Source organism: Laceyella putida (assembly GCF_042665195.1).
GTDB lineage: Bacteria > Bacillota > Bacilli > Thermoactinomycetales > Thermoactinomycetaceae > Laceyella > Laceyella putida.
This window is the reverse complement of the sequence record NZ_JBHTBW010000015.1, coordinates 1-57216: the sequence shown is the minus strand read 5'-3', so window position 1 is coordinate 57216 and position 57216 is coordinate 1. Positions and strand designations below refer to the sequence as shown.

62 protein-coding genes, 1 other RNA gene and 1 riboswitch (1 of these 64 only partly in view) are annotated in these 57216 nt (G+C 50.1%); of the genes, 58 read left to right on the top strand and 5 right to left on the bottom strand.

Going from position 1 to position 57216, the window contains the following annotated elements:
* The 7 genes from dnaJ to deoC form a co-directional block, all read left to right on the top strand.
* Window positions 1-912: the 3' portion of a molecular chaperone DnaJ gene (dnaJ, locus tag ACFQNG_RS05690; protein ID WP_379863917.1), read on the top strand. It extends 219 nt beyond the left edge of the window; only the last 912 of its 1131 coding nucleotides appear in the window; its start codon lies off the left edge, out of view; its stop codon occupies window positions 910-912.
* A 54-nt stretch (window positions 913-966) separates the two neighbouring features.
* On the top strand, window positions 967-1911 hold the full coding sequence (gene prmA, locus ACFQNG_RS05685) for a 50S ribosomal protein L11 methyltransferase (protein ID WP_379863916.1): 945 nt from the start codon (window positions 967-969) through the stop codon (window positions 1909-1911).
* Window positions 1912-1928: 17 nt separating this feature from the next.
* The gene (locus tag ACFQNG_RS05680; protein ID WP_379863915.1) at window positions 1929-2666 is read left to right on the top strand and encodes a 16S rRNA (uracil(1498)-N(3))-methyltransferase; all 738 of its coding nucleotides are present in this window, start codon (window positions 1929-1931) and stop codon (window positions 2664-2666) included.
* 2 nt (window positions 2667-2668) lie between these two features.
* Window positions 2669-4018 carry a tRNA (N(6)-L-threonylcarbamoyladenosine(37)-C(2))-methylthiotransferase MtaB gene (gene mtaB / locus ACFQNG_RS05675; RefSeq protein WP_379863914.1) on the top strand — a complete coding sequence of 450 codons (1350 nt, stop codon included), beginning with the start codon at window positions 2669-2671 and terminating at the stop codon, window positions 4016-4018.
* Window positions 4019-4119: 101 nt separating this feature from the next.
* On the top strand, window positions 4120-4767 hold the full coding sequence (locus ACFQNG_RS05670) for a hypothetical protein (protein ID WP_379863913.1): 648 nt from the start codon (window positions 4120-4122) through the stop codon (window positions 4765-4767).
* A 68-nt stretch (window positions 4768-4835) separates the two neighbouring features.
* Complete coding sequence (locus ACFQNG_RS05665; protein ID WP_379863912.1) at window positions 4836-5276, top strand: NUDIX hydrolase; 441 nt, start codon at window positions 4836-4838, stop codon at window positions 5274-5276.
* Window positions 5273-5944, top strand: coding sequence for a deoxyribose-phosphate aldolase (gene deoC, locus ACFQNG_RS05660; RefSeq protein WP_379863911.1), 672 nt, complete (start codon window positions 5273-5275; stop codon window positions 5942-5944). Before ACFQNG_RS05665 ends, deoC begins: the two co-directional genes overlap by 4 nt.
* On the opposite strand, the gene ACFQNG_RS05655 is transcribed toward deoC, so the two are convergent.
* Together ACFQNG_RS05655 and ACFQNG_RS05650 are read right to left on the bottom strand one after the other, a co-directional pair.
* On the bottom strand, window positions 5913-6902 hold the full coding sequence (locus tag ACFQNG_RS05655) for a Na/Pi cotransporter family protein (RefSeq protein ID WP_379863910.1): 990 nt from the start codon (window positions 6900-6902) through the stop codon (window positions 5913-5915). The genes deoC and ACFQNG_RS05655 overlap by 32 nt on opposite strands.
* A 125-nt stretch (window positions 6903-7027) precedes the next feature.
* Window positions 7028-7369, bottom strand: coding sequence for a hypothetical protein (locus ACFQNG_RS05650; RefSeq protein WP_379863909.1), 342 nt, complete (start codon window positions 7367-7369; stop codon window positions 7028-7030).
* A gap of 96 nt (window positions 7370-7465) precedes the next feature.
* On the opposite strand from ACFQNG_RS05650, the gene ACFQNG_RS05645 reads away from it, so the two are divergent.
* The 22 genes from ACFQNG_RS05645 to ACFQNG_RS05540 all read left to right on the top strand — a co-directional run bounded on the left by ACFQNG_RS05645 (window position 7466) and on the right by ACFQNG_RS05540 (window position 24056).
* Window positions 7466-7810 (top strand): histidine triad nucleotide-binding protein, encoded by a 345-nt coding sequence (locus ACFQNG_RS05645; protein ID WP_379863908.1) that lies wholly within the window; start codon window positions 7466-7468, stop codon window positions 7808-7810.
* Between the two features lie 242 nt (window positions 7811-8052).
* Window positions 8053-8229, top strand: a complete 177-nt coding sequence (gene rpsU, locus ACFQNG_RS05640) for a 30S ribosomal protein S21 (RefSeq protein ID WP_379863907.1) — start codon at window positions 8053-8055, stop codon at window positions 8227-8229.
* A gap of 15 nt (window positions 8230-8244) precedes the next feature.
* Entirely contained in the window at window positions 8245-8691 is a 447-nt protein-coding gene (locus ACFQNG_RS05635; RefSeq protein ID WP_379863906.1) for a GatB/YqeY domain-containing protein, read from the top strand.
* A 56-nt stretch (window positions 8692-8747) separates the two neighbouring features.
* A complete protein-coding gene (locus ACFQNG_RS05630) occupies window positions 8748-9389 on the top strand; it encodes an NfeD family protein (RefSeq protein ID WP_379863905.1) in 642 nt (213 codons plus the stop codon).
* Window positions 9390-9459: 70 nt separating this feature from the next.
* The gene (floA, locus tag ACFQNG_RS05625; RefSeq protein WP_379863904.1) at window positions 9460-10446 is read left to right on the top strand and encodes a flotillin-like protein FloA; all 987 of its coding nucleotides are present in this window, start codon (window positions 9460-9462) and stop codon (window positions 10444-10446) included.
* Window positions 10443-10625: a hypothetical protein gene (locus tag ACFQNG_RS05620; protein ID WP_379863903.1), complete on the top strand. Its 183-nt coding sequence runs from the start codon at window positions 10443-10445 to the stop codon at window positions 10623-10625. The genes floA and ACFQNG_RS05620 overlap by 4 nt, the downstream gene beginning before the upstream one ends.
* 78 nt (window positions 10626-10703) lie before the next feature.
* Window positions 10704-10889, top strand: coding sequence for a small, acid-soluble spore protein, alpha/beta type (locus tag ACFQNG_RS05615; RefSeq protein ID WP_379863902.1), 186 nt, complete (start codon window positions 10704-10706; stop codon window positions 10887-10889).
* Between the two features lie 131 nt (window positions 10890-11020).
* Window positions 11021-11299, top strand: a complete 279-nt coding sequence (yqfC, locus tag ACFQNG_RS05610; protein WP_379863901.1) for a sporulation protein YqfC — start codon at window positions 11021-11023, stop codon at window positions 11297-11299.
* Between the two features lie 13 nt (window positions 11300-11312).
* Window positions 11313-12506, top strand: coding sequence for a sporulation protein YqfD (gene yqfD, locus ACFQNG_RS05605; RefSeq protein ID WP_379863900.1), 1194 nt, complete (start codon window positions 11313-11315; stop codon window positions 12504-12506).
* Between the two features lie 4 nt (window positions 12507-12510).
* Entirely contained in the window at window positions 12511-13479 is a 969-nt protein-coding gene (locus ACFQNG_RS05600; RefSeq protein WP_379863899.1) for a PhoH family protein, read from the top strand.
* 22 nt (window positions 13480-13501) lie between these two features.
* On the top strand, window positions 13502-15658 hold the full coding sequence (locus ACFQNG_RS05595) for an HD family phosphohydrolase (RefSeq protein ID WP_379863898.1): 2157 nt from the start codon (window positions 13502-13504) through the stop codon (window positions 15656-15658).
* Window positions 15655-16125: an rRNA maturation RNase YbeY gene (gene ybeY, locus ACFQNG_RS05590; RefSeq protein ID WP_379863897.1), complete on the top strand. Its 471-nt coding sequence runs from the start codon at window positions 15655-15657 to the stop codon at window positions 16123-16125. The genes ACFQNG_RS05595 and ybeY overlap by 4 nt, the downstream gene beginning before the upstream one ends.
* An 11-nt stretch (window positions 16126-16136) precedes the next feature.
* On the top strand, window positions 16137-16829 hold the full coding sequence (locus tag ACFQNG_RS05585) for a diacylglycerol kinase (protein WP_379863896.1): 693 nt from the start codon (window positions 16137-16139) through the stop codon (window positions 16827-16829).
* A gap of 51 nt (window positions 16830-16880) precedes the next feature.
* A complete protein-coding gene (locus ACFQNG_RS05580) occupies window positions 16881-17303 on the top strand; it encodes a cytidine deaminase (RefSeq protein WP_379863895.1) in 423 nt (140 codons plus the stop codon).
* A complete protein-coding gene (gene era, locus ACFQNG_RS05575; protein ID WP_379863894.1) occupies window positions 17287-18195 on the top strand; it encodes a GTPase Era in 909 nt (302 codons plus the stop codon). The genes ACFQNG_RS05580 and era overlap by 17 nt, the downstream gene beginning before the upstream one ends.
* 87 nt (window positions 18196-18282) lie before the next feature.
* Window positions 18283-18414 carry a YqzL family protein gene (locus tag ACFQNG_RS05570; RefSeq protein WP_379863893.1) on the top strand — a complete coding sequence of 44 codons (132 nt, stop codon included), beginning with the start codon at window positions 18283-18285 and terminating at the stop codon, window positions 18412-18414.
* Between the two features lie 17 nt (window positions 18415-18431).
* A complete protein-coding gene (gene recO, locus ACFQNG_RS05565) occupies window positions 18432-19184 on the top strand; it encodes a DNA repair protein RecO (RefSeq protein ID WP_379863892.1) in 753 nt (250 codons plus the stop codon).
* A gap of 345 nt (window positions 19185-19529) precedes the next feature.
* Window positions 19530-20417: a glycine--tRNA ligase subunit alpha gene (glyQ, locus tag ACFQNG_RS05560; RefSeq protein ID WP_379863891.1), complete on the top strand. Its 888-nt coding sequence runs from the start codon at window positions 19530-19532 to the stop codon at window positions 20415-20417.
* Window positions 20414-22498: a glycine--tRNA ligase subunit beta gene (glyS, locus tag ACFQNG_RS05555; RefSeq protein WP_379863890.1), complete on the top strand. Its 2085-nt coding sequence runs from the start codon at window positions 20414-20416 to the stop codon at window positions 22496-22498. Before glyQ ends, glyS begins: the two co-directional genes overlap by 4 nt.
* A gap of 147 nt (window positions 22499-22645) precedes the next feature.
* Window positions 22646-22888, top strand: coding sequence for a hypothetical protein (locus tag ACFQNG_RS05550; RefSeq protein WP_379863889.1), 243 nt, complete (start codon window positions 22646-22648; stop codon window positions 22886-22888).
* Entirely contained in the window at window positions 22857-23189 is a 333-nt protein-coding gene (locus ACFQNG_RS05545; RefSeq protein ID WP_379863888.1) for a GNAT family N-acetyltransferase, read from the top strand. Before ACFQNG_RS05550 ends, ACFQNG_RS05545 begins: the two co-directional genes overlap by 32 nt.
* 135 nt (window positions 23190-23324) lie before the next feature.
* The gene (locus ACFQNG_RS05540) at window positions 23325-24056 is read left to right on the top strand and encodes an Imm26 family immunity protein (RefSeq protein ID WP_379863887.1); all 732 of its coding nucleotides are present in this window, start codon (window positions 23325-23327) and stop codon (window positions 24054-24056) included.
* Window positions 24057-24136: 80 nt separating this feature from the next.
* Here the strand turns inward: ACFQNG_RS05540 and ACFQNG_RS05535 are convergent, their stop codons facing one another.
* Entirely contained in the window at window positions 24137-25051 is a 915-nt protein-coding gene (locus ACFQNG_RS05535) for a hypothetical protein (protein WP_379863886.1), read from the bottom strand.
* A 174-nt stretch (window positions 25052-25225) separates the two neighbouring features.
* Here ACFQNG_RS05535 and ACFQNG_RS05530 point away from each other — a divergent pair, with 174 nt between their 5' ends.
* From ACFQNG_RS05530 to ACFQNG_RS05470, 13 genes are all read left to right on the top strand, one after another.
* Window positions 25226-25855 carry a helix-turn-helix transcriptional regulator gene (locus ACFQNG_RS05530; protein WP_379863970.1) on the top strand — a complete coding sequence of 210 codons (630 nt, stop codon included), beginning with the start codon at window positions 25226-25228 and terminating at the stop codon, window positions 25853-25855.
* A 29-nt stretch (window positions 25856-25884) separates the two neighbouring features.
* Window positions 25885-26706: a pyruvate, water dikinase regulatory protein gene (locus ACFQNG_RS05525; RefSeq protein ID WP_379863885.1), complete on the top strand. Its 822-nt coding sequence runs from the start codon at window positions 25885-25887 to the stop codon at window positions 26704-26706.
* Window positions 26703-29369, top strand: a complete 2667-nt coding sequence (gene ppdK / locus ACFQNG_RS05520) for a pyruvate, phosphate dikinase (protein WP_379863884.1) — start codon at window positions 26703-26705, stop codon at window positions 29367-29369. Before ACFQNG_RS05525 ends, ppdK begins: the two co-directional genes overlap by 4 nt.
* 681 nt (window positions 29370-30050) lie before the next feature.
* Window positions 30051-31889 carry a DNA primase gene (gene dnaG, locus ACFQNG_RS05515; RefSeq protein WP_379863883.1) on the top strand — a complete coding sequence of 613 codons (1839 nt, stop codon included), beginning with the start codon at window positions 30051-30053 and terminating at the stop codon, window positions 31887-31889.
* A 58-nt stretch (window positions 31890-31947) separates the two neighbouring features.
* Window positions 31948-33042: an RNA polymerase sigma factor RpoD gene (rpoD, locus tag ACFQNG_RS05510; RefSeq protein ID WP_379863969.1), complete on the top strand. Its 1095-nt coding sequence runs from the start codon at window positions 31948-31950 to the stop codon at window positions 33040-33042.
* A gap of 231 nt (window positions 33043-33273) precedes the next feature.
* A complete protein-coding gene (locus tag ACFQNG_RS05505) occupies window positions 33274-34413 on the top strand; it encodes an acyl-CoA dehydrogenase (protein ID WP_379863882.1) in 1140 nt (379 codons plus the stop codon).
* Window positions 34414-34982: 569 nt separating this feature from the next.
* Window positions 34983-35597 carry a GNAT family N-acetyltransferase gene (locus tag ACFQNG_RS05500; RefSeq protein WP_379863881.1) on the top strand — a complete coding sequence of 205 codons (615 nt, stop codon included), beginning with the start codon at window positions 34983-34985 and terminating at the stop codon, window positions 35595-35597.
* Window positions 35598-35669: 72 nt separating this feature from the next.
* Window positions 35670-36785 carry a 4-hydroxyphenylpyruvate dioxygenase gene (hppD, locus tag ACFQNG_RS05495; RefSeq protein WP_379863880.1) on the top strand — a complete coding sequence of 372 codons (1116 nt, stop codon included), beginning with the start codon at window positions 35670-35672 and terminating at the stop codon, window positions 36783-36785.
* A 107-nt stretch (window positions 36786-36892) separates the two neighbouring features.
* Window positions 36893-38356, top strand: coding sequence for a M1 family metallopeptidase (locus tag ACFQNG_RS05490; RefSeq protein WP_379863879.1), 1464 nt, complete (start codon window positions 36893-36895; stop codon window positions 38354-38356).
* A gap of 89 nt (window positions 38357-38445) precedes the next feature.
* The gene (locus ACFQNG_RS05485) at window positions 38446-39189 is read left to right on the top strand and encodes a tRNA (adenine(22)-N(1))-methyltransferase (RefSeq protein WP_379863878.1); all 744 of its coding nucleotides are present in this window, start codon (window positions 38446-38448) and stop codon (window positions 39187-39189) included.
* Window positions 39165-40271 (top strand): Nif3-like dinuclear metal center hexameric protein, encoded by a 1107-nt coding sequence (locus tag ACFQNG_RS05480; protein ID WP_379863877.1) that lies wholly within the window; start codon window positions 39165-39167, stop codon window positions 40269-40271. The genes ACFQNG_RS05485 and ACFQNG_RS05480 overlap by 25 nt, the downstream gene beginning before the upstream one ends.
* Window positions 40272-40337: 66 nt before the next feature.
* Window positions 40338-40760, top strand: an RNA gene (gene rnpB, locus ACFQNG_RS05475) — RNase P RNA component class A.
* 257 nt (window positions 40761-41017) lie between these two features.
* Window positions 41018-41554, top strand: coding sequence for an SGNH/GDSL hydrolase family protein (locus ACFQNG_RS05470; protein WP_379863876.1), 537 nt, complete (start codon window positions 41018-41020; stop codon window positions 41552-41554).
* Between the two features lie 29 nt (window positions 41555-41583).
* On the opposite strand, the gene ACFQNG_RS05465 is transcribed toward ACFQNG_RS05470, so the two are convergent.
* On the bottom strand, window positions 41584-43239 hold the full coding sequence (locus ACFQNG_RS05465) for a hypothetical protein (protein ID WP_379863875.1): 1656 nt from the start codon (window positions 43237-43239) through the stop codon (window positions 41584-41586).
* 178 nt (window positions 43240-43417) lie between these two features.
* Between ACFQNG_RS05465 and ACFQNG_RS05460 the strand changes: the two genes are divergently transcribed.
* The 9 genes from ACFQNG_RS05460 to ACFQNG_RS05420 all read left to right on the top strand — a co-directional run bounded on the left by ACFQNG_RS05460 (window position 43418) and on the right by ACFQNG_RS05420 (window position 49686).
* A complete protein-coding gene (locus ACFQNG_RS05460; protein ID WP_379863874.1) occupies window positions 43418-44482 on the top strand; it encodes a M42 family metallopeptidase in 1065 nt (354 codons plus the stop codon).
* A gap of 64 nt (window positions 44483-44546) precedes the next feature.
* Window positions 44547-45278, top strand: coding sequence for a cysteine hydrolase family protein (locus ACFQNG_RS05455; RefSeq protein WP_379863873.1), 732 nt, complete (start codon window positions 44547-44549; stop codon window positions 45276-45278).
* A gap of 86 nt (window positions 45279-45364) precedes the next feature.
* Entirely contained in the window at window positions 45365-45979 is a 615-nt protein-coding gene (locus ACFQNG_RS05450; protein WP_379863872.1) for a DedA family protein, read from the top strand.
* A 64-nt stretch (window positions 45980-46043) separates the two neighbouring features.
* A complete protein-coding gene (locus ACFQNG_RS05445; RefSeq protein WP_379863871.1) occupies window positions 46044-46328 on the top strand; it encodes a 2Fe-2S iron-sulfur cluster-binding protein in 285 nt (94 codons plus the stop codon).
* 14 nt (window positions 46329-46342) lie between these two features.
* Window positions 46343-46786, top strand: a complete 444-nt coding sequence (locus tag ACFQNG_RS05440) for a GNAT family N-acetyltransferase (RefSeq protein ID WP_379863870.1) — start codon at window positions 46343-46345, stop codon at window positions 46784-46786.
* 44 nt (window positions 46787-46830) lie between these two features.
* Window positions 46831-46936, top strand: a riboswitch (TPP riboswitch).
* A 61-nt stretch (window positions 46937-46997) separates the two neighbouring features.
* Window positions 46998-47597 (top strand): thiamine phosphate synthase, encoded by a 600-nt coding sequence (locus ACFQNG_RS05435; RefSeq protein WP_379863968.1) that lies wholly within the window; start codon window positions 46998-47000, stop codon window positions 47595-47597.
* Window positions 47587-48717, top strand: a complete 1131-nt coding sequence (thiO, locus tag ACFQNG_RS05430; protein ID WP_379863869.1) for a glycine oxidase ThiO — start codon at window positions 47587-47589, stop codon at window positions 48715-48717. Before ACFQNG_RS05435 ends, thiO begins: the two co-directional genes overlap by 11 nt.
* Window positions 48714-48917: a sulfur carrier protein ThiS gene (gene thiS / locus ACFQNG_RS05425; RefSeq protein WP_379863868.1), complete on the top strand. Its 204-nt coding sequence runs from the start codon at window positions 48714-48716 to the stop codon at window positions 48915-48917. Before thiO ends, thiS begins: the two co-directional genes overlap by 4 nt.
* Before the next feature lie 4 nt (window positions 48918-48921).
* A complete protein-coding gene (locus ACFQNG_RS05420; protein ID WP_379863867.1) occupies window positions 48922-49686 on the top strand; it encodes a thiazole synthase in 765 nt (254 codons plus the stop codon).
* Window positions 49687-49757: 71 nt separating this feature from the next.
* Here ACFQNG_RS05420 and ftsW read toward each other — a convergent pair whose 3' ends face one another.
* Window positions 49758-50894 (bottom strand): putative lipid II flippase FtsW, encoded by a 1137-nt coding sequence (ftsW, locus tag ACFQNG_RS05415; protein WP_379863866.1) that lies wholly within the window; start codon window positions 50892-50894, stop codon window positions 49758-49760.
* A 282-nt stretch (window positions 50895-51176) separates the two neighbouring features.
* On the opposite strand from ftsW, the gene rodA reads away from it, so the two are divergent.
* From rodA to ACFQNG_RS05380, 7 genes are all read left to right on the top strand, one after another.
* Window positions 51177-52334, top strand: coding sequence for a rod shape-determining protein RodA (rodA, locus tag ACFQNG_RS05410; protein ID WP_379863865.1), 1158 nt, complete (start codon window positions 51177-51179; stop codon window positions 52332-52334).
* Between the two features lie 197 nt (window positions 52335-52531).
* The gene (locus ACFQNG_RS05405) at window positions 52532-53251 is read left to right on the top strand and encodes a zinc metallopeptidase (protein WP_379863864.1); all 720 of its coding nucleotides are present in this window, start codon (window positions 52532-52534) and stop codon (window positions 53249-53251) included.
* A gap of 150 nt (window positions 53252-53401) precedes the next feature.
* Window positions 53402-53956: a YhcN/YlaJ family sporulation lipoprotein gene (locus tag ACFQNG_RS05400; RefSeq protein ID WP_379863863.1), complete on the top strand. Its 555-nt coding sequence runs from the start codon at window positions 53402-53404 to the stop codon at window positions 53954-53956.
* Window positions 53957-54143: 187 nt separating this feature from the next.
* A complete protein-coding gene (locus ACFQNG_RS05395; RefSeq protein WP_379863862.1) occupies window positions 54144-54431 on the top strand; it encodes a DivIVA domain-containing protein in 288 nt (95 codons plus the stop codon).
* Between the two features lie 20 nt (window positions 54432-54451).
* Window positions 54452-54832: a hypothetical protein gene (locus ACFQNG_RS05390; protein ID WP_379863861.1), complete on the top strand. Its 381-nt coding sequence runs from the start codon at window positions 54452-54454 to the stop codon at window positions 54830-54832.
* Between the two features lie 176 nt (window positions 54833-55008).
* A complete protein-coding gene (locus ACFQNG_RS05385; RefSeq protein ID WP_379863860.1) occupies window positions 55009-56613 on the top strand; it encodes a peptide ABC transporter substrate-binding protein in 1605 nt (534 codons plus the stop codon).
* 139 nt (window positions 56614-56752) lie between these two features.
* Window positions 56753-57127, top strand: coding sequence for a hypothetical protein (locus ACFQNG_RS05380; protein ID WP_379863859.1), 375 nt, complete (start codon window positions 56753-56755; stop codon window positions 57125-57127).
* Window positions 57128-57216: the final 89 nt, after the last annotated feature.

Here is a 57216-nt window from a genome sequence, read left to right as displayed (position 1 = left end):
ACCGGTGGATTTGGTGGGGGAGCTGGTGCGGGAGCCGGATTTGACGCCGATTTTGGGTTCGGGGACATTTTTGATATGTTTTTTGGCGGCGGAAGACGCAATAATCCCAACGCCCCCCGTCAAGGTGCCGATTTGGAATATCGCCTGCAAATTGATTTTAAAGATGCCGTATATGGCAAAACTGTGGATGTTGTCATTCCGCGCACCGAAACGTGCGACCAATGCCACGGATCAGGAGCCAAGCCGGGGACCAAGCCGGAAACCTGTTCTGTATGCCAGGGAAGCGGACAGACGGAAGTAGTGCAAAATACACCGTTTGGCCGTGTGGTTAACCGTCGGATCTGCCACGCTTGTAACGGAACGGGCCAATTGATCAGAGAGAGATGCACCCATTGCTCCGGGCAAGGACAAGTGAAGAAAAAGAAAAAAATCAACGTCAAAATTCCAGCAGGTATCCACGAAGGCGCTCAATTGCGCGTAAGCGGTGAAGGTGAACCCGGGATGAATGGCGGGCCACCAGGAGATCTCTATATCACGATTTATGTTAAGCCGCACGAGTTTTTCAAACGGGAAGGCGACGATCTGGTGTGTGAATTGCCAATCACCTTTGGGCAAGCCGCTCTGGGTGATGAAGTGATTGTTCCCACCTTGAATGGTCGTGCCCGGCTGAAGGTGCCCGCAGGCACGCAAACGGGGACCGAATTCCGTTTGCAAGGGAAAGGGGTTCCACGTCTGCGGGGATATGGTGAAGGTGATTTGCGCGTCAAAGTGCGCGTGGTCACACCATCCAAGCTGACGGAGGAACAAAAAGAGGCGCTTCGCAAGTTTAGCCGGCTCTGTGGTGAATACATTAACCAAGAGCAGTCCAATAACTTCTTCGATAAGATGAAACAAGCGTTTCGCGGCGACTAATGAACTTAAACGGGCATCTTTGCCCGTTTTTCTTTATCATTTGGAGGGATTATATTGAATTGGATAGAGATTTGTGTCCATACCAGTCAAGAGGCGACAGAGGCTGTCAGTTATATCTTGCAGGAACTTGGAGCGGACGGAGTGTCCATCGAAGATCCTGAAGTGCTTCATCGCACCTGGGATAACCAATTTGGCGAAATCATTGAATTGTCGCCGGATGATTACCCGCAAGAAGGCGTGCGTGTAAAAGCATATCTGTCCGAATTGGAATGCACAGATGTGGACGGGTTTGTGGCCGAGGTAAAAGAGCGATTGGCGGAGTTGCAAGCGGCCCAGTTTGATGTGGGATCGGCTATTGTCACAACGCAAGCAGTGAGCGAATCCTCTTGGGAAGATGAGTGGAAAAAATATTACAAAACAATTAAAGTGACGGACCGCATCGTGATCAAGCCTGAGTGGGAACGTTATACGCCCGCTTCACCGGATGAGCGCATCATTGAATTGGACCCCGGGATGGCTTTTGGCACGGGAACCCATCCCACCACCATGCTTTCCATCCGGTTGCTGGAGAAATATCTCAAGCCGGGACAGCGTGTGATCGATGTGGGTTGCGGCAGCGGGATTTTGAGCATTGTAGCGGGGAAGCTGGGTGCCGAGCCGATTTTGGCCCTTGATTTGGACCCGCTTGCGGTAGAGAAGGCACGGGAAAACATCGCCTTGAATCACTTGTCGGGGCGAGTGACCGTGCGACAAGGAGACTTGTTAAAAGGCGTGGCTGGCACGGCGGATGTCGTGGTGGCCAACATCTTGGCGGAGATTATTTTGAAGTTCGTCCATGAGCTTCCGCGTGTCCTGGTTCCCGGGGGAACGTTTGTCGCTTCCGGGATTATTGAAGAGAAGAAGGGGAAGGTGGAAGAAGCATTGGCCATGATCGGGCTTGAAATTTTGGAAACCATTCACCAAGATGGCTGGGTAGCTATCGCCGCGAAAAAATGGTAAACTGATAGGAGTGTCAAATGCAAAGATATTTCATTGCACAAGAACAAATCATGGAGACAACCATTCGACTTGTCGGAGAGGATGTCCATCATATAAAAAATGTGATGCGCAATAAACCTGGCGACCAGATCATCTGTTGCGCCGGCCAGGGCATCGACTACCTGGTGGAGATTGAATCCCTCGACAGCAGTGAGGTCATGACGCGCATTGTTGAGCGGATGCCCTCGAAAGGGGAACCCCGGACGAAGATCCTGCTTGCGCAATCACTGCCGAAAGGCGATAAATTGGAATGGATTCTGCAAAAAGGAACGGAGCTGGGTGCGTCAGCCTTTTTGCCGTTTTCCTCGGAACGAAGCATTGTAAAACTCGATGCCCGTAAAATTGACAAGAAAAAAGAACGGTGGGACCGGATTGTGAAAGAAGCCGCCGAACAAGCTCATCGTGGAGCGGTGCCGACGGTGGCCACTCCGTTGTCCTGGAAGGCGCTTTTACAAGAAATAACAAAGCGAGAATGCGCTTGGATCGCTTATGAAAAAGGAGGTCTCCCCTTGGCCGAAGCAATTGGATCGGCCGCGGATGAGATCTTGTTCATCGTGGGCCCGGAAGGCGGGTTTACTGAGGCTGAGATTCAAGAAGCGAAAGAAGCAGGTGCAGTGCCAATCTCGCTTGGTTCACGTATATTGCGAACAGAGACCGCGCCCCTTATGGCGCTCTCTTGCATCTTGTTCGCAAGGCAAGATCTAGGAGGTGACTAAGCATGAGAACGGTTGCGTTTCACACATTGGGATGCAAAGTGAATGCGTATGAGACTGAAGCGATGTGGCAACTGTTTAAGCAAGCGGGTTATACCCGGGTGGAATTCGAGGAAAAAGCTGACGTATATCTGATCAATACATGTACGGTTACCAACACGGGGGACAAGAAGAGCCGCCAGGTGATCCGCCGGGCGATTCGCCGTAATCCCGATGCTGTGATTGCCGTGACGGGATGTTACGCCCAAACTTCTCCCGCAGAAGTGGCGGCGATTCCCGGCGTGGATATTGTGGTGGGCACCCAAGGGCGCGATAAGCTGACTGAGTATGTGGAGCAATACTTGGCGCAGCGCCAACCGATCAATGCGGTGGGCAATATCATGAAACAACGCGAGTATGAAGAATTGGATGTGCCCGCATTTGCCGATCGGACCCGCGCTTCGCTGAAGATCCAAGAAGGGTGCAACAACTTCTGCACCTTCTGCATCATTCCTTGGGCCAAAGGGCTCTCCCGCAGCCGCAAGCCGGAAAATGTCTTGCAACAAGCTCGTCAGCTTGTTGCGGCGGGATACAAGGAGATCGTGTTGACCGGGATTCATACGGGTGGCTATGGCGACGACTTTGAAAATTACAAGCTGGCCGATTTGCTTTGGGACTTGGATAAGATCGAGGGGTTGAACCGGGTGCGGATCAGTTCGATCGAAGCGAGCCAGATTGATGAGCGCGTGATCGAAGTGTTGAACGCGTCCGAGAAGATGTGCCGTCACCTGCACATCCCGCTCCAGGCCGGGGATGACGAAGTGTTGAAGCGGATGCGCCGCAGATACACAACGGCGGAGTTTAAAGAGAAAATCATGCTGTTGCATGAAGCGATGCCCAATGTGGCCATCACCACCGATATGATCGTGGGCTTCCCGGGTGAAACCGAAGAACAGTTTGAAAATGGATATCGGTTTGTGGAAGAACTTAAAATGTATCAAATGCACGTCTTCCCATATTCCAAACGGACCGGAACACCGGCCGCGCGCATGCCGGACCAAGTGCCGGAAGAGGTGAAGCATGAGCGCGTGCGCAAATTGATTGATCTTTCCAATCGTTTAACCTTGGAGTATGCCCAAAAGTTTGTTGGTGACGTGTTGGAAGTGATTCCGGAACGCCCTTATAAAGAAGACCCAACCAGCGGGCTTTATATGGGATATACCGATAATTACCTGCAAGTGGCGTTCCCCGCGACGGAAGAGATGGTAGGGAAAGTGTGCCGGGTGCGGATCGATGAGGTTGAATCGCCTGAGTACTGCCGCGGCACGTTCGTCCGTGTGATCGATGATGTGCCCCGTCCGGCGCGTGTAGGTTAATGCCGATACAAACAGCTGTGATCCCAATAGGGAACCGGCTGTTTTTTTGTTTGCCGGAGAGGGAAAAAAGTGGGGATCGATGATGGAAAGGGGAATGGCTTATGGCTCGGTTGTTTCATTATCATTATTGGACACCCCGTGTAGAGGAGATGGAGCGATGTTATTTGGCATGCGATTTTAAACTGAACCAACGGGTGGGGCGCGTCCCAGGAGCCGAATGGCGACGGTGGGACATGTGTAACTGGGCAGAGCTGCGGAAAAGGAATGTGATGTTGCGGATCATTGAGATGGTTATGGGAGAAGTGAATGTCACCTTTGGCATGGGAAAACAGGATTTGTTTGATCATGTGGGTTTCCAAGTGGATGAAGACGGGATGCTGGCGATTTGCAAACGGGCGGTATTAAAAGGGTGGCCTGTAGAGCGAAATGAACGGAGAACCTTTATCACCACTCCGTGGACGTTTCGTGTCGAGTTGATGTTGCAACCTGTGATTGAAGAACCATCCAACTGTCGCATCCGTTCGCTGACCATGGCCGTCCACGGTGATCTAGCACCGGTTGGCGAGTTGGCCCAACTGTTGGATATTCCAATGTTTACCCAGCCAGATTCGCTCCGGTTGTCTGACGGTGAATGGGAGTGGATCATTCATTCCGGCGAAAAGACACGGGTGGAAGAAGTGAGACTGGCCACGCCATCAGCAAGCGTTTCGGTCACTGATCCGGTGGGGGTTAGACTCCTCCTTGGCTAAGCGCTTGTACCGACACCCTTTTCTGTGCTATGATCGCTAAGCAAACCGATAAAAAGGATGGGCTACATATGAAGGAGATTTCTGCTGGTGGTGTGGTGTACCGTGAAGGCCAAGCAGGCATTGAAATCTTGATGATTGAAGACCGCTTTGGCCGCTGGACCCTCCCCAAGGGCAAAAAGGAAGCGGGCGAGACAGATGAAGAGACCGCCTTGCGTGAAATTCTTGAAGAGACGGGGATTACGGGCACGATCGTGGAGCGCCTTCACACAATTTCTTATCAATATACCCATGCTGAGCGCGGTGCCGTGGACAAAACGGTTCATTATTATCTCGTTCGGGCCGAATCAGGGGTGGAAACGCCCCAATTGGAAGAGATTAACGGAGTGGTCTGGCTGTCGCCCAGAGAGGCATGGGAGAAACAGACTGGTTTGGGCTATGATAATAATGATGAAGTGATGAGATTGGCTCTTGCGAAGTTAGAACCAATGGGAAAGGATGAACAGAAATGAACGCAAAAGAGATTGCAGCCATGATTGATCATACTTTACTGAAGCCAGAAGCGACAAAAGAGCAAATTCAAGAACTTTGCCGAGAAGCGAAAGAACATGACTTTGCTTCTGTCTGCGTGAATCCCTACTGGGTGAAAGAAGCGGCGGCCCAGTTGGCGGGCAGCCAAGTGGCGGTATGTACGGTGGTCGGGTTTCCGCTGGGAGCGACCACTTCCGAAGTCAAAGCGTTTGAAACGAAAAACGCTATCCAAAACGGTGCAACCGAAATCGATATGGTGATGAATGTGGGCGCCCTCAAGTCAGGTGACGTGGAAACGGTGAAACGCGATATCCAAGCGGTTGTGGAAGCGGCTAATGGTGTACTGGTCAAAGTCATTTTAGAAACAGGGCTCCTGACGGATGAGGAGATTGTGACCGCTTGTGAGCAAGCCAAAGCGGCGGGCGCCCACTTTGTGAAGACTTCCACCGGTTTTGGCAAGGGTGGGGCTACGGTGGAAGCCATCCGCCTGATGAGACAAACCGTGGGTCCTGATTTGGGCGTAAAAGCCTCGGGCGGTGTGCGCGATCAAGAGACCGCGATGCAAATGATCCAAGCGGGTGCCAATCGCATCGGAGCCAGTGCCAGTGTGGCGATTGTCACCGGCGGTAAAGGGACGGGGGCTTATTAAAGCCTCCTTTTTTTTGCCAAGCGAAGGACTCATCCGGAATCAGGCGGGTGATGACCGAAGCGAAAGCATCGCAAAAAGGCAATACGGCGACCGAGCAGATGACATTGAACAAGGTTTGGATATGGGCGATTTGGGTGGCGGGATCCGATGAAAGATGGGAACTGATCTCGCAGATCAATGGTATCATGGGCGTGAAAATGGCGGCGCCGCCCACATTTAACAGCAAATGGGCCAGCGCGACCTGCTTTGAGGCCATATTGGCGCCGATGGAGGCGATCATCGCCGTGACGCAAGTGCCCACATTGCTCCCGAACACAACCGCGATCGCAAAGGGCAGGGTGATCACACCCGTGGCGTAAAAGCCCATTGTTATCGCAATGCAAGCGCTGCTGCTATGTATGAGGGCGGTTAGCAGCATGCCGACCAGCAGGCCGCTGACAACGGGATTGCCGCTGTGTTGGATAAACCACTCTACCCAGCCCTGTTCCTTCAGCGGAGCGGCGATTAATTGCATCAGATGGATGCCCCAGAAGATGGCTCCGAACCCAAGCAAAACTTTGCCCAGCAGTTGGAGGGGCTCTTGGGGAAACAGGCGCAAGACAAGTCCGATGACAAAAAGTGGAATGGCAAAGTCCTCTATATTCAATGTCAGCATCTGCGTGGTGATGGTTGTGCCGATGTTGCTGCCAAGGATGATTCCGATCGTATGGGCAAATGACAAGATGCCGGCGTTGACAAACCCGATGGTGAGCACGGTTACCGCCGTGCTGCTCTGCAGGCAGGCGGTGGTGAGGATGCCGGTGATGAATCCCCGCAGAGGTGTGCGGGTAAATTGCAACAGGATTTGGTGCAATCGTTCGCGGGCAAGAGCTTCCAATCCTGTCCGCATCCATCCCAAACCATATAAAAAAATGGCCAAGCCAATACAAAACGGCAGGATGATCGTAGTCCAGATCATGGCGGTTCCTCCTTGTCCTTTTCACATGTATATGGTGGACAGGAAAGGGGGATGACCAGTAAAATGAAAATAAGCCCTTGGCGAAAGGGCCTGATTATAACAACTATACAGGAAGGATGGTTTCATCAATCCGACCGCTTCGGATATTTAGGGAGATAAGGTGTGCTTTCAAATCCGCTGAAATCCGGGCGATACAGCTCTGGGAAGCCTGGCAGGGCACGAGCTTGTTTATCATGGAAAGAGGATAAGGGTTCCAGAACGCCAAAAATGGTCCACGTCCCGGTGTCTAAATCTTCTGCTAATCTTGGTGCTTTAAATTGGGAAAGCAGATCATCCGTATCATCGGTACCCTCTTTCTGTGCGGGGGGTTGATCTTTTTTTTTGTGCATTGAGTTGAGTTCTTCTTTGACGATTTTTCGAATCATTCGCTTCAGATGCGATTCTCGGACAGGGGATGGTTGAAACATGATACGCCTCCTTCCTGTGTAGGGGTGTTATATCATATGTTATTGGAAAAAATGAGTGAATGATCAGATGCGCTTTTCAAGTGGAGGTTACAAACTGTGGAAAATTGCATTTTTTGCCAAATCATTGAAGGGAAAATCCCATCCAACAAAGTATATGAAGATGAGTATGTGCTCGCATTTCATGACATTCAGCCAGTCGCGCCAACGCATGTGCTGGTCATTCCCAAGCGGCATATCACCTCATTGATGGAGCTGGCTCCGGAAGATCACGTCATCGCAGGAAAAATTTTCTCGTCGATTCAAACGATCGCGCGTGAATTGGGTCTTGCTGAAAAGGGCTTTCGTGTAGTAAATAATATAGGGAAAGATGGTGGACAAACCGTCTATCATATCCACTTTCATCTGATCGGTGGCAGAACCTTAACCTGGCCCCCAGGCTAATTTTGACATCAATCAGTATGCTAAGTTATAATAAAAGTTGACTGCTTATTTTTCCAACGGTTTGTCAGGGTTTCTGCTCTGAGGTTGGGCATCGTTGGCTATTTCACATTTGCAGGAGTTGTTGGTGCTGATCCTCCTGAGGGGATAAGGCCGCTAACTGCGTGGAAATGTGTGGGTCTTTTTCCTTAAGCTTAGGCTGCCCGCCCAAGCGGCCTAGCGGACCCGTGGAGGGAGGGAATAGCATGGTTGAAACCCGAGTGCGGAAAAACGAATCGCTGGACGCTGCGTTGCGTCGCTTTAAGCGTTCTTGCGCGAAAGATGGCGTTTTAGCTGAAGTTAGAAAGCGCGAGCGCTATGAAAAGCCAAGCGTGCGTCGTAAGAAGAAAGCCGAAGCCGCTCGTAAAAAGCGTAGCAAGTAGTGAGGTGTCAACACGTTGAGTCTTTTAGCACAGTTAGATCAAGATATGAAGTTGGCTCTCAAGGATAAAAACAAAAGCAAACTCTCTACCATTCGCATGCTCAAAGCTGCGGTAAAAAAAGTGGAGATTGATAAGCGGCGTCCTCTTACCGATGACGAAGTGCTTGAGGTCATCACGAAAGAAGTGAAACAACGGCGGGATTCCATTGCGGAATACGAGAAAGCCGGACGTGATGATTTGGTCGAAAAAGAAAAAGAAGAATTGGTTATCTTACAATCTTACTTACCTGAGCAATTGACTGAGGAAGAAGTGCGGGCGATTGTTGCCGAAGTGGTACAAGAAGTCGGGGCTTCTTCCAAAGCGGAAATGGGAAAAGTGATGAGTGCCATCATGCCTAAGGTGAAAGGCCGTGCGGATGGACGACTTGTCAACCGTCTGGTGTCAGAGGCTTTAGGTTCTTAGCAGCGTGTTAATAACACGCTGTTTTTTTATAAAAGCGAAGGGAGCAAGGAGCACAGATGACAGAAATCGCTCAATTGTTAACCCATCCCGGCGTAATGACGATTTTGCTCGCCATCGGGTTGATCGGCCTGTCCGTCGAGTTGTTGGCCCCTGGATTGGCATGGCCGGGGATCATCGGTGGGATCTCGTTCTTTGCCTTTTTCTGGGCTTCCTTTATGACCGAACCCTTGGGTTGGGGAATACCGGGGTTATTTGTCTTGGGCGTGATTTTGCTAATATTGGAAATGGTCCTTCCCACATTGGGGATCATTGGGATATTGGGAGGGATCGCCCTCTTTGCTTCGTTGGTGATGACCGTCTCCAGCATCTGGGTGGTGGCTGTGGGTTTATTGTTGGCTTTGGTCGTCATTTGGATCTTGTTTAAGTTCTTTGGTTTGAAAGTCCGTTGGAATCAATTGGTTTTACGGGATGAACAGAAAAATGAAGCGGGTTACGTTTCCTCAAGAGACCGTCGCGAGCTGTTGGGGCAAGTGGGGGTTACCCTCACGACACTGCGTCCGTCCGGTTTTGCCCAGTTTGGTGAACAAAAAGAAGATGTCGTGAGTGAAGGGGAAGTCATCCCCGACGGTGTAAAAGTGAAGGTGATCGCGGTGGAAGGCATGCGTGTCGTTGTGCGGAAAGAGGTTGAAAAAGAGTGAGAAACGGGTATGAATAAGATGTGTTGTCAGGTTCCATTGATGATTGAAAGAGGTAAAAGGAGCGAATGAAATGGAAACGACCGCGATTGGATTTGCCTTTATTGTTATTTTGGTGATTATCGGATTATCCATCCTTTTTTCGTTTGTGCCTGTCATGCTGTGGATCAGTGCGATGGCGTCCGGTGTTTATGTTGGGTTGACGACATTGATTGCCATGCGGTTGAGACGGATCGTGCCCGCACGCATCGTCAATCCGCTCATTAAAGCGCGCAAAGCTGGCTTAACCGTTGATTTGTCGCAATTGGAAACACACTATCTCGCAGGCGGAAATGTGGACCGCGTCGTTGATGCCTTAATCGCAGCGCAACGGGCCAATATCGATTTGGTGTTTGAGCGGGCCGCCGCGATTGATCTGGCTGGACGGGATGTGCTGCAAGCGGTACAGATGAGCGTAAATCCCAAGGTGATTGAAACGCCGATTGTTTCGGCCGTATGTAAAGATGGGATCGAGGTAAAAGTGATAGCGCGGGTAACCGTTCGTGCCAACATCGACCGTTTGGTCGGGGGTGCGGGGGAAGAGACGATCATTGCGCGTGTTGGTGAAGGGATTGTTACCACGAACGGTTCGGCAAATAGTCATAAAGAAGTGTTGGAAAATCCCGATATGATCTCCAATACCGTCTTATCCAAAGGTTTGGATGCGGGAACCGCCTTTGAGATCTTGTCCATTGACATTGCGGATGTTGACATCGGGCAAAATATTGGGGCGAAGTTGCAGATTGATCAAGCGGAAGCGGATAAGCGGATTGCCCAGGCCAAAGCGGAAGAGCGCCGCGCGATGGCGGTGGCATTGGAACAGGAGATGAAAGCGCGGGTGCAAGAGATGCAAGCCAAGGTGATCGAGGCGGAAGCGCAAGTGCCAATGGCTTTGGCAGAGTCGTTGCGTTCAGGAAAGATGGGCTTCATGGATTATTACACTTTGCAAAACATTGAAGCGGATACAAAGATGCGCCGCTCCATCAGCCAAGATCAGCCGACACAGGATGATCCATCATGACGAATGGGGAACAGAAGGGACTGGAACGGATGAAAGGGGTACAGACGGTGAAACCGAACCCAGTACCCCAAACGCTTCTATTCGGCGCCAATTCGTTAAAGCAAGCGTTTATGGTCAAAGAAATCTTGGATAGGCCACGCGCGTTGCGTCCGTTTCAGCGGAATGGGTGGTTCCGGTAAGCTTGGAAACAATTATGCTTATTACTTCGGCCTGCTTCTTTTCATACTAAGCGTACCAACAAGAAGGAGGTGGAAGGGATGGCACGGTCCAATCGTTTATTGGTTCCCGGTGCGGCCCAAGTTCTCAACCAATTCAAAGAAGAGATTGCGGCGGAGTTTGGCGTGAATTTGGGTTCCGACACGACGGCGCGCGGAAATGGATCTGTCGGCGGAGAGATCACGAAGCGGCTGGTCGCTCAGGCACAACAACAGATGAGAACCTAATATATCGAAAGGCGGCATAACATGGGTTATGCCGCTTTTACTTTTCGTGAACTACATCGCCAATGAATTGGCCAGTCTTCCCGCTCGCAATTCATAAATGAAGCGATCCATGCATAAGAGTTAGCAAGAAGATGAAAAGGGTGCAAACCGATATGCGCAAATGGGCATCTGATTTTTTTGATTTGCCGGCGGATGTGACAGAAGAGCTCCCACGGGTGGAGATGTTGGGTGGCTCCCAATGCTTGGTGGAGAATTTTCGCGATGTGGAACATTTTGATCCACAACAGTTGACATTGAAACTAAAACAGGGACGATTGTCCATTCAAGGGGAAAATCTAAAGATTAAAGCGATCGTGCCTGAAATGATTTTGATTGAAGGTCAAATTGATTCATTGAGTTATAGGGAGTAAGGGGCGAGCGCACGTGCGATCCATTTACGGAAAAGTGGAACTGGTCTGCAAGGGGAAACGGTTGCTTGATTGGATAAACCAAGCCGTGCAAGCACAAATTCAATTGGAAAATATTTGTTGGGTAGATAGTGAGACGATCCGTCTCTCTGTTACCCTTCCGCATTTTTTTCGCCTGTATGCTTTGGGTCGCCAAGCGGGAATCCGTTTGCGCATTATTCGGAAAGAGGGCATGCCTTTTCTGTGGAAACGGGCGAAGCGCAGAAAATTTTTCTTTATCGGGATTCCCGTTTTTTTCGCGATGCTGCTGGTGCTCAGTTCGTTTGTGTGGAATATCCAAATTGAGGGGACCGAACGCATTTCGACGCAACATGTACAAGCTCTCTTAAAACGGGAAGGCGTTTATCCCGGTCAGTGGAAAGGAAGGCTGCCTGACCGGGAACGGGTGCAACACCAATTGCTTATGCAGTTGCCGCAAGCTTCCTGGGTCGGCATGCGTGTGGAGGGGACACGCGTTGTCGTTACGGTGGTGGAGAAAAAGGCGGTGGGGAGCGAGAAAGAACAGGCGCCCGAGGCGGGCCCGGTTCACCTGGTGTCGACCAAAAACGCTCTCATATATGATTTGCAAGTAGAGCGGGGAAACCCCTTGGTGGAAGTGAATGACGTGGTCAAAAAGGGGCAAATTCTGGTATCCGGCATTTATGGTAATCAACATCACAGTGAAACGGGAAAAATAGTGGGAGCCAAGGGCAAAGTGTGGGGAGAGGTATGGTATGAGTCAGAGGTCGTCATACCGCTTGAGCGCAAACGCAAAGTGTATACGGGTGCCAGGGTGAAGCAAGAGCATCCCTATCTGTTCGGACTGGTGTTGAAGAATCCTTGGGGGAAGAAAGTAAATTTCCGCAAACAGGAGAAAATGGAACGCGTTTACTCCCTTTATGTGGGCATGTGGGCTTTGCCGATGGGTTATATGGAGGAAGAGTTCATGGAAGTGGAATGGGTTGAAGAGAAATTGGATCAAAAGCAAGCGATCCAGTTGGGCCGAATGCGCGCGACGGATGAAATGCTTCAAAAACTGGGACGAGAAGGGCGGATTCTGGGGGAAAAAGTTTTGCACACACGCGTGGAGAATGGTAAAGTTTATTTGAAAGTACACTTTGATGTGATTGAGGATATCGTAAAAAAACAACCGATTCTGCAAGGAGAATGAGCCATTGCAAAATCATGAAAACACAGTGAAAATCAGAGTGCGGGACACCGCAGAAGCCCTTAACTTGTTTGGGCCGCATGATGCGCATTTGAAGCAGATTGAAGCCAATACCAACGCGAAGATTTTTTCCCGTGGCGAAGAGATTGTGATTCAAGGGCCAAAAGTTGAAACGGATGTGTTGGAACCGTTGTTCAACGTGTTGTTGAAACTTATCCGCAAAGGAATGGTTTTGACCGACCGGGATGTGATTTACGCTCATCGCCTGGCGAAACAAGGCATGGTTGATGATTTGTTGGAGCTGTTCCAGGAAGAAGTGGGTGTCACGCAAAAAGGGAAAGCGGTGCGTGTGAAGTCGCTTGGGCAACGCCATTATATTACCGCGATCAAAAGGTCGGATATCGTATTTGGCGTCGGACCCGCCGGAACAGGTAAAACCTTTTTGGCCGTTGTGATGGCGGTATCTGCGTTAAAATCACATATGGTGAAAAAGATCGTCCTGACCCGTCCAGCGGTGGAGGCGGGGGAAAACCTGGGCTTTTTGCCTGGCGATCTGCAAGAAAAGGTGGATCCGTATCTCCGTCCGCTTTATGATAGCCTATATACCATGCTGGGCACGGAGCAAGTAAGCAAGATGATGGAACGCGGCCTGATTGAGGTTGCTCCACTGGCGTATATGCGGGGAAGGACACTGGAAGACTCCTTCGTCATTCTCGATGAAGCGCAAAATACCACGCCTGAGCAAATGAAGATGTTCTTGACCCGTCTTGGCTTTGGTTCCAAAATGGTGGTGACGGGTGACGTGACCCAAGTGGACCTTCCCAAGGGAAAAAAATCCGGATTGAAAGAGGCTGAGCGGATCTTGGCCAAAGTTCCCGAAATCCGGTTTGTCTATTTGGGGCAAGAAGATGTCGTGCGCCACACGTTGGTGCAAAAGATCATCGATGCTTACGAACAAGATGATAATCAGGAATAAATGATAAGGAGCCGGTTCAACAATGAAAGAGAAAAAGGAACCGTCATCCACTGAAGCGTTGATGTGGTTTACTGACAGATGGAAAACAAGCAAACGCATGCAATTGTTGTTATACGCGATCTTAGGGATCGCGTTCTATTTGTTATTCATAAAACATATCTTGCCTGAACGAGTGCAAATTCAAGTGGGAATGGTTAGCCCCGAAACCATTGTTTCGCCAGTAACGAAGATTGACCGGGCGGCAACCGAAGAAGCCAAAGAACAAGCAGCGGAAAAAGTGGATCGGGTTTATACCACCGATGACCGCGTAACCAATCAGCAAGTAGATAAAATTGACCGTTTTTTTGCGGATATCCGCAAAGTTTTGTCGGATGGGGACTTATCCGCTGATGAGAAAGAAAAACAGGTGAAACTGGTTCTAAACGAAGCGATCTCGGAAGATTTTCAAGGGCCGTTTTATCATACTGTTGCCGCTTTGTCTCCCGATTCATTGACGGACATTCGCTTGAAGACTCGTGAAATCGTTTACGATATCTTGAAAAAAGGCGTTCGCAAGTCGGAATTGAAAGAGAAGCGCGAATCCGTCGATGATAAGATTTTAGCCACAATGATCGAAAATTCATTGGACTCCAAAGCGCGGATCGTCATCAGGGAAATCGCCAAAAAAAGCATCGTCGCCAATGAGTTTTATGATGAACAACAAACGGAACAATTGCGTGACGCGGCACGGGAAGCCGTCCAACCGATTCCCATCAATAAAGGGCAGATCATTGTGGCGTTGGGTGAGGTGGTCACCGAAGACCAATACCGAAAATTGGAAGAATTGGGATTGCTGCGAAAGGATAGCAACTTCTTGCCTCAAGTGGGGTTGGGCTTGTTCGTGATCACGATCCTGACGGCTTTATTTTTCTATATCCGCCGGTTTCATCCCAACCTCTATCATAACAATGCCAATCTGTTGCTTTTGTTCAGCGTGCTCTTATTAACCTTGATAGGGATGAAGTTTATCGCCTTAGGGCAAAATTTGGAATGGAATATGCTGGGCTACATCGCCCCGGTTGGATTGGGAACCATGCTGATCACCCTCCTCCTCAACATTGAATTGGCCGTCGTCTGTGCCATGATTTTGGCTGTCGCCGCCAGCATGCTCTTCAATGGAGAAAATCATTTGCTGTTTGATTTTCGTTATGGGTTAGTCGCTTTGATCAGCGGCACAGCCGCGGCGTTTGCTTTGGCGGATGTGCGCAAACGCGGTGGCATTTTGCAGGCGGGGATGGTAGCGGCCTTGGCCAGCGTGTTTCCAATTGCCGCATTGCATTTCATGTTGCCTTCGGAAGGGACATGGATGGTTTTGGTCCAATCACTTGTTTTTGGCATGCTGAGCGGGTTGTTTTCGGCTGTGCTGACAATTGGCTTCTTGCCTTATTTTGAAACGGCCTTTGGCATTTTGTCACCGATGCGTTTGATAGAGCTCGGCAATCCCAACCATCCCTTGCTCAGAAAACTGCTGATTGAGACGCCGGGAACGTATCACCATTCGATCATCGTGGGCAATCTGTCTGAAGCCGCCGCCGAAGCGATTGGCGCAGATGGACTGTTGGCCCGTGTGGGCGCTTATTACCACGATGTCGGGAAAACGAAGCGGCCGCAGTTTTTCATAGAAAACCAACTTCACCGCCTGAATCCCCATGACAAGATTTCGCCCAACTTGTCCAAAACCATCATCATCTCCCATACGCGGGATGGAGTGGAGATATTGAAGCAACATAAGATACCGAAGCAGATACAGGATATCGCGGCACAGCATCATGGCACGACCTTGATCAGGTATTTCTACCATAAGGCCCTGCAACAGAAGAAAGATGGAGACCAGGTGCGCGAGGAAGATTATCGCTACCCGGGCCCAAAGGCGCAGTTTAAAGAAGCGGCGATCGTGGGGATTTGCGATTGCGTGGAAGCGGCGGTGCGTTCGTTGGCGCGGCCGACGCCATCCCGCATTCAAAACATGGTCAATAAGATCATTCGCGACCGTTTAGAAGATGGACAATTTAACGAATGTGATTTAACCTTGAAAGAGTTGGAGATGATTGCCAACTCCATTTGCGAAACTTTACAAGGCATTTTCCATTCACGTATCGAATATCCGGAAGAGCCAGCCAAAGGAGTTAAACAAGGATGAAGTGTAAGTTGGATCTGAATGTGGAAATAACAGTAACGCCGGAAGAACAGCGAGCGATCAACTGGGTAGAGACCGTAATCAATCGAGCGGCGGAAGCGGAGGAGTTGCCACCTGTTGAGGTGTCGGTAACCATTGTGGATAACGAGCAAATTCATCATATGAATAAAGAATACCGCAAGGTGGATCGGCCAACGGATGTGTTGTCATTTCCGTTATGGGAGCCTGATGAGGAATGGGTGATCGAAGAGGAAGAAGAGCGGGTTCCGCTTGGCGATATCGTGATCTCCCTGCCAAAAGCGCGGGAGCAAGCGCGGGAATATGGCCACTCCATTGAGCGGGAAGTGGGATTCTTGGCGGTCCATGGCTTTTTGCACTTACTCGGATATGATCATGAGACCAAAGAAGAAGAGGAAGAAATGTTTGCGAAGCAGGAGGCGATTTTGAACCTGGTTGGTCTCCATAGATAGGAGGCAAGCATGTGTGGGTGACGAAACTGATTAAAAGCTTTATCTTTGCGCTGGAAGGGTTAAAATATACGATTGGCACTCAGCGCAATATGCGGATTCACTATGTCGCGGCCTTAATCGTCTTATTACTTGCCATGTACCTTCCGATGAGCAAACTGGAGGTGCTTGTCTTATTTGTCACCATTATCCTGGTCCTGTTCGCCGAATTGATCAATACGGCCATTGAAGCGTTGGTGGACTTGGTGACGGAGGAATTCCACCCGCTCGCCAAAGTGGCGAAAGATGTTGCGGCGGGTGCGGTTCTGCTGACGGCGGGACTTGCCGTGATCGTGGGTTTCAGCGTGTTTTATCCCTATTTGCAATCGTTGTTTCACTCATTCAAATCGGAAACGGCCTCATACCCCGCTAATATTGGACTAGCGGTGATCATCGTGTTTGACTTCTTTTTAACGATGTTTCTCAAAGGGTGGTTGCACCGCCTGGAGCAAACCAGGTGGGAACCCAGCATGATCACGTCCCTGGCCTGTTGCGTGGCGACCTTGATCATCGCGGTAACGGGAAATCTCTACATCGGGGTGTTGACGTTATTGCTCCTCGCGATGGTGATGGGCGTGCGTCTGCGGGATCAGGTGAATCGCACGCCGATCCTGTTGGGGGCGGTCTTGGGAATCGCGGTGGCGGGGATCGGCGTGCAGTTCTTGTAATCCTTGTTCGTTTTTCCCTATAATAGTAGAACCTTCGTTTTGGTAAGTGACATGTCCAAGGAGAAGATGGAAATGAAAAAGTTAATCGAAGCTGCGATCGAAGCGAGAGAACGGGCCTATGTGCCATACTCGCGCTTTCCCGTTGGGGCGGCCCTGTTGACCAAAGATGGGCGGATCATCAAAGGATGCAATATTGAAAATGCTGCTTACAGTTTGGCTAACTGTGCGGAGCGAACGGCGCTGTTTAAGGCGATGTCGGAAGGATACCAAGATTTTGAAGGGATCGCCGTTGTCGCCGATACGCCGGGGCCGGTCTCTCCGTGCGGGGCTTGCCGCCAAGTGATGGCCGAGTTATGTCCCCCCGAAATGAAGGTGTGGCTCACCAATTTGCGGGGGAAAACCATGGTCACAACCGTAGGCGAACTGTTGCCTGGAGCATTTGGAAAGGGAGATTTGGATGGCAATGGACAATAAATACCGGTCGGGCTTTGTGGCGTTGATTGGCCGTCCCAATGTGGGGAAGTCCACGTTGATGAATCATATCGTGGGACAAAAAATCGCGATTATGTCAGACAAGCCACAGACGACCCGCAATAAGATTCGTGGAGTCTATACCAGCGATGACGGGCAGATCATTTTTTTGGACACGCCGGGAATACATAAGCCACACTCCAAACTAGGGGAGTTTCTAGTGAAAACAGCCCAAGATGCACTGGACGAAGTGGATTTGGTGCTGTTTTTAATTGATGCGGCGGAAGGGTATGGCCCTGGTGACCGCTTTATCATGGAGAATCTAAAGAAGGTGCAAACCCCTGTCTTCCTGGTTGTCAATAAAATTGACCAAGTTCATCCCGATCAGCTGTTGCCGCTGATAGACCGTTACCGCAATGAATATCCGTTTAACGAAGTGGTGCCGATTTCGGCATTGCAAGGAAACAATACCGCTACCCTGATTGACCTGATCATGAACCGATTGCCTGAGGGACCCCAATATTATCCCGCCGATCAGGTGACGGATCATCCGGAGCGGTTTATTGTGGGGGAATTGATCCGTGAGAAAGTGTTGGAGTTGACGCGGGAGGAAATCCCGCATTCGGTGGCGGTCGTGATTGAAGAAATGAACGAGCGCGAAGAGAAAGATATCGTCGACGTCCGCGCCGTGATTTATACCGAACGGCCTTCACAGAAAGGGATTTTGATCGGGAAGAAAGGTTCGCTCTTGAAAGAAGTGGGAAAACGGGCCAGGGAAGAGATGGAACGATTGCTTGGAACCCGAATTTTCCTTGATTTATGGGTGAAAGTGAAGAAGGATTGGAGAAATGAAGAAATGATGCTGCGTCATTTCGGTTACCGTGAAGAAGAGTAATACCAATTTTTCCAACTAATACTTCTCGCCCTTCTGGCTCATCCTAAGCTTGTGAATAGGATCGCACAGCCGAAAGGATGATGCTAGTTGCGAACTTTAGTCTGGAATGTTTTTCAGCACACAGGGAGCATTGATGCTTATCTGTTGTATAAAGATTTGGAAGGGACTTCGTCGGAGACAATGGGAAGCCCTGAGGAGGATGACGAGGAGCACGGTTAGGAGAAAGGGCGATTCGCTTGCTGAACAAATTTGAAGGGATTGTCCTCAAGGCTCGGGATTATGGGGAAAGTCATCAGATTTTGACGGTTTTTACCGAGTTTCAAGGCAAAATGGCCCTGATGGCCCGTGGCTCGAAAAAAACGAAAAGCCGTTTCAGCGCTGTAACCGAGCCTTTCACCGTCGCCCATTTTGTCAGTTTCGCGGGCGGCGGCATCGCTTCTTTATCCCAAGCGGATCTCTTAGATTCGCATCATAGAATCCGTTCTGATCTATTGCTTACTTCATATGGAGCCTATTGGTTTGAATTGCTGGACAAATGTTTGGAAGAAAAAGAGCCCAATCCCGCTTTTTACCGTTTGCTGAAAGCGGCGCTGACCCGGTTGGAAGAAGGAACGGATCCGGAAATCTTGACACGGGTCATCGAATTGAGAGCGCTCACGTTGGCGGGAAGCACACCCGTTTTGGAGCATTGCGCCCATTGTCGCGCCCAGGCGCGCCCTGCTCGATTCAGTGTGACACAGGGTGGTTTTTTATGTGATGCGTGCGCTCATCTCGATGTGAAAGCTTATCCCGTATCGCAAGCCAGTGGCCGGATTTTGCCTCTGCTTCAGCGCCTTTCCCTCGATCGAATGGGGGAAGTCATGGTAAAAGCGGAAACCAACCAGCAACTGGAGACCTTGATTCACGCCTTTATGAAAGAGTACTTGCCCTTTGAATGCAAATCGTATGCTTTACTTGACAGCATACGGAAAACTTGGGCGAACAAATGATTGACAATCGCCAATCATTTTGTTATATTTTGTGCCATAAAACGATTGCTTCAGCGATGGGCAAGCTCAATAACAATGATACGAAAAAGGTGCGCAATGAAGGAAAAGGAGTAACCAAAATAGCCATGAAAAGCGAGTCAGGGAGAGTGGGAGCCTGATGATGGTGTTTGGTGAAGGGCAGTTCCCGAGTGCACAGAGATGTGGGAAAGTGGGCTGGCGGATGGGTCAGCCAAATAGGGTGGAACCGCGGGAATCAACCTCTCGTCCCTATGGCAAAGATGAACCTTTGTCATGGAGACGAGAGGTTTTTTGATGGTCAAAGCTATGTGGAGGGTTGGTGTGAACATGAATATGCAACAGATGATCAAACAGTTGCAAGAATTTTGGTCGGCCCAAGGCTGTATCCTCGTACAGCCATATGATACGGAAAAAGGGGCGGGGACGCTGAATCCGATGACGTTTTTGCGCGCCCTTGGCCCAGAACCTTGGAAAGCGGCCTATGTGGAGCCTTCGCGTCGTCCGGCCGATGGCCGATATGGCGAAAATCCAAACCGCTTGTACCAGCATCATCAGTTTCAAGTGATCTTAAAACCGGTGCCTGAGAATATCCAGGAAATTTATCTGGATAGTTTAAAAGCCTTAGGGATAGATCCGCTCATGCATGATATCCGCTTTGTTGAAGATAACTGGGAAAATCCCACTTTCGGAGCGGCCGGTCTGGGCTGGGAAGTTTGGGTCGATGGAATGGAAGCGACACAGTTCACCTATTTCCAACAGGTGGGGAGTTTGGATGTGGAGCCGGTGTCGGTTGAATTGACCTACGGCTTGGAACGGTTGGCGCTCTACATTCAAGACAAGGAGAACGTGTATGAGCTTGAATGGGTTGATGGCGTGAAATATGGCGATGTTTTTTTGCAACCCGAATATGAGCACTCGAAATACACCTTTGAAATCTCCAATAAAGAATGGTTGTTCCAATTGTTCGACGAGTATGAGCGTGAAGCGAAGCGGGCCTTGGAAGAAAACTTGGTTTTCCCTGCATATGATTATGCGTTGAAATGCTCCCACACCTTTAACCTGTTGGATGCGCGGGGGGCCATCAGCGTGACCGAACGCACGGGGTATATTGGTCGGGTGCGCAACCTCTCACGCCGGATCGCCCGCGCTTATATAGAAGAACGCGAAAAATTGGGCTTCCCGCTATTGAAAGATAAAGGAGGGGAAACCGCATGAGCAGACGGGATTTATTATTTGAAATCGGTTGTGAAGAAGTGCCGGCGCGTTTAATAGATGATGCGGTGAAGCAATTGGGTGACAAATTGTCCGCTTGGCTGTCCGAGAATCGCATCGCGCATGGCGCCGTGAAAACCTATGCGACACCACGCCGCTTGGCTGTGATAATAAACGATGTCGAAGAGAAGCAAGCCGATATGGAGGAGGAAGTGAAAGGACCAGCGGCTAGGATCGCCAAGACGTCCGACGGAAACTGGAGCAAAGCGGCTGAAGGCTTCGCCCGCAAAAACGGGTTGACGGTTGACCAATTGACGTTAAAGGAAGTAAAAGGCGAAACGTATGTTTTCGCCCAGGTGCATCAACCTGGGGAGGCGACGGTGGCCCAGCTGTTGAAGGGTTTGCCGGAAGTGATCAATAGCTTGCACTTTCCCAAAACGATGCGCTGGCATGATCGGACGCGCTTTATCCGTCCTGTTCGCTGGTTGGTCTGCCTGTTTGGCGAAGAAGTGGTGCCGGTGGAATGGGCCGGGTTAAAGGCGAGCAATGTCACCCGGGGACATCGCTTTTTGGGGCGGGAGATTGCGCTCACGGCACCGGCGCAATATGTGTCCGCATTGCGTGAACAGTTTGTGCTCGTTGATGTGGAGAAGCGCCAAGAGCTTATCTTAAGCCAACTGCGCCAACTGGAAGAGCAACAAAACTGGGTGATTCCAGTTGATCAAGGGCTTCTGCAAGAAGTGACGAACCTGGTTGAATTCCCTACCGCGTTTTACGGTACGTTTGCGGAGGAATACCTTGCCGTGCCACGCGAAGTGTTAATCACCACCATGCGTGAACATCAGCGGTATTTCCCGGTGGAAGACCGCTCCGGCCAGCTGTTGCCATTCTTCGTCGCCGTGCGCAATGGGAATGAGCGGGGGTTGGCGACGGTGGCCAGAGGAAACGAGAAAGTCTTGCGTGCGCGTCTGGCCGATGCCCGTTTCTTCTATGACGAAGATCTGAAGCTGCCCATCGCGGAGGCCAATGCCAAGCTCTCGCACATCGTGTATCAAGAGGAACTCGGCAGTGTCGGCGCGCGCATCGACCGGATTGGGGCGATTGCCCAGACTCTGGCGGAACGGAACGGATTGTCCCAGGCGGAACAGGCGAAATTGGCCCGTGCCGCGGCGATTTGCAAGTTTGACTTAGCCACGCAGATGATTGGGGAATTCCCGGAGCTGGAAGGGATAATGGGTCGTCATTATGCGTTGGCGCAGGGGGAAGACGCGGAGGTGGCTGAGGCGATTTATGAACATTACCTGCCGCGTTTTGCTGGAGATGAGGTGCCGCAACATCAACTTGGAGGATTGATCGGCTTGGCCGACAAAATGGATGCGATAGCGTCCAGCTTCGGGATTGGCATCCAGCCGACTGGTTCGCAAGATCCCTATGGTTTGCGGAGAAGAGCGGCAGGCATTGTGCAGATTTTGCTGAACAAAGCCTTCCAATCCCTCTCCCTCTCCGAATTGATCAGCGCAGCGGTGGATCAATTGGCGCAAGCCGGTCTCCTCAAGGTGGAGCGGCAGGAGGTTGAACGGGATTTGGAGCAGTTTTTCGCCCTGCGTCTCAAAGCGGTCATGCAGGAGATGGGGATTCGTTATGATGTGATCGAAGCGGTGCTGCAAGCGGACATTGCTTATCCGGCATTTGTCATCCGCAAAGCCCAAGTGCTGATGGACCAATTGGATCGGGAAGCCTTTAAGCTGGAAGTGGAAGGGTTTACCCGGGTGGCCAACTTGGCGGCGAAAGCGGACGGGACCGCACTGTCGGTGGACTTGCTGACCGAACCCGCGGAACAAGCCTTGTACCAAGCGCTTACCCAAGCCAAAACGGAGTGGAAGCGGGCAGAAGAAAACAACGATCCGGCCGCTCTCTATCATGCCTTGATGACCATGGTGCCGCAAATTCATCATTTCTTTGACCATGTGATGGTCATGGTGGAAGACGATACGATCAGAAAAAACCGCTTGGCCCTGTTGAAGGATATCACCACAATGACCAGCGCCTTTGCCGCGTTTGAACAAGTGGTCTTCCCTTCATGAACCAAGCGCATCAACGGAAAACGCAAGCAAGTAAAGAAGCTTGCGTTTTCTTGTAGGGTTTTAAATGTGAATGTTGTATAATCTTATTCAATTGAAAAAGTTTTTGGGCACCTCTCGTTTTTGATGGAAGGAGACAAGGATTGACAGATGTTTTATTTCCCGGTAAATAATCAACTCGCGTTGAAATTGGTTACTCAAGCGGATAAAGAGGAATTATTTGCCCTAGTGGACCAAAACCGCGACTATTTGCGCCAGTGGCTGCCCTGGGTGGATGACATGAAGTCCCCTGCTGACTATCCGCCCATCATTAAAAATTGGCTACAGCAGTATGCCGAAAACAAAGGGTTTTCGGGCGATTGTGCTGAAAGACAAAATCGTGGGCATGATTGACTTTCATAATCTGGACTGGACTAATCGACGAGCGGAAATCGGTTATTGGCTCTCCGCTGATCGCCAAGGAAACGGGACGATGACGAAAGTGTGCCGCGCCATGCTAAGGATTGGATTTGAGCACTATGGCCTCAATCGGATTGAGATTCGGGTAGCGGCGGCGAACTATAAAAGCAGGGCCATCCCGGAACGGTTGGGATTTAGGAAAGAAGGCGTGTTAAAGGAGGCCTCCCATTTGTATGGCCGCTATGGTTTGACAGCAACGGAATATCGGCAAGCAGGTGACATCGGCAAACGATAACAAATTGGACTCAACATGGCGCGTCCATCAGCGACAAGGGCTTCCCAACGCCGGTTGTAATCATAATTCTATGTATTAAAATAAGAAATGCACGCTATTTTTAAATGTTAAACTGGGAGAGTGTCAATACCCATCATGCCAAGAAAAAAAGAGACAACACCAAAGAAACCGCATCCGCATGAACAACAACTGAGTCAACGGTTAAGTGAGACGTGGGTTAACCTCGCCCGTTCCAGTGTCGAGAAGATCGGACGCAAGCCGACACTGGAGGAATGGCAAGGCATCATCCATACCGCATTCGCTTTGGCGGGGGAACGTGTGAGCGATGAGTTGGCGGGGATGCAAGTGACGGAATGCAAGTTAAAGGTGAAAAAAACAAGCAAGTCCAAGTCCAATCAGATCCAGCCCGGTGATATTGTGGCCATCCCGCTTTTGGACGGCAAATTGACTGGTTACGGCATGATTGTGCACGGCAGGAAACCGGATGAACCTTGGTATCTGGAATATTACGACCTTTTCAGCAAAAAAGCGATGGCCATGGCGACGTTTAAGAAAAAAGAGAAAAACCGATTATTTACCTTATGTACGGAGCCGGCGGCGATCTTGAATGGAAGTTGGAAGAAGGTCGGAAGTCTTCCGTTTGACGAGTCGGGTTACCAATTGCCCGATTTTTACGGTTATGACATTACCTTTTTCGGCAACAGCAAATTGTATTATATCAGTCGGGGAATCGCCAACGAGCCGGAGGCCAGGGAATACGGCGTGTCCAGAGAAGAAGCGGAAGCCGTGCGCAATCCGGATGGAATCCACTCACGCGAGCAGGTGGAGACTTGGCTGTACGAGGTTTTTCTCAAAATGAATAAGTAGGTGGAGCATTGGAAAAACCGAGGCCCGTCAAGGGGATTGTGCATTCGCCATGGCCTCGGTTCGTCTCAAGATCATACCTATTATGACCGTTTGAGATGATGCAACGTGTTTAACGTCTGTTGCAACTTCTCTTTCCCGCCGACTGCCAGCACGATGGGGACTTCCGGATCCACCAGTTCGGCAAAGTGGATCAATTCGCCATAAGCGGATTCGGGAAAAGGAATGTGGCAGGTGGTGGATGTATCGCCCCAACTGATCGCATATCCGAGGCGCACCATGCCGATCTCCGCTCTGCATTCTTCGTGGAACCGGAGCCAATCGTTAGGTGCATTCAATATCTCTTGCTCTGTCGCACCGGCGAACAGGCTACGTGAACGGTGCATATAGGTGAGCACATTCGAAGCGATCCGGGCATAGGCCGTATCAAAGCAGATTCGAACGGGTGCTTGCTCCGCCAAATGCACAAGATGGCGCGGTGTCCGAAGAACGGGATAAAGCATGGAATGACCCGGTTCAAAATAAGCTTCCCCGCCCATGGGCGCATTTTCAATGAGCAATTGGATGTTGGCGGACTTGCCCAGCTCGTGCAATTGGTGAAGTTGCGTGACGATCCGTGAAACCAGTTCACTTTTCATATCTTGCATGGAATTAAAATCCATTGGCCGTTCATCCATATACTCAAAGATCATGCCCAGCGGAACAGGAGCCGCATGGCAGACCAACCGCGGCGCTTCCAGGTTCAGTTGGCCAATGAGACGGAGCCAGTGTTTCCATTGCTCCAGTGGAAAGTGAGAGGAACCCAAACCCAAAGAAGCGGGAGCGCGAAAGGCGATCGGTGTCAGCCCGGTCGATTGCAACATCTCCATCAGCTCGGCTGCGGAATAGGCCTCGCCAGGAAGTTGCAATTCGATTTGGCTGCAGCCTATACTGGCGACATGGTGCAGATCGTGAAAATGAACGGGACAATGTATGGCAATTGGATTGGTAAACAGCATGTTTTCATCTCCCCGTGATTGCTGAAATCAGCATGTGGTTATTGCGTACAGCATTGTGGCGAAAATTTGCAGTGGTAAAAAGGGATGGATATAGTATATACTATATCTAGGTAATCATAAAATAGTATGTCATAATAAAATGGGATATGGGCTATAAGTAGGGGGTGTAAGCGTATAGAACTTACCAAACGCCAAGAAAAGATCCTAGAGATCGTAAAAGCGGAAGGACCGATCACCGGCGAACAAATAGCCGAAAAGCTGAAGCTGACACGGGCCACGCTAAGGCCTGACTTGGCCATCTTGACCATGGCCGGCTTGTTGGACGCCCGGCCACGCGTAGGTTATTTTTATTCGGGAAAAACAACGAATCAACTGTTGGGTGAACACATACGAAACCTTTATGTGCGCGATTATAAGTCACTGCCCATCGTAGTTCGGGAAGAGACATCGATTTATGATGCCATTTGCACGATGTTCTTGGAAGATGTGGGTTCCCTGATTGTGACCAAAAAAGAAGGGCAATTAGTCGGAGTCGTTTCCCGCAAAGATTTGTTGCAGGCTTCGATGGGAAAGCAAGACCTGCGCTCGATGCCGGTCGGCGTGATCATGACGCGCATGCCGAACATCGTCACTTGCACACCTGATGATACGCTTTATTATGCCGCTGTACAGATGATGAGACATGAAGTGGATTCGCTTCCCGTTGTGCGCCCATATGATGATCGCCCACAAGAAATGGAAGTTGTTGGACGGATTAGTAAAACAACCTTAGTCAAAGCATTTGTCGAACTTGGACAACCGTAACTCGAGTGAAGGAGGGGAACCCCATTTCCATGATTGAACATCAAGCTGTCGTTTATGTGGTCTCTGATTCCGTAGGTGAAACGGCGGAGTTTGTCGTACGAGCGGCGTCCATTCAATTCAACGGGGCGTCTTTGGATATTCGCCGCGTGCCTTACGTAACGGATAAAGAAACCATTAAAGAAACGGTGCAAGCCGCCAAAGAAGAAAATGCCCTAATCGCTTTTACTTTAGTATTACCAGAGTTGCAACAGCTATTGATTGAAGAAGCGGAACGAAAAGATGTGCCTTATGTGGATATCATGGGGCCGATGATACGGGGCTTGTCAAGTTTGTACCAGATGCAACCGCGCCAGGAACCCGGCCTCATTCACAAACTGGACGAGGATTATTTCCGCAAAGTGGAAGCGATCGAATTTGCGGTGAAGTATGATGACGGCAAAGATCCACGCGGCGTGTTGGGAGCCGATGTGGTGTTGATCGGGGTATCGCGCACTTCCAAAACCCCGCTGTCCATGTACCTGGCACACAAACGGTTAAAAGTGGCCAATGTTCCCCTTGTGCCCGAAGTGGAACCGCCGGAAGAATTGTTCCAGATTCCCACGAGTCGCTGTATCGGCTTGACGATTGATCCGCAACAACTGAATCATATTCGCCAAGAGCGCTTAAAATCATTGGGTTTGGCGACAGGTGCCAACTATGCGAGCATGGAGCGCATCATCTATGAGCTGGAGTATGCCGATCAAGTGATTCGTCGTCTGGGATGCCCGATGATTGATGTTTCGAACAAAGCGGTAGAAGAGACAGCCAACATGATTCTCGATATGTTAAAAAAAGGAGGCTCTCCTGCATGACCATCAAAACCATTTATTCATTTGGGGAAGGTAAGGCGGAGTGGAAAGAGCTGCTGGGAGGAAAGGGAGCCAATCTCGCAGAGATGACTCGGGTGGGGCTCCCCGTGCCACCCGGATTCACCATCACGACGGAAGCGTGCCGGGCCTTTTTCGCCGAGGGCGAGCGCTTGCCGGAACAGGTCACGCTTGAACTTCGTGACGCCTTAATGGAATTGCAAACGCTGACAGGGAAAGAATTAGGAAATCCGAACGCCCCCCTATTGCTGTCTGTTCGGTCTGGCGCGGTGCATTCGATGCCGGGGATGATGGATACCATTTTAAATCTGGGGTTAAATGATGAAACGGTGAAAGGATTAGCCCAGCTGACGGGAAATCCGCGTTTTGCCTATGATTGTTACCGCCGTTTGATCCAGATGTTCGGCGATGTGGTTTTGGGGTTGGATCATTACCATTTTGAACAGATCATGGAGCGGCACAAACACGCTGCGGGCTTGCGTCTGGATACGGAGTTGTCAGCCAAGCATCTTCATGCGATCATTGAGGAATATCAAGCGTTCATTCTCGACAAGACGGATCAGCCGTTTCCGCAAGATCCGTTTGAACAGCTCCGGCAAGCAGTGGAAGCGGTTTTCCAATCTTGGAATAATGCGAGGGCTCGCATTTACCGCAAGATTCACCATATTCCGGATGATTTGGGGACAGCGGTCAATGTGCAATCGATGGTGTTCGGCAATCGCGGCAATGACTCGGGGACGGGAGTGGCGTTTACGCGAAATCCCGCGACGGGAGAAAAAGAGTTGTACGGCGAATTTCTGTTGAACGCCCAAGGTGAAGACGTGGTTGCCGGCATTCGCACGCCAAGGCCGATCAACGATCTGGCGCACAGCATGCCGGAAGTTTACGAAGAGCTGACCTCCATCGCACATAAATTGGAACAGCATTATCAGGATATGCAGGATATCGAGTTTACGGTTGAACAAGGGAGACTCTACATTCTCCAGACGAGAAACGGGAAACGTACCGCCCAGGCCGCAGTGAAAATCGCCGTTGATTTGGTCAAGGAAAACGTGATTGACCGAGAAGAAGCGTTGTTGCGCATCGAACCGGAACAGATTGAACGGTTGCTTCACCGCCAATTTGCGGAGTTGGGCGACCGGAAAGCTTGGGTTAAGGGATTGCCGGCTTCACCGGGAGCGGCAACGGGCCGCATCGTTTTCACGGCCGATGATGCGGAGCGATGGACAAAAGCGGGAGAAGCGGTGATCTTGGTCAGACCAGAGACCACACCGGATGATATTCATGGCATCCTGGCCGCCAAAGGGATTTTGACGAGCCGGGGCGGCATGACAAGTCACGCTGCCGTGGTGGCCAGGGGCATGGGAAAAGCTTGTATTTGCGGATGTGAGGAGTTGCGCATTGATGGCAGCCAGAAAAGGGTGAGTGCCGGTGAGCGGGTCTTGCATGAAGGAGATCGCATCTCCATCGACGGAAGCACGGGGCAGATTTTTATCGGCGAACTGCCGATGATCGAGCCGGTGCTGTCGCCAGAGTGTGAAGAATTGCTCACATGGGCGGATGAAATGCGGCGACTGCAAGTGCGGACCAATGCCGATACGCCGGAGGATGCCAAGAAAGCCCGGTCATTTGGCGCGGAGGGCATTGGGTTGTGCCGGACGGAGCATATGTTCATGGATGCGGCCCGTTTGCCGGTGATGCAAAAGATGATCATGGCGGAGACGCTTGCGGAACGCAAAGAAGCACTGGCGGAGCTGTTGCCCATGCAGAAAGAGGATTTTGCGGGATTGTTCCGCGCCATGGAAGGCTTGCCTGTTACGATCCGCCTGCTTGATCCACCCCTGCATGAATTTGTGCCGGATTTGGAGGAGCTGTTGGTAGAGTCGACAAAGCAACAAATGGCAGGGAGCATCGACCCGCACAAGCGGAAGGAACAAGAACAATGGATCAAGAAAGTGCGGGCGCTCAATGAAGCCAACCCGATGCTGGGCCATCGCGGGTGTCGTCTAGCCTTAACTTATCCGGAAATCGCCGAGATGCAGGTGGAAGCGATTTTGCAAGCGGCTGAAGAATGCCAGTCTCAAGGCATCCCGGTGCAAGTGGAGATCATGATTCCGCTGGTCGGGCATGTCAACGAGTTGAAGCGGATGCGCCAGATTATTGAAGGGGCGGCGATGAAGCGGACCGAACGGAATGGCTCACCGGTCACGTTCCGGGTGGGAACGATGATTGAGGTGCCGCGCGCTGCGTTAACGGCGGACGAAATCGCTGCAGAAGCTGACTTTTTCTCCTTCGGAACAAATGATTTGACCCAGATGACCTTTGGCTACAGCCGTGACGATGCGGAAGGCAAATTCCTGCATACGTATGTGGATGAGAAGATTTTGCCTGAAAACCCATTTATGGTATTGGATCGGAACGGGGTGGGCAAATTGGTTCGCTGGGCTTCCCAACAGGGCAGACAAACCAATCCACAATTAAAATTGGGGATTTGCGGCGAACACGGCGGCGAAAAACAATCGATTCAATTCTGCCATGAAGTGGGACTCGATTATGTGAGCTGTTCTCCTTACCGTGTTCCATTGGCCCGATTGGCGGCCGCACAAGCGGAGGTAAAGGAACGCAGAAAGCAGCGGATATCAAGATAAGATAAAGGGATGCGAGACAGCCCACCACAGGATCATGACAAAGCCTAGAGGAGGAAGATTTTTGCCTGTACCTGTGGGTGAAAGCTTCGTTACTGGGAGCAGTTGATCAAGCTTCGTTAAGAACGAAGGAGGAAAGCGGGCAACCCTGAGAACGGCAGTGACTTTGCCCTCAAACTCACGAGGACAGGCCCTCAAGCTCACGAAGGTAGGCCCGCGCCGGAGTTCGGCGACGGAGCTACTTCTCAGCGGCCAATGAACGCGGACTCAAAAATCGACTCCTGGGCCATAGTGTCAGCAAGCGAGATGAAGACACCCCATCCCCGGGCACGTTTCAAACGAAGTTGTCCAAGATTTACCCGGAAAATTCCGGGTATTTTTTGTTGAAATGGTTCTATGATAGAAGTAAGATAAAAAGTTAAGGGATAGAAAATGTCACGCTTCGACAACCGATTACAAAATCCGTCAATTGTAAAAAAAGGTTAACAGAAGGAGAAGCTATATTTATGTAGAATAGGAGGATAGGATAAATAAGTGCTTAGGGTTGATCGGTAAATATTACCAATCCAATTTGCGAATGACTGAGAAGGACTTTGACGAATGTTGGCGAATAGATAACATTCGTTCCGCACATGACACTCCTATTTACACCAATTGGATAAGTACAGAAAGCAGTGATTCTGTATGGGAGGAAGAATCCCTGATGAAGTGATTGACCAAGTACGACGGTATTTTGATATAGTAGACATTGTGCAACAGTATGTGTCTCTTAAAAAAAGCGGTCGCAATTATTTTGGATTATGTCCATTTCACTCCGAAAAATCTCCCTCTTTTTCCGTGGCACCGGATAAACAAATCTATTATTGTTTTGGCTGTGGTGCTGGCGGTGATGCGATCAAGTTTGTGATGGACGTCGAACAGCTCACCTTTACGGAAGCCATACGCCATTTGGCTGATCAGGCGGGCATTGCTGTCCCCGAGTCGATTTCGCCTGAGGCTGATCCCGCGGAAGCCGAGCGAGCACAAATGCGCAAAGCGACGGACTTGGCAGCTAAACTGTACCATCATGTGCTCGTAGCGACACCTTATGGTGAAAAAGCGCGTCAATATTTGGCGAAACGAGATGTTTCACCTGAGGCGATCAAAGAATTCCAGCTGGGTTATGCACCCGCTTCTTTTCAATTTCTCTTGTCATTTTTGAAGAGAAGGGGATTTCAAGAAGAATTGTTGGAAAAAGCGGGCTTATTATCCACTCGTCAAGAGGCGGGGGTGACGAAGTACTATGACCGCTTTCGCGACCGCATCATGTTTCCGATTCTCGATTCGCAAGGTCGTGTCATCGCGTTTGGCGGACGATTGTTGGGCGATGGGCGCCCCAAGTATTTAAACAGCCCGGAGACGCCCATTTTTTCGAAAGGGAATCATTTATTTAACCTTCATCGTGCACGTTCTCATATTCGCAAGGAGCAACAAGCCATTTTATTTGAAGGCTACATGGATGTGATCTCCGCCTGGCAAGCAGGTATTCCAGGTTGTGTGGCCACGCTTGGTACTTCGCTCACTGATGATCAAGCGCGCGTCTTGAAGCGCAACGTCGAGACGGTCATCCTTTGTTACGATTCAGACCAGGCAGGGCAAAACGCGGCGGCACGGGCGTTGGAGCTGTTGCGGAAACAGGAGTGCACGGTCAAAGTGGCGCAAATGCCCCTTGGTTTGGACCCTGATGATTATATTCGACGATTTGGAGGAACTGCATTTAAAGAGGAAGTCTTGTCCGCAGCTTTGTCATTAACCGCATTCAAACTGGAAAGTCTAAAGAGAAATTATAATCTGCAGGATGAAGACGAGCGAATGAAATATCTGGTGGAAGCAGTCGCGGCGGTAGCGGAATTGCCACTCGTCATTGAACAGGATCATTACCTTCGACGGCTGGCAGAGGAGTTTGGACTTTCGCTCGACGCACTCAAAGAAGACCTCAGGCGGGCAAAAAAACGGAAAAAGAGAGAAGACAGAAGGGATAAAGAGGCCCCCAGGTGGAATAATGGGTATCGAGAGCCTAGCAAACATTTGCTCGGTGGAACGCATGTACATTCCATCGCGGAGAAATCGGAAATGTATCTCGTTGCCCATATGATGAAGAGTCACACTGTAACGGATTGGGTAAAGGAAAAGGTTGGCGCAGATTTTAATACGGAGATTTACGCAGCGCTCGCTGCCTATCTATATGTCTATTATGATCAGGGTAACCCGGAAGATATTGGTCGATTTATCAGCACCCTCCCGGATCAAACGCTTGTTTCCAAAGCCAGTGAATGTGCGATGCTAGATGTGCCTGAAGCCTTATCGGAAGAAGCGTTGCTGGATTATGTCCGGCATATAAAGAATGTCCCCATATTAAGAGAAATTGAAGAGAAAGAAAAAATGGTTGAACGATTATCGCGTGCTGATGAACCCGTCAAGGCGGCGCAGTTGATGCAAGAGATTGCGTTGCTGAGGAAACAGCTTCAAATGCGGATGAAGTAGGAGTTCATCAGAAAGGAGGAAATCGATCTTGGCTAAAGAACAAAATGTGGATACTGAGATGGAAATGACGCTCGATCAAGTGAAGGAGCAACTTGTTGAGGGCGGTAAAAAGCAGGGTGTGGTCACCTACAAGGCGATTATGGAGAGATTGGCTCCGTTTGACCAAGATTCCCAGCAGATCGATGACTTCTTTGAACAGTTGAGTGAGCAGGGAATCGAAGTGATTAATGACGAGAACGATGATGACTTTGAAAGTCCGGACGATATGGACATGGAAGAGGACGACTCTTATCTCGATGAAGACTTGACCCCACCTCCCGGAGTGAAAATCAACGACCCGGTGCGGATGTATCTGAAGGAAATCGGACGTGTGCCCCTGTTGACTGCTGAGGAAGAAGTGGAATTGGCGAAGCGAATTGAGCAAGGGGACGAAGAGGCAAAGCGCAGACTGGCTGAAGCGAACTTGCGTCTGGTTGTCAGCATTGCGAAACGGTATGTAGGGCGCGGCATGCTCTTTCTTGATCTGATCCAAGAAGGAAATATGGGTTTAATCAAAGCTGTAGAAAAGTTTGACTACCGTAAAGGGTATAAGTTCAGCACGTATGCCACTTGGTGGATTCGCCAAGCAATCACCCGGGCTATCGCGGATCAAGCTCGGACGATCCGGATTCCCGTGCATATGGTAGAAACCATCAATAAGCTGATCCGTGTGTCCAGACAATTGTTGCAAGAGCTTGGACGCGAACCCTCTCCTGAAGAAATTGCCAAGGAAATGGGCTTAAGTCCGGAAAAAGTGCGCGAAATCATGAAGATCGCCCAAGAGCCCGTATCGCTGGAAACGCCAATTGGGGAAGAGGATGATTCCCACCTGGGTGATTTCATACCGGATGATGACGCTCAAGCTCCGGCGGATGCTGCGGCTTATGAATTGTTGAAGGAACAATTGAAAGAGGTACTTGACACGCTGTCGGAACGGGAAGAGAATGTTCTGCGACTGCGCTTTGGACTGGATGATGGACGTACCCGCACATTGGAGGAAGTGGGTAAAGTGTTTGGTGTCACTCGTGAGCGTATCCGCCAGATTGAAGCCAAAGCGTTGCGCAAGTTACGTCACCCAAGCCGCAGCAAACGATTGAAAGACTTCCTAGAATAGACGATAAACCAATTATTGTGTTTCTTTTCACACCCTCTACCAACAGGGTGTGTTTTTTGTTTGGTTTGTTGATTCAATTTTAATCGTTTTCCCAGTCCAATGCAAATAAGTTTCGGACAATTCTCGGGGAGCATGTTATTGTATTTTTAAAAATTATTGAAGTAATCCAAGAAATCGGCCTATAATGGAAATGAAAACGATTGCAAAAGTCATCGATGAGGAGTGGGGTACATGAATTATGATTTAACGACTGAGCAAAAAATGATTCGCAAAATGTTGCGGGACTTTGCAGAAGGAGAAGTAGCCCCAGAAGCAGATGAACGTGATCGCAGCAAACGTTTCCCAAAAGAGATCTTCGCCAAAATGGCCGATTTAAATTTAATGGGCTTACCCTTTCCCGAAGAGGTGGGCGGAGCCGGCGCGGATACGGTGAGTTTCGCGATAGCGGTCGAAGAACTGAGCCGCGTATGCGCTTCCACCGGTATCACATATTCGGCGCATATTTCGCTCGGCTGTGCGCCCATTTATTTATTTGGGACTGAGGAGCAGAAACAGCGATATCTCGTTCCGCTGTGTGAAGGAAAAAGCTTGGGAGCTTTTGGATTGACAGAGCCCGGTGCGGGGTCGGATGCGGGTGGAACCAGAACCCGGGCGGTTAAAGAGGAAAGCGATTGGGTGATTAACGGGAGCAAGTGTTTTATTACCAATGCGAGTTATGCCAAATTTCTGGCGTTGACGGCAGTGACGGGGCAAACGGGGGATCACCGGAATATCACTGCTTTTATTGTGCCTACGGACACGCCGGGTTTTCGGGTGTTGGATAACCTGACCAAATTGGGGCTACATAGTTCCAATACCACGGAATTGGTACTGGAAGGGGTCCGCGTTCCAGAAGAAAATGTGCTGGGTGAGATCGGGAATGGATTTAAACAGTTTCTGATCACCTTGGATGGGGGAAGAATCGGGATTGGCGCGATGGCGGTGGGGATTGCCCAAGGCGCATATGAATTGGCGTTAAGTTATGCGAAGCAACGGGTGCAATTTGGCCAGTCCTTATCCAAATTCCAAGCGATCCAGCATAAATTGGCGGATATGCACATGCTGATTGAATTGGCGCGAACCTATGTTTATAAGGCGGCATGGCTCAAGGATCAGGGACGCAAGTTTACCAAAGAGGCGTCCATGTGCAAGCTGTTTGCCTCCGAAGTGGCGATGAAGGTATGCAATCAAGCCGTGCAAATCCATGGCGGTTGGGGATATATTCATGATTATAAAGTGGAGCGTTTCTTCCGTGATGCAAAGTTGACGGAAATTGGCGAGGGCACATCCGAAATACAGCGCAATATCATTGCCAGGGAGATTGGTTGCTAATATTTGAGACTCCACACGGATGAAGCCGTGGGATTCTTGGGTAGTTAGCGCACTCAATCCATTTCTGCTTCATGCAACTCCCAAGTTCAGGGCTGTCTCATCAGCCCGTCCCATGCAGTTCTACAACTCATGTTGCATGTACCCACATGGGCGGAACGCCTATTACCAGCGTTCTAGTTCCGTTTTACTCACTCTCATGATTTTACCCAGTGGGAGAGATTGGTTCGCCACTGAAACCCCATATCATGACGTACAGAGGAATAAAACTCACTACCAGTGGGATGAGCACCGCTCAAGTGTTGGATTATACTGAAAATTGTCGCTCTTAACAATCCCATAAAGGGATTACCGAGCAACGCCGACTTTCATCTCATCCTTGAAAGAGTTAGGATTTCTAGCAGCAACTACTTTAAAGGGAATGATTTGGAATATTTGTGAATTGTTTTTTTCGAAAAAAGTAAAAGGGTACGATTATTTGCCGAATCTGGTTAGGATTCGGTTTGTTTTTTTAAAATCATTCTGTAAAATTTGGTTAGAACCACATTAACAGAAACGGGGAATCTACTGCGATGAAGCCTGTGCCACCGATACTCAAAGATTTTCCCCATTCATTTGAGACCGAGCGGCTGTTAATCCGTCTTCCGCTTCCGGGTGATGGAAAGCTGGTATATGAAGCGGCGATGGAGTCACTGGAAAGCTTGCAACAATGGATGATATGGGCCAAAAAGCCACTGTCGGAAGCGGAAATGGAAGCGATTGTACGGCAAGCTCATTGTCAGTTTTTAGAGCGGGTGGATTTGCGGTTTCACCTATTTGATAAAGAGAAGCAAAGGTTTGTAGGGAGCAGTGGATTGCATCGCATTGACTGGAGCATCCCCAAGTTTGAGATCGGCTATTGGTGCCGCAAACAATATCAGGGGAAAGGGTATATCTCTGAAGCCGTCAGAGGGTTGACCGTGTTTGCGTTTGAGATCCTGGAAGCCAACCGGGTGGAGATTCGCGTCGACCAGCGCAATGTGCGTTCGCGCAAGGTGGCCGAACGGTTGGGCTATAAGTTGGAAGGGGTGTTGCGCAACCATCAGTTGGCGGTGGACGGGCGGTTGGAAAATACGTGTGTCTATGCGATGGTACCTGAGGAATTCCGCAGTCTTTCATTGCGTAGAAGCACTGGCGCATTGCTGTGAATGCTTGCGCCGTTTTTTTATGCGCGTTATTCTGAAAATAAAGAAAATGTTTAATAACAGGGAGGGGTTATTATGACTCAGGAACATATCATACCGGAGTTGAAAAATGAATTCTTTCCCATCCAGGATATCGATTATCTAGAGGTTTACACAGGCAATGCCAAACAAGCGGCTTATTACTTCTGCCAAACGTATGGGTTTCGTTTGGTGGCTTATTCCGGGCTGGAAACGGGGCAGCGGGACAAAGTTTCTTATCTGCTTGAACAGGGGAATGTCCGGTTATTGGTCAGCGGAGCCTATTCGCCAGATCATGAAATCACTGCTTTTGTCAATCGGCATGGGGATGGCGTGAAGGATATCGCCCTGCGGGTGAACGATGTGGAGCAGGCTTTTTCGGAAGCGATTTCAAGAGGGGCGATTGTGCTGCAAGAGCCATGCACCATCAAGGATGAACAGGGCGAATTGAAAAAGGCCGTGATCGGCACCTATGGAGATACAGTGCACACCTTGGTGGAGCGCAAACAATACCATGGCTTGTTTCATCCGGGATTTATCGCCGTGGAGTCCCATATCCCCTCCCAAACCGTCGGGATTGTGGGCATCGACCATGTCGTCGGCAATGTGGAGCGGATGGAAGAGTGGGTTGCTTACTATGAGAAGGTGATGGGCTTTACACAGATGCACCACTTCGACGATGAGGATATCAGCACGGAATATTCAGCACTCATGTCCAAGGTGATGCAAAACGGGACCGGACGCATCAAATTCCCGATCAATGAGCCGGCTGAAGGGAAACGCAAATCACAGATCGAGGAGTATCTGGAATTTTATCATGGACCCGGTGTGCAACATGTCGCTTTAATCACGGAGGACATTGTTGCGACGGTGGAAGCCTTGCGTAAAAACGGCGTGGAGTTTTTAGATACACCAGACACCTATTATGAAGAATTGGCCGCTCGCGTGGGAATGATCGATGAACGTTTGGACGACCTCAAACGGTTGAAAATTTTGGTTGATCGCGATGATGAAGGCTATCTGTTGCAGATTTTCACCAAACCGATTGTGGATCGCCCCACCTTATTCTTTGAGATCATTCAACGCAAGGGCGCCAGAGGGTTTGGCGAAGGGAACTTTAAAGCGCTCTTTGAAGCGATTGAGCGGGAACAAGCCCGGCGCGGAAATTTATAAATATGATGCTGCGTGCACGTGGGCTAATAATGGATATGGGTCATACTTTGGCCAAGAGTGGGCAAGCTACCTAAGAGCCCACTTTTTTTGGTTTGAGGTGACCACAGATGAAACATCGTTTTTTCTCATTTAGCATTAGTTTTGTTCTTGTCGTTATGGCGTTTGTCACAACTTTTACCCAACTTGCGCAAGAGAAGCAACCCGCTGTGACTCCCGTACATAAGCAAACATCCGGTCAGTCCGCTTCCCCGAAACGCCCATTGTACCAGATTGACGCCACATACCATCCGGAGCGGGATGAAGTGGCCGCCAAGATGAAAGTGACGATTCCGCATAAAGGACGAGACGCCTGGCGGGAAGTGTTCTTTCATCTTTATCCCAATGTGTTTCGAGAGTGGAAATACGGAAAAGAAGGAAAGCCAACCAAACCGGGCTATATCCAAGTGAGCCAAGTCAAGGTGAATGGTCGGGCGGTTAAGGAAAAGCTCGTCCGGGATGAAATCATGAGAGTGCCCTTGGTTCAGCCGCTGGCCCACGGCAAGACAGCCCAGATCACCATGGACTTCACGCTCCGTCTGCCGCATGGAGGGACGAGGTTGAATACGTTTAAACACACCGCGTTTTTGGCGCAGTGGTATCCCATGCTGGCTGTGAAAAATCAAAGCGGTTGGCAGATCGAACCCTATACCACCGTAGGCGACCCTTTTTACTCCGAGATGTCTAACTTCCAAGTCTCCTTTCACTTGCCCGAGGGGTATCGCCTGATCTCCACCGGGAAAAACTTGGATTCAGGCTCCTTCGTCACGATCAAACAAGATCGCGTGCGTGACTTTGTTGCCGTCTTAACCAAAGACTATCAAAAACAGAGTGCCAAGGCGGGCGGGATTGCGGTGAACCTCTGGTACCTGCCAGGCATGGAAAAGGCGGTAGCACCTTTACTCCATGCAGCCACCCAAAGCATGAATTTCTTTGGGAAGATTTACGGGAAATACCCCTATGACGAAGTGGACGTGGTACTGGGAGAAACCGGATTTGGCATAGCGGGGATGGAGTACCCCGGTTTGATCACGTCGATTCCCACCATGCAGACGGAAGCAGGGATACAACCCGCCGTCAGCGTGGTGGCGCATGAGTTGGCCCACCAATGGTGGTATGGGGTGGTGGGCAACAACCAGGCGAAGGAACCGTGGTTGGATGAAGGCTTGACTACTTTCTCTGAATTCCTGTTTATGAAGGAGAAGATGAAGTCGGATGAACACGAGTTTTTACGCCGGGCAACCAAGAAAGCGGACGAGATTCACCAAGTGGCGGGAATCACTTGTGTGGATACCCTCTATTCTTATCCTGATATTTTTTATGGCTTAATGGTTTATATCCGTCCAGCGGCCATGCTGTTTGAACTGATGGATGAACTCGGCCGGGATAAAGTGTTGGAGATATTGCGGGCCTATTATGATCAATATCAGTTCAAAACCGCGACGACCCTTGACTTTATCCGGGTGGCCAACAAAGTGGCGGAGAAAGACTTGACTCCGTTCTTCCGGGAGTGGCTGTATTTTGATAAGGGTTAGAAAAAAGCCGGAACTCACCGGCTTTTTTCTTGTTCTGATAGAGATGTTATAATGAAAAGGCTCAGTTTAGCAAAGGAGAGACTTGTTGGATGGAACATAGCATCAATCTGTGGCAATTGTCGGAGCGCTTGAAAACGATCGCTTCCTACATTCCTGATCATAAGCGCGTCGCCGATATCGGTGGGGATCATGCTTTGCTCCTCACGCATGTGGCCAGAGAACAGCGGTTACATAAGGGCATTGTCGGAGAAGTGAACCGTGGCCCCTTTGAGAATGCCCGCGACCGAATCAAGTTGGCGGGATTGGCTGACCTGATTGAAGTGCGCTTGGGGGATGGATTGGCCGTGATCCAACCGGATGAAGTGGATGTGGTGGTGATTGCCGGAATGGGAGGAGCCTTGATCGCCAATATTTTGGAAGCGGGCAAGGAAAAACTGGCGCATGTGGAGCGCCTGATCTTGCAACCCAACGTGGGTGGGAACCGGGTGCGGTTGTGGTTGGATGAGAACGGGTTTCGCCTGGTGGAAGAAATGATTGTGGAAGAAGCGGATATCTTATATGAAATTATGGTGGCTGAACCCGGCAGACCTCAGTATCGGGCTGAAGAATCGCTAGGTAAAGAGATGGTGTGGGAAGTGGGGCCACTCTTATGGGAGAAACGACACCCACTGTTACATAAGAAATTAACGGAGACCCTGGCGGGGAAACAGAAGATTTACCGGCAATTGAGCAAAGGGAAAACAGAGCAAGCGGAAGTTCGCAAACAGGAATTGGAGCGGGAAATCAAAGCTTGGGAGAAGGTGATTCGATGTCTATCACAGGAAAACAATTGATCCAGGCGATGGAGGCGTATGCTCCAACCAGCCTCGCTGTGGAAAAAGACCGCATCGGCCTGCAGGTGGGGGACCCCGATACGGAGGTGACAGGGGTGCTCGTCACTTTGGATGTGACCGAAGAGGTGGTGGAGGAAGCGATCCGCCTGGGGGTCAATTGGATTATCGCGCACCATGCGGTGATCTTCCAGCCTTTAAAGGCATTAAGGATGGATCAACCGGCGGGACGGTTGTTTCATAAACTGCTGAATCATGATATCAATGTCTATATCGCTCACACCAATTTGGATGCGACAGCCGCAGGAGTCAATGATGTGATGGCGGAGAAATTAGGCCTGACAGAGACGGATGTGCTCATACCGTACAAAGAGGACAAGTTGAAGAAGCTCGTTGTGTTCGTGCCGGAATCACATCACGAGCAAGTCCTTCAGGCGGTATGTGAGGCGGGTGGAGGTTGGATCGGCAACTACAGCCATTGCACGTTTAATCTGGATGGCACGGGTACCTTTATGCCACGCGAAGGCACGGATCCTTATATCGGGCAACAGGGGAAGCTGGAGCGAGTCAAAGAACGGCGCTTGGAGACAATCGTGCCCGAGAGCCGGCTACAGCAAGTCATCCGGGCGTTGTTGACCGCCCATCCGTACGAAGAAGTGGCGTATGATATTTATCCGCTTGATCTCAAAGGAAAGATGATGGGTTATGGGCGGATTGGAAAGTTGCCCGACCCGTTGTCCCTTCGTGATCTTGCCAATCAGGTGAAGCGGGCGTATGGAATAGAAGGCCTGCGGGTGGTGGGAGACTTCAACCAACCGGTACAACGGGTCGCCTTATTGGGTGGATCGGGAAGCCGGCATATCCATGATGCCAAACGCATGGGTGCCGACGTCTACATTACGGGAGATGTGGACTTCCATACAGCGCAAGATGCTCTGGCGATGGGTTTGTGCCTCATTGATCCGGGTCACCATGTGGAGCATCATGTGGTTCCCCGCGTATGTGAGGTTCTGAAGTGGCGGCTGGGGAATCAAGTAGCGATCATCCCTTCCACTGTGAATACAAATCCCTTTCGTTTCTTATGAGTTTCCTCCGTCTTCCGGTTGCTTTGCTCACAAGCATCTGATACAATGAATTTTGCTTGAGACAGGAAAGTAAACAAGGCAATCGCCGGTGGAGTACCGCAAGGTCCCACGGGAGGAAAGTCCGAGCTCCATAGGGCAGGGTGCCGGCTAACGGCCGGTGGGGGCAACCCTAAGGATAGTGCCACAGAAATGTAGACCGCCGATGGAGGTGTTTCACCTCACAGGCAAGGATGCAACGGTGCGGTAAGAGCGCACCAGCAGCATGGAGACATGCTGGCTAGGTAAACCCCACCTGGAGCAAGACCTGATAGGAGATCAGCACATGCTTGCGTGTGCAACTGTGGCCCGCAGTGATCTCGGGTTGGTCGCTTGAGCTGAGCAGCAATGCGCAGCCTAGATAGATGATTGCCACTCCAATGGGTGGAAGACGTCACAAGCCGTCGCCATACCACCCGGAGAACAGAACTCGGCTTATTGTTTGCTTTCCACTGGTGCTTGTGACACCAAGACGCTAAGGCGTCTTTTTTATTTGTATCGAATTGTAACAATATTCATTCGATTGGCCGTGCTGTAATCGAAACGAAAAAAGCTTGCCCCCTGTTTGTCATTTCGTTGAAAATGGAGCGTCATTTTGTCATAGTACCCTGAAATCAGGAAAACAAGCAGGGGGGATAAAAATTGAAAAAAACGGTCAAAGCCGCCGTAATCTGGTTATCACCCTGATCTTATTGACTGGATGCTACATCTTGCCATATCTGGAAATGATGAGCCAACCAGGCGAGATGACAAGCATGCTGATGGAATTGCGCAAACGGGAGCTGAAACAGGGACAGCTTGCCTTATTGGTATTGGGGGATTCAGTCGCCTTGGGGCAAGGATCGCAGAAAGAGACAGAAGGATATGCCGGATCGATTGCGCGCTATTTTGAAAAACAGCACATTCATGTTCAATATAAAAATCGCGGGATTGCCGGACTCACCTCAGCCAATCTCCTGCAATTGCTTAAAGAAAACAGGGGATGGCAAGCAGATATCCGGCAAGCCGATCTTGTGCTCATCTCGGTTGGCGGCAATGATATTTTGCAACCCATCTTTTCCCGCGAGCAGTTTCAAGAGACTTTTCAATTGCTAAAAGAGAGTTATCAAGCATATGAAGATATGCTGCGAATGGGGCATGTGGATCAAGCGGCGAATTATTATGCCCAAGTGATTAACAGGTTGGAGAATACCTTGGCTATTGCGGACGCCTCCGATAACTTTCATAAGCAGGTTCTCAATGACTAAGCCGTGTCGCTAATCGGACACGGCTTTTTTCATTCATTCAGCAGGTGATACAGTTGATGGGTGTCGCGAATCAGTTTTTCCTTGGTCTGATAGGGAATATGGCGGTCAAACAAAACAAGGCTGGGCATTTCCTCCAACAAATCACGGGCTAAAGGGGTTTGGTCAAGCAAGATGCAGGTAAGCAAACGATCCGCTTTGCGAATCAGCAAAGGATGTTCCGCCCATCGCGCCAATTGTTCATAGAGATGGTACGATTGATATAATTTGCGTACTGCTTGAAAAGTGCGGTAACGGCGCCCGGGATCGTAGAGCAGGATTTCACCCAATAAATGACGCGTGCTGGATATCAGGTTCCAATCATGTCCCTTGTATTCAAAGTCAGCGTTATGCAGTTGAAACCCCGTAGCGGCCAAATGATCAAAGCCGCTATAGGTCCAATAAGCCGGCCCCGCTTTTGTTTTTGTGAGGCGCAATGACAGGATGGCTTGCCGTTTGTTCCGCAAAACGCGGGTGAGGTCCAACGTCACTGGAACCCAACGGTTGGCCTCATGTTGCGTAATCTTGCTCTGCCAAACGACTTGGTTATCAATGAGCACCTGTTTCACATATGTTCCTTGAACGACATAGGGAGGGTAGACGCTTATATGCCAAAATGCCAATTTCGCTTGGTTGTGCGGTTGCACAAAAATGCGCTGACGCCATTCCACATAATGGCCCGCCGAGCTTTCATCGGCTGGAATCGCTGGCGCGAACAGATTGGCGTACCCATATCCAGATTTGGCGATGCAATCATCTTCTTCCTGGTGGAATTCTTTTTGCAACACATATGTGACGACACCGTCCAAACGGCGCAATTTCAGGCGGGTCAACGCCAGTTTCAGGGCCCCTTCCACATAGTGGACACTCGGATTGGCTGGAGTGGCCGAAAGGCGGCTTGCGTAAATCATCAGGATGAAGGGAAGGCGAACCCGTTCCAAGACCGATTGCACTTCATCCAATTGTTCAATCATGCGGTCAATCTTTTGCGTGTTGCGGTAATGGTCATCGCGAAAGGACATGACCACGCCATCAAACAACGCATGGTATTGTTTTAGCAGCGCGGGGGTGAGAGACGGATAATAAATCTGAGGATAAAACCGCAATTGAGGATTTTCGCTCAGGCCGGCCTCTCTCGCTTTTTTCAAATAATGGGGCGTGAAAAAGGACGCATTGTTGTCGAAATCATCCATCACGATGCCTTTCAAATTGGGAAAGTGGCGGGAAAGGCGGCCGACTGCCCGAAACCAAGCGATATAATCCGTTCCAAATGGTTCCGACCGTTGCAATTGGGCTTCGGACGGGGGCACAAGATAAACCCACACGTGGATGCCGGCTCGGTGAGCGGCGGGTAAAAATTCTTTGCGCAAATCGTCCCAATCTGATTTCTCATGCCAGACCAGATAGAAATAGGTATTCACGTGCAATTCTTTTAAGCGCCGGATGGTTTGTTCCGTATCCACATGAACCAGTCCATCGGCCCGCGGTTTTTTCTCCCTGATTTCGCCACCATAATCCCCAACCAGCGGATAGGGAGAGGGAAGAGCGTTTGAAGCCGATGCGGGAGCAGTGGGTATCATCAGCGCGCAACACAAGCTGATAAACCAACACCGGTATTTCCAGTCTCGTTTGATTAGCCAACTCACCATGGTTTGCTTCTCCTAAGCATAGGACATTCTAGTGCTTAGTGTAAAAACATTGCCGGCAAAATATGTATGAACATAGAAAGCAGACAGAAAGGCAAAACTGAAAGCGTAAAAGATCCATTTCACTTAAAGAGCAGTTCCGTTGGGAAGGTTAAGGAGATGACTAGGAAGAGGTGAATGTATGCGTCTACTGCAAGAATTAACAGAAGCCAAAGGTGTTCCGGGGTATGAACATGAAGTCCGTGCCATTATGGAACGGGAATTGAAGAAGCAGAATGTCAACCTGATTACGGATGGGTTGGGCGGCATCTTTGGTGAGAAAAAAGGGACTAGCGACCAACCCCGCATTTTGTTGGCAGGGCATTTGGATGAAGTTGGCTTTATGGTTACGGAGGTGACCAAAAGCGGTTATTTGCGGTTTACGCCGCTGGGTGGTTGGTGGAGTCAGGTATTATTATCCCAGCGCGTTTCCGTTGTGACGGAGAAGCGCGTGTTTACCGGAGTCATCGGGTCCCGTCCGCCTCATGTGCTGACGAAGGAGGAAATCAATAAATTGGTGCCCATTCGCGAGATGTTTATCGATGTGGGCGCTCACAGTGATGAGCAGGTAAAAGAATGGGGAATTCGCGTGGGCGACCCGGTGGTGCCGATCTGTCCATTTGAAATCATGCCTGACCACGATACCATTCTGGCCAAGGCATTGGATAACCGGATTGGTTGTTATCTGGCCATTGAAGTGTTGCAGCGACTGCAAATGGAGAGCCATCCCAATACGGTGGTCGCCGGCGCGACCGTTCAGGAGGAAGTGGGCTTGCGGGGGGCGGCAACCGCTCCATATGTGGTGGAACCCAACCTCGCCTTCGCTTTAGACGTGGGGGTGGCGGAGGATTCACCGGGCAATGAGGGAAGCGGCAAGGCGAGACTGGGCAAAGGGCCGATGATCACGTTTCTGGACGCTTCGATGATCCCGAATATCCAATTGCGCAACTTGGTCATCGACATCGCGGAGCAGAAGCAAATTCCGTACCAAGTGGATACGATGACGGGAGGGGGCACGGATGCCGGTAAGTTCCACCTCTACAAAAAAGGTGTCCCGTCCTTGGTGATCGGGGTGGCTGCCCGATACATTCACAGCCATGTTTCGATGATTAGCAAGTCGGATCTCGAGCATGCCGCCGAATTGCTGGTGGAAGTGATCAAGGTGCTGGATGAAGCAAAAGTGCAAGAGATGACCCGATTTATTTGAGTGGCAAAACAAGCCCGGCTTTGTTAAGATGAGAACGAGTCATCGAATAGCGGAGGCGATCCAAGTGCAACATAGAGCAGACGCAATCGAGTATATGGAGCGAGTCGTAACCGGAGCTCCTGAGTGGCCAATCGCCCAGATTCAAGCCCAAGTGGGATCGTGGAACCGGGTTTATCTTGTTTTTGTCGATGTGTTAAAAGGGTTTTGTGAAGTGGGGCCTTTAGCCAGCCCGCGTGTGCGCGAGATGGTGAAACCCGTGGCTGAATTGGCCCAAATATTGGAAGCGCAAGGATTGCCGGCGGAGAACATCATCTTTATCAACGATGACCATCCCGTTGACGCTGTTGAATTTGCCGCGTTTGCCCCACATTGCGTCCATGGCACGCCTGAGGCGGAAGTGATGGATGAGTTAAAGCCTTTTGCGGAAAAGCCGGGTGTCCAAGTATACCGCAAAAACGCCACGAATGGCTTATTCGGCGTGAATGAGGCTGGTGTTCGCTTCTGCGATTGGCTGCAGCGGGCTTTTGCCGAAGGGCCCAGCTGTTTCATTGTGGTTGGGGACTGCACAGACTTATGTATTTATCAGAATGCCATGGGTATTCGCTTGCTCGCGAACCAACTCAATGCAAAAACCCAAGTGATTGTTCCCGTTTCTCATGTGCGGACATATGATTTACCTGTGGAGAAGGCGGAGCAAATCGGGGCATTGGCCCATCATGCGGATTTGTTGGATACGGTTTTTCTTTATCACATGCAATTAAATGGCATTCAGCTTGTCTCTCGTTTCACCGACTAAGGTGGACGAGAGCGGCATCTTTTGTGAAAAGGGAAAGTATGATATTCTTAAAGTGTTTGTACGTATTGGGTAAACGGGGTTAGACCATGGAACAAACATTATTTGAGCTATTGCAACAATATGGCTATATCGGGATATTCCTCTTTTTGGTGTTGGGGATTGCGGGCTTACCGCTGCCTGATGAGATTTTGATGACCTTTCTCGGGTATCTCACTTCGATTGGACAACTCAATCTCTACCTCACTTTTCTCAGCTCGTTTTTAGGCTCGGCTTGCGGCATTAGCATCAGCTATTTTCTGGGAGTGCGCTTAGGATACCCATTTTTGAAGAGATATGGCGGCAAAATCTTCATTACGCGCCGTCGTTTGCGCATTACGCAACTCTTGTTCCGCAAGTATGGCAACTGGTTGCTGTTTGCAGGCTATTTCATTCCCGGTGTACGCCATGTCACGGCCTATCTCGCGGGTATTTCCAAGATAACGTTTGCCCGGTTTTCCCTGTTCGCTTATACCGGAGCGTTTTTCTGGTGTGCCACTTTCATCGGTTTGGGGCATATGCTTGGGGCGAACTGGGAAATGGTGTTCGATGTGATGCACAAGTATGGCGCGCGTCTATTGGTGATCGTGCTCCCCGTTGTGCTGATATGGTTGTTTTGGTACCTGAGAAACCAAAGCAACAATTCCTATCACACGAAGCAATAAATAATGAAGGCTAGCACCATCACATCTAGATCGTGATGGTTTTTTTCATGGGGGATGACAGAACATGGTAAAAGTGAACATCCAAGTTGAAGAGGAGCATTGGGAGCTGGAAGTGGCTGAAGGGGCCAATCTCTTGCTGGAAGCGGCGGCGCGGTCCGTTCCCATTCCTTTTCGTTGCACCACGGGTCGGTGTGGAACTTGCCGTGTGCAAGTGACGGCAGGGGCTGATCAGTGTAGTGATTATACCGAATTAGAATTGTTTCATATGGATGGAGCCGATTTAGCCTCAGGGGATCGGTTGGCTTGTCAAACGTTTGTCTATGGTGATGTCTCCATCAAAGTTCCTTGAGGAGTGAATGGCAGATGATATGTCAATTGAATATGGAAGAGCCCGCCACGTTAAGCCGGATTGTGCAGATTCAGCAACTGGCTTATCGCATCGAAGCGGAGATCATCGGTTGTGATCAGTTGCCTCCGCTGAATGATACAGAAGATTCATTGAAATCAACAAAGGAAACGTTTATCGGTCACTATGTTGGGGATGAATTGGCTGGCATCCTTTCATATAAACAGGAAGGTTCGGTGTTGGACATCTGTCGCTTGGCGATAGACCCCAGTTATTTTCGGCGTGGGATCGCTTCCCGCTTGCTTGCTTATGTACTGGGTCTTGATGGCATCACCACATGGGAAGTCCACACCGGAAAAGCCAATCGGCCGGCGATCCGTTGTTACCAAAAGCATGGGTTTATTTGCGCTCGGGAACTGGTTACGCCTGATGGAATTCAGATTGTAAAGTTGAGAAAATAATCAATTTGATTTAAAATAAAATTAAAGCACAAATGAATAGTTTGCCGTGCCACTAGGGGTGCACAGAAATGTGCTGAGAGGAACGACAGGTTCCAACCCTTTGAACTTGAACTGGGTAATGCCAGCGAAAGGAAGTGGGGAAGATCGCGATTCATTTTTTGATCACTAAGCCCGATATCCCCATGGATATTGGGCTTTTTGTGTTGTGGTGATGACATTGGAATTGCATGTGCTTTCAAGCCCTAAGCAAACAATACAAGAGTTGGCGCGACTCTGGTCCAGAATTGCGCCTGAAGTGGACTGTTTTCATTTGCGCTACAAACATCTGTCTGCTGACGAGCTGTACCGCGCCGCCAAAGTTCTTTTGGCTGCGGGCATTCCGGCGAGGTCGTTGATCGTCAACAGCTCCTTGGCGGTAGCGGAAGCACTGGGACTCCAGGGGGTCCATCTTCCTGAACAGAGGGCATTTCCGCACGCAAAGCCCTCGGGAATCAGAGTGGGACGGTCAGTCCATTCCTTGGCGGCAGCGCAACGGGCGGAGCAGGAAGGCGTCGATTATCTCATGGTCGGACATATTTTCCCGTCCGCGTCCAAACCCGGGTTGCCGCCATTGGGTGTCGATCGGTTGCGCGAATGGACCCGGCGCATCCAGATTCCGGTGATTGCCATTGGGGGCATTGGCGTGCATAACGTGGACCGGATCAAACGCGCTGGTTGTCAGGGAATTGCCGTCATCTCCGCAGTGGCCGATCACGAACAACCCGAGCATGTGGTGAAAGAGTTAAAAAGAAGGTGGCAGGATGCATACTAATGTGTTGATTATCGGGGGAGGGGTGATGGGATGTTCCATTGCCTATCACTTAGCTAAACGGGGGATCAAGAGCACCCTGATTGAGCGGGATGCCGTAGGGAGCCATGCCTCTTCCGCGGCCGCGGGAATGTTGGGCGCGCAAGTGGAGATGGAACACCCCGGTCCATTAACGGACTTTTGCTTGCAAAGCCGATCCATGTTTCCCGCTCTCCAAGTCGAGTTGCTGGAGCGGACCGGAGTGGATATTGAATTGAACCGGGCGGGGTTGTTGAAGTTGGCCTGCTCCGACGAGGATGTGCAGCGATTGCGGTTGCGCCAAACGTGGCAGACCGCTTATGGACAAACGGCCCGATGGCTGGAGCGTGAGGATTGCCTGGAACTGGAGCCTTGCCTTCATCCGGATGTGAGGGGAGCCTTGTCTTTGCCAGATGATTGGCAAGTGTCCGCACCCAAGTTGACGCAAGCTTTGGCTTTCGCGGCGCGAAACTTGGGAGTGGCCGTTATGGAACAAACAGAAGTGAAAGCCATCGGGCGGCAAAGCGATCGCCTCTGGCGCGTTGATACCACTGCGGGAAGTTGGATCGCGGAGCGGATCGTGATCACGACGGGTGCATGGAGCCGCTTCATTTCCCAAGCATTGGGTTGGGAACTCCCCATGACGCCGGTCAAGGGCGAGACGATGGCCTTGCGGCCGAAGAAAAGCTTATTTCGCCGCACGCTGTTTGGTCCAGATTGTTACCTTGTTCCCAAGGCGAATGGTGAAATCATTGTAGGAGCGACGGAACGAGTGGGTGAGTGGGAGGAAGAGGTGGCTGCGGAAGCGGTGATGTGGTTGTTGCGCTCCGCGTTTAAGTTGGTGCCTGAATTAAGGGGAAGCTTGTTGGTGCGAAGTTGGGCCGGATTGCGTCCTAGAACGCATGACGCCCTCCCTTATATCGGGCGTTTGGGGGACCTGGACAATATAGTGGTCGCAACCGGACATTACCGCAATGGCATCCTGCTCAGCGCCGCTACGGGTGATGCCGTCGCCCGCTTGATTTTGGGGGAAACGGTTCCCGAATTGGCTGCGTTCTCCCCCAATCGCCTCTGGCAATTGCAGGAGAAGGAGGGATCAGAGTGATCATTCAGTTAAATGGGGAGCCCTATACTTTGGCGGAAGGGATTGAGAACATCGCTGATCTTGTCGCCGCTTTGCACTTAACCGCACGGATTATTGTAGTCGAACATAACCGCACCGTATTGAAGCGGGACGACTATCCGCAGGTACAGTTACGAGCGGGGGACCAAGTGGAGATTGTACAATTTGTTGGGGGAGGTTAAACATATGCTTAAAATAGGAAATCATTCGTTTCGTTCCCGGTTGTTTTTAGGGACAGGGAAATATCCTTCGTTTGAGGTGCAAAAAGAGGCGGTGAAAGCATCGGGTGCCGAAGTGTTAACTTTTGCGGTGCGTCGAATGAACATCTATCAACAAGACCAGCCGAACTTTCTGGAAATGTTGGATTTATCGCGATACAAGCTTTTGCCGAATACGGCGGGAGCGAAATCGGTGGAGGAAGCGGTGCGGATCGCCCATCTGGCTCGGGCCTCCGGTTTGTGTGACATGATCAAAGTAGAGGTCATTGCCGATGATAAAACGTTATTGCCCGATCCCATCGCCACCTTGGAGGCGACGAAGATTTTGGTGGAAGACGGATTTACAGTGTTGCCCTACACCTCGGACGATCCGATTTTGGCGCGCAGGTTATGGGAGGCGGGCGCCCATGCCATCATGCCGGGAGGTTCTCCAATCGGTTCTGGACAAGGGTTGTTGAATCCGTTATATCTCCGTTACATTATTGAAGATTCGCCGGTTCCCGTCATTATCGATGCGGGCATCGGTTCACCCGCGGATGTGGCGCAAGCGATGGAATTGGGAGCGGACGGCGTTTTGCTGAATACGGCAGTCGCGGGTGCGAAAGATCCGGTCAAGATGGCCCAAGCGATGAGATTGGCAGTCGAAGCCGGCCGCTTAGGTCTGGAAGCGGGCCGCATTCCCAAACGGGTGGTGGCCATTGCCAGCAGTCCAATCGAGGGGATGTTGAGTTAAGCATCTTCCAATGTACACAAAAAAGCCAAATCCCGTGTCTTTAGGCCACTGGATTTGGCTCTTTTTTCATATTACATTTGAACAGGTCGAGCCACCGTGGGTTGCTTGCCTGTTTTTTCTTTGCGGGTGCGGTAACGGGAGATATTGAGCAGGATGCCCAAACCGATCAATTTAATGATCAAAGCGGTTCCCCCATAGCTGATCAACGGCAAGGGAACGCCCGTTACCGGGAGCATGGCGGTGACAACACCCAAGTTAAAGATGGCTTCGACGGCCATAATGGTGACGATCCCAATCCCGAGCAAAGTGCCGAACTGATCGGGCGCTTGCAATGCGATGAGTACCCCGCGCACGATAAACAGGATAAACAGCAGAATGACAAATGACCCGCCGATGAACCCCAATTCTTCCGAGATGATGGAGAAGATGAAATCGGTGTGGGCTTCAGGCAGATAAGCCAGCTTTTGGATGCTTTCCCCCAATCCCACCCCGGTCAAGCCGCCCGGACCAATGGCGATGAGCGACTGCATGATCTGGTACCCCTCATCGTTGGGATTGCTCAGAGGATTTAATAATGTGTGCAACCGTTCGATCCGATAATCACTTGTCAGCATGACGAGGACCAAAACGGGCACTCCCGACAACAGCAGCAAGGATAAGTGTTTCAAACGTGCACCGGCGCAATAGATGATGATAAAGCAGGTAGCGATAATGATTACCGTTGCGCTGAAGTGCGGTTCCATTACGAGCAGGGAGGCTACCAGTCCGATGACAATCAGCGGAGGCATCAAGGCGCGCTTAAAGTTATCCAATACGGGTTGCTTTTTCACCATGATGGAAGCCGTATAGATGATCATGCCCAATTTCACCAGCTCCGACGGCTGAAAATCCATGAAGCCGATATTAATCCAACGGCGGGCCCCGTTGCGCACCTCGCCAAAAAGAAGCACGGACAATAAAAATAAGAGGGAAACGATCAAAATGATCCCCACATATTTACGGTACAGCTGGTAGGGAATATTGGAGATCACAAAGAAGAAAACAAGGCCCAACAATCCAAAGAGCAATTGTTTTTTAAAGAAATAATATGAGTCCTGCAAATCCACATATCCTTTAAAATAACTGGCGCTAAAAACCATGATCAGGCCAAAACCCAATAAAGCGAAGGTTATTAAAATGAGCCAAAAGTCAGGTTTGCCACGTTTCATAATCAAAATCTCCTTCTGCGAAGAGTTTTTCTCTATAATGATTATAAATAGTGAGCGTTGAAATCCCGTCCGATCGATTCAATCCGGTTTGATGGGGAAATAGGTTTACCCACACATGTTCGTTTGTTAAGCTTTGATTAGTTGTGATGGGACAAGTGGCTTGCACATAAGCTGTGCCGCTTCCCGTAGGATAAAGAAATGACCCAAAAATCCCTTGTTTTGTCGTAAGGGAGTGTCAAGATAAGATGATAGATTATGAATGCAAAAAGGGGCAGGAGGATCATGAGAACAATTCAAAAAAAAAGGTTCTTAATCCTTAATATTGATCCATTCATCATCATCGTGTTATTGGTGTTAGCCGCTATCAGCATTGTTGCCATATCGAGTGCAACTTACACCGATGATCCTACATATGTAAATAAGCAGATCGTATGGTATGTAGTGGGTTTTCTATGTATGTCTATTTTTCTCCTGTTTGATTATAAAATTTTGTCGCAAGGGAGATTTCTGTATATTCTTTTTGGGTTCAGCTTGTTACTAAACATATTGGTGATGGTGCCTGGGCTGGGTGTCGAAGTGAATGGCGCCCAACTGTGGTTCCGTATCGGTGGGTTCCAATTTCAACCTTCGGAAATGATGAAGCTGGTTTTGATTCTGATCTTAGCAAAAGTGTTGGCGAAGAAAAAGGGAAACACCTGGTCCGACCTCTCTTCGCTCGGGCGAATCTCCCTGTTGTTCGGTGTGCCATTTCTCATTATTTTAGCACAGCCCGACTTGGGTACGTCACTCATTCTCTTTGGTATTTTGCTCAGCATGTTGCTGGTTGGCGGATTGAATTGGAAATGGTTTCTGGCGGGGCTCTTTGTGATCGGCTCGATTGCCGGCAGCGTCCTTTTGCTGTATGTCACCGATTCGCCCCTATTGCACGTCATTTTGCGGCCGCACCAGATTGAACGGATTCAAATCTTCATTGATCCGGCGTCAGACCCTTCCGGAGCGGGATACCAATCGACTCAGGCGAAGATCGCCATTGGGTCCGGGATGCTGAAAGGCAAGGGATTTCACCAAGGAACCCAAGCGCAAGGGAATTGGATTCCCGAGCCGCATAATGATTTTATATTCGCCGTCTACGCTGAGGAATTCGGCTTTATCGGCGCCAGCATTCTCATCTGCGCGTATTTGTTTTTGATCTATCGCATGCTGGTCGTCGCTTTGCGTTCCAACCACCTTTTTGGCACCTACATCGTGGCTGGCGTCATGGGGATGTTTGTGTTTCAGATCTATCAGAACATCGGGATGACCATTGGGTTGATGCCGATTACGGGGATTCCTTTGCCTTTGATCAGTTATGGAGGAAGTTCGCTGTTGACGCAAATGCTGGCCATTGGATTCGTCATCAATGTCGGCATGCGTTCACAGACGGATGCATTGTCATTTTGACATCCGCGTTCGCTCATTCAAACACCTGCGTGCTCTTGCTGAGCCCACGTCGTGTTTGCGTGGGTGGCACTCCCTTCCTCGCCTTCCCAAGCGATGGGAAAGGGCAGGTGGAAATTGGTAAGTTCAACCTATATATTTACAGTTTTTTGATTTATATCAAGTGGTTGTCATGAACATGGACAAAACAGGGTATGGTTATGATAGAGAGGAGTGAAACGACAGACATGATCAATGTCTTATTTATGCTCACATTTATCGTCGGCTTGGCGCTGACGTTATGGGCCCAATGGAGAGTGCGGGGCAATTTTGACCGATGGTCCCGCGTGGCGGCGAGATCAGGTCTTACCGGGGCTGAGGTGGCGCGCCGAATACTGGATGCGAACGGCTTACATCATGTGCCTGTCCAGATGGTGCCGGGACGGTTATCCGACCATTATGATCCCATCGCTCCCGCCGTGCGCTTGTCTGAGTCCGTCTATCACTCTCATTCGATCGCAGCGATTTCCGTGGCGGCGCATGAGTGTGGCCATGCTTTGCAACATAAAGAGGCATACGGGGCGCTGGTGCTCAGGCACCGGATGGTTCCCCTGTTAAACATCACTTCGGGCGCCGCTCCGTTCCTTTTGTTTGCCGGTGTGGCATTCCGCATGGCCGGCCTGTTGCTGTTGGGGCTCGTTTTCTTCTCAACGGTCGTGCTGTTCCATCTGGTGACGTTGCCTGTCGAATTCAACGCGAGCGCACGAGCCAAAAAAATCATGGCGCAACAAGGTTTCATCAGTGGAGCCGAGGAAGAGCGGGGCGTGCGCCGGGTGTTGGGTACGGCCGCGTTTACGTATGTGGCGGGGGCCCTGGTTGCCTTGATGGAATTGTTGAAATATGTTGTGCTCCTGTTCTTTCAAACCAATAATGATGACTAAACGGGGAGGGGGAAAACCCCTTCCTGTTTTTTTGCCATTAACCACCATGGTTTCCTGATTCTCATCAGGGATGAGGTACATATTCCAAGGGGTGAAATCCATACTAACTTTGAGCGGAACCAAATCAAAGTCAAAGGAGGGAAACCACAAGTGAAGCAAAGAAAATGGATCATGGGCACCGTGGCAACCGGTTTGATCTTAACGGCGCTTACCGGATGCGCGACCAATAAGAAAGCGATGGAAGACCGTCAAGATCGGGGCTTGCGCACCACCAGGGTGACGGATCGGACGTATCGGCAAATCAACCGTCCGGAATATCCGAATGTGGCGAGAGACCGTTATGACACCTTGGACGATAACATGGGGCGGGGCGTCCGATTGGCGGATAACGTGGCAAACGACATCGCCCGCATGCCGGAAGTGGAATCCGCCTCAGTCATTGTCATGGGGCGAACGGCTTACCTTGGCGTCGTGTTGGAAGAAAGAGTTGGTGATGGCAACATCTCGCAGCGCTTAAACCAACGGATCTCGGCTCGTGTCCGTGCAATTGATCCGAGCATCCGCCGGGTGTATGTGTCGCAAAACCCCGATTTCGTCAAACAAATGAATAACTATGCGCAAGATTTGCGTCAAGGGCGTCCAGTGCGCGGTTTCATCAACAATTTGACGGATATCATCCGTCGGACATTTCCGGAAGCCAGGTAAATGGGATAGGGCGGAGAACTTCAACCGCCCTTTTATTTTTTTATGTTTGCGTTAGCCGAGTTGTGGATCAAACGAACCACGGGCTTTATCCTAAAAAAGGGTTTTATGACAATACAAAAGTGATGTTTCATTTAAAAGGATTTTATATAATGTTAATAGGGAGTTGCAATGGGGGAGGGTGTCGGCCATGAAAAGATTAACTCCGATGGAAATCTTTAACAAAGATTTCAAGCATTCCATCAGAGGATACGATATTGAAGAAGTCAATGAGTTTTTGGATCATGTCATTAAGAGTTATGAAGATGTATTGCAAGAGAATGAATATTTAAAAGAGCAAATCAAAAAGCTCAAAAGCAACCAAGGGCGACGAAGCGGCAATGGGCCAGCCCATGCGGCAACAGGTGGCGAATACGACGAAGTGATCCGCGATATCCTGATGCGCCTCGAACATCTGGAATCGCTGGTGCTTAGATAAAGGAATGGGGGATGGCAGCCGTGTCCAAGTTCCAACGCTTTTTCAGTGGGGTGACAGAAACCCATGACAACGCAGAGGAAAAAGAGTTGCGAACCCGGTATTACCGCAATCGATTGCGCGATGCCGTGGAAGCGCTCAAACAGATTCCCAATCAAAAGACCGGTTTTCACTTGGTTCATGTCGATGAAAAGCGGGGCGAGATCATGCTGGAGTATAAAAATGGATTGGGCATGAAGCATGATTTGGTTGTCACTGTATATGAATTGACTCCCATTCAGCTAGCTGTTGATGTGCATGCCGCCTTGCGGTCGCGTTTTGTCGATCTGGGGTGGAATGTCAAAGCGATCGGTGACATATACGAAGCGTTAGATCGGCAATTGACGAAAGATGAGCGAAGATAAGAACCGTCTGCCGAGAAGATACATAAATGTTGGAGAAGAGAAGTGCACCAAAGCACTTCTTTTTCTCTCGATAATATTCAGTTTATTAAATCGATATAATATAATTAATATATTGGTCGTTTTCTTATAAATCAAAAAAAATGGGGGCTTGGATAACGAAAAAGGGGGAAGTGATTTTGAGACGTTTTGGATTTATTACATTGACCATCCTTTTTGTAACCGTGATGCTCTTGGCTGGCTGTTCGACGGAGGCGGACAAAGGATCGGCTGACAAGACATTGCAACTCAACTTGACCGGTGAACCGGCTTCCCTTGACCCGGCGGATGCGTTCGACACCGATACCCTGGATGTGACCCACAACTTATTTGAAGGATTGATGCGTCTGGACGAAAAGCACAAGCCGCAACCCGCCGTCGCTGAGAGCGTGGATGTGAGCTCTGACGGCTTGACCTACACGTTTAAACTGAAAAAAACCAATTGGTCCAATGGCGAACCGGTGACGGCCCACGATTTTGAATATGCTTGGAAACGCGCGCTCAATCCCAAACGCGCCTACCAAACGGCATTCCTGTTCTACTTCATTGAAGGGGCCGAGGAGTACAACACGGGCAGAGGAGCGGAAGATCAAGTCGCTGTCAAGGCAACGGACGACACCACTTTGCAAGTGAAGCTGAAGCAGCCGACGCCTTCCTTCCTGGAACTGGTGTCTTACCCTTCTTACGCCCCGGTGAACAAAAAAGTGGATGAGCAAAACGAGAAATGGCATGCCGAAGCCAAAACGTATGTGAGCAACGGGGCCTTCAAACTGACGGAATGGAAACATGATGCGGAGCTGAAAGCGGAGAAGAATGAACATTATCACCAAAAAGACAAAGTGAAATTAAGCGGGCTCCACTTCGCCATCATCAATGACAATAAAACCGTCTACACGATGTTCAAAACGAAAAAACTGGATGTGGTCGGCAAAAGCCAGGTGCCGGCTGACCTTGTCCCTTCCCTCATCGAGAGCGGGAAATTGAAGCCGTCGGAAGGAAACGGCTTGGCCTTTTTCCGCTTTAACGTGAGCAAAGAACCCTTTACCAATCAAAAAGTGCGGAAAGCGTTTGCCCTCTCCATCGATCGCAAAACGATCGCGGAACAGATCATCGCGGGTGGTGAGCAGCCCGCCTACGGATATGTGCATCCTTCCGCGCCAAACGAGTTCCGCAAACAGGGAGGCGACCTGATCCAGGATAACCAAGCGGCGGAGGCGAAAAACTTATTGGAAGAGGGAATGAAAGAAGCGGGTTGGAGCAAGTTGCCGGAAGTCACCTTATTGTACAGCAACTCCAATGAGAAGTATAAAAAGGTGGCGGAAGCGGTGCAAGAAATGGTTCGCAAAAACTTGGGCGTGGACATCCGTTTGCAGGCCAAAGAGCGGAAAGTCTTCTTTGCCGATGAGCGGGCGAAAAATTACACCATGTCCCTTTCCAGCTTCTTGGCGGATTACAACGATGCTTACAACTACCTGGAAAGCTTCCAGACGGATCATTCCATGAACCGGACGAACTGGAGCGACGCCAAATACGACGAGTTGCTGATGAAAGCCGCCCAAACGGCGGATGTGAAAGAGCGTGACAAAGCGCTTCATGAAGCGGAAAAAATCCTGATCGATGAAGCTCCGTTGACGCCCTTGTATTTCTATACCAACGCGGTGGTCGACCAGCCGGGGGTGACTGGTATCATCCGCCATCCAGTGGGGCCATCCGACTATTCCCAAGCGGACAAAACAAAACAATAAGGGCTTGCCACCTGTATGAACAGCCGCGCGATCACTTGCGCGGCTTTTTTCTGCGCGCCGGATGGTGTTTATTTACAATTAATTATTTGCGAAAAGGAACATACTAAGTGCAAGAAGGAAAAAGGATGGAGGGTCATTTATGCCTGATAAACCAAAGCAAAAGATTGATGAAGAAAACAAAGCCCATGACAATGATTTTGATGAGGAAGTGGCGGCGGAATTTTCGCCAACCCCGGCAGGTGTACCGATCAGAACGACCGACAAGGGGCTTAAAGACGAGAAAGACCGCGATCGCGCAGACGTGGAGAACAAAGGAAACGGCTTGGGCATCACCGCGTTGATTTTAGCAGTTCTCTCCTTCTTCATGTTGCCTTTTTTACTTGCCCCGGCGGGGATTATCATCGGCGCGGTGGCGGCTCGACGGGGAAGCGGTTGGGGCATCTGGGCCGTTGTGGTGGGAATCATTGCGGTGATCGTTTCCCTGTTCATCCTGCCGTTCCGGTTGATTTTTTAACGATTGTCTAAAAAGCTCCCCAAAAAGAGACTGATGCAAAAGCAAAACATGATTTGTAAAAGTGCCTTCGGGCACTTTTTTTGTTACAC

Bases quoted from the DNA above. Each gene is read 5' to 3' on its own strand.
- ACFQNG_RS05680 (WP_379863915.1), top strand. From the start codon at position 1,929: ATGCAAAGATATTTCATTGCACAAGAACAAATCATGGAGACAACCATT.
- mtaB (WP_379863914.1), top strand. From the start codon at position 2,669: ATGAGAACGGTTGCGTTTCACACATTGGGATGCAAAGTGAATGCGTAT.
- ACFQNG_RS05670 (WP_379863913.1), top strand. From the start codon at position 4,120: ATGGCTCGGTTGTTTCATTATCATTATTGGACACCCCGTGTAGAGGAG.
- ACFQNG_RS05665 (WP_379863912.1), top strand. From the start codon at position 4,836: ATGAAGGAGATTTCTGCTGGTGGTGTGGTGTACCGTGAAGGCCAAGCA.
- deoC (WP_379863911.1), top strand. From the start codon at position 5,273: ATGAACGCAAAAGAGATTGCAGCCATGATTGATCATACTTTACTGAAG.
- ACFQNG_RS05655 (WP_379863910.1), bottom strand. From the start codon at position 6,902: ATGATCTGGACTACGATCATCCTGCCGTTTTGTATTGGCTTGGCCATT.
- ACFQNG_RS05650 (WP_379863909.1), bottom strand. From the start codon at position 7,369: ATGTTTCAACCATCCCCTGTCCGAGAATCGCATCTGAAGCGAATGATT.
- rpsU (WP_379863907.1), top strand. From the start codon at position 8,053: ATGGTTGAAACCCGAGTGCGGAAAAACGAATCGCTGGACGCTGCGTTG.
- ACFQNG_RS05630 (WP_379863905.1), top strand. From the start codon at position 8,748: ATGACAGAAATCGCTCAATTGTTAACCCATCCCGGCGTAATGACGATT.
- floA (WP_379863904.1), top strand. From the start codon at position 9,460: ATGGAAACGACCGCGATTGGATTTGCCTTTATTGTTATTTTGGTGATT.
- ACFQNG_RS05620 (WP_379863903.1), top strand. From the start codon at position 10,443: ATGACGAATGGGGAACAGAAGGGACTGGAACGGATGAAAGGGGTACAG.
- ACFQNG_RS05615 (WP_379863902.1), top strand. From the start codon at position 10,704: ATGGCACGGTCCAATCGTTTATTGGTTCCCGGTGCGGCCCAAGTTCTC.
- yqfC (WP_379863901.1), top strand. From the start codon at position 11,021: ATGAAAAGGGTGCAAACCGATATGCGCAAATGGGCATCTGATTTTTTT.
- ACFQNG_RS05595 (WP_379863898.1), top strand. From the start codon at position 13,502: ATGAAAGAGAAAAAGGAACCGTCATCCACTGAAGCGTTGATGTGGTTT.
- ybeY (WP_379863897.1), top strand. From the start codon at position 15,655: ATGAAGTGTAAGTTGGATCTGAATGTGGAAATAACAGTAACGCCGGAA.
- ACFQNG_RS05580 (WP_379863895.1), top strand. From the start codon at position 16,881: ATGTCCAAGGAGAAGATGGAAATGAAAAAGTTAATCGAAGCTGCGATC.
- era (WP_379863894.1), top strand. From the start codon at position 17,287: ATGGCAATGGACAATAAATACCGGTCGGGCTTTGTGGCGTTGATTGGC.
- glyQ (WP_379863891.1), top strand. From the start codon at position 19,530: ATGAATATGCAACAGATGATCAAACAGTTGCAAGAATTTTGGTCGGCC.
- glyS (WP_379863890.1), top strand. From the start codon at position 20,414: ATGAGCAGACGGGATTTATTATTTGAAATCGGTTGTGAAGAAGTGCCG.
- ACFQNG_RS05550 (WP_379863889.1), top strand. From the start codon at position 22,646: ATGTTTTATTTCCCGGTAAATAATCAACTCGCGTTGAAATTGGTTACT.
- ACFQNG_RS05540 (WP_379863887.1), top strand. From the start codon at position 23,325: ATGCCAAGAAAAAAAGAGACAACACCAAAGAAACCGCATCCGCATGAA.
- ACFQNG_RS05535 (WP_379863886.1), bottom strand. From the start codon at position 25,051: ATGCTGTTTACCAATCCAATTGCCATACATTGTCCCGTTCATTTTCAC.
- ACFQNG_RS05525 (WP_379863885.1), top strand. From the start codon at position 25,885: ATGATTGAACATCAAGCTGTCGTTTATGTGGTCTCTGATTCCGTAGGT.
- ppdK (WP_379863884.1), top strand. From the start codon at position 26,703: ATGACCATCAAAACCATTTATTCATTTGGGGAAGGTAAGGCGGAGTGG.
- dnaG (WP_379863883.1), top strand. From the start codon at position 30,051: ATGGGAGGAAGAATCCCTGATGAAGTGATTGACCAAGTACGACGGTAT.
- rpoD (WP_379863969.1), top strand. From the start codon at position 31,948: ATGGAAATGACGCTCGATCAAGTGAAGGAGCAACTTGTTGAGGGCGGT.
- ACFQNG_RS05505 (WP_379863882.1), top strand. From the start codon at position 33,274: ATGAATTATGATTTAACGACTGAGCAAAAAATGATTCGCAAAATGTTG.
- ACFQNG_RS05500 (WP_379863881.1), top strand. From the start codon at position 34,983: ATGAAGCCTGTGCCACCGATACTCAAAGATTTTCCCCATTCATTTGAG.
- hppD (WP_379863880.1), top strand. From the start codon at position 35,670: ATGACTCAGGAACATATCATACCGGAGTTGAAAAATGAATTCTTTCCC.
- ACFQNG_RS05490 (WP_379863879.1), top strand. From the start codon at position 36,893: ATGAAACATCGTTTTTTCTCATTTAGCATTAGTTTTGTTCTTGTCGTT.
- ACFQNG_RS05485 (WP_379863878.1), top strand. From the start codon at position 38,446: ATGGAACATAGCATCAATCTGTGGCAATTGTCGGAGCGCTTGAAAACG.
- ACFQNG_RS05480 (WP_379863877.1), top strand. From the start codon at position 39,165: ATGTCTATCACAGGAAAACAATTGATCCAGGCGATGGAGGCGTATGCT.
- ACFQNG_RS05465 (WP_379863875.1), bottom strand. From the start codon at position 43,239: ATGGTGAGTTGGCTAATCAAACGAGACTGGAAATACCGGTGTTGGTTT.
- ACFQNG_RS05460 (WP_379863874.1), top strand. From the start codon at position 43,418: ATGCGTCTACTGCAAGAATTAACAGAAGCCAAAGGTGTTCCGGGGTAT.
- ACFQNG_RS05450 (WP_379863872.1), top strand. From the start codon at position 45,365: ATGGAACAAACATTATTTGAGCTATTGCAACAATATGGCTATATCGGG.
- ACFQNG_RS05445 (WP_379863871.1), top strand. From the start codon at position 46,044: ATGGTAAAAGTGAACATCCAAGTTGAAGAGGAGCATTGGGAGCTGGAA.
- ACFQNG_RS05440 (WP_379863870.1), top strand. From the start codon at position 46,343: ATGATATGTCAATTGAATATGGAAGAGCCCGCCACGTTAAGCCGGATT.
- ACFQNG_RS05435 (WP_379863968.1), top strand. From the start codon at position 46,998: ATGACATTGGAATTGCATGTGCTTTCAAGCCCTAAGCAAACAATACAA.
- thiO (WP_379863869.1), top strand. From the start codon at position 47,587: ATGCATACTAATGTGTTGATTATCGGGGGAGGGGTGATGGGATGTTCC.
- ACFQNG_RS05420 (WP_379863867.1), top strand. From the start codon at position 48,922: ATGCTTAAAATAGGAAATCATTCGTTTCGTTCCCGGTTGTTTTTAGGG.
- ftsW (WP_379863866.1), bottom strand. From the start codon at position 50,894: ATGAAACGTGGCAAACCTGACTTTTGGCTCATTTTAATAACCTTCGCT.
- rodA (WP_379863865.1), top strand. From the start codon at position 51,177: ATGAGAACAATTCAAAAAAAAAGGTTCTTAATCCTTAATATTGATCCA.
- ACFQNG_RS05405 (WP_379863864.1), top strand. From the start codon at position 52,532: ATGATAGAGAGGAGTGAAACGACAGACATGATCAATGTCTTATTTATG.
- ACFQNG_RS05395 (WP_379863862.1), top strand. From the start codon at position 54,144: ATGAAAAGATTAACTCCGATGGAAATCTTTAACAAAGATTTCAAGCAT.
- ACFQNG_RS05380 (WP_379863859.1), top strand. From the start codon at position 56,753: ATGCCTGATAAACCAAAGCAAAAGATTGATGAAGAAAACAAAGCCCAT.